Consider the following 57,671-nt stretch of genomic DNA (forward strand, 5'->3'; position numbering starts at 1 on the left):
GAAGGCAGAACGATTTTGTTTGTGAGTCATCAAATGGGAGCTATATCAACTTTATGTAAAAAGTGTTTATTACTTGAAAAAGGAAAAGTAATAAACTATGGTAAAACCAATTCAATAATAGAAGAATATTTAAGCCCAAGTAATGGACAATTAAATAATAGTAATTCCTACATAGCAAAAAACACTTTAAAATCCAATAAAAACGTATTCTTTAAAAGCATAGATACTTTTAATTCAAGAAATATTATCACAGATTCTTTTGGTTTTAATGAACATATTAAAATTAAAATAAACTTAAGTGTAAAAAATGATATAAAAAACATTATCTTAGGAATTGGCATTCAAGATAAATTTAATGTACGTGTTGCAACATTTATGAATGAATTAAGTGATTTAAATATTAATCCAATTAGTAAAGATAATTGGGAAGTCGTAGTAGAGCTGCCTAAAGAAGTGATTGCACCTAATTCTTACAGTTTTATTTTTGCACTATACATATATAACGGTGAAATTTTTGATATTATTGAAAACGTATGTCCAATAAAAATTTATGATACAGGAACCATATTTTCAAAATATGAAGGATTAGATTATGGAAATATAATTGTAAAAGCAGATTGGAAGGTTAATTAATGAAAAAAATAAAAATTTATATTTTTAATATTTTTTATGCTTTTTTTGAGGAAAGCATGAGGTTATATGACTCAAAAAATCAAAAAAAATTAGAAAATTTTTATCGAGAAAATGCTACTATTGGAATTGGCACAAGAATATTTGAAGAAGCATCAATAAATAATAATTTAGATGATAAATCCAAAATAAAGATTGGAAATAATTGTGATATCAGAGGAAATTTATTAACATTTGGACATGGGGGTGAAATAATAATTGGTGATTATTCTTTTATAGGTGAAAGAAGTAAAATTTGGTCAGCTAAGAAAATCACAATAGGCGATAGGGTTTTAATTTCTCATAATGTAAATATACATGACAATAACTCACACCCTCTTGATTCTAAATTAAGACATGAAGATTTTAAACATATAAAATCAATTGGTATGCAAAAAAACAATAATTTAAATGAGCTAGAAATAATTATTGAAGATGATGTTTGGATTGGCTTTAATGCCACAATTTTAAAAGGTGTAAGAGTTGGAAAAGGTGCCATTATTGGCTCTAATACAATAGTAACAAAGAATATCCCAGAATACGCCGTATGTGTCGGAAATCCAATGAAAATAATCAAATATACAAGATGAAAATATTAAAAAAATTTCGCTCAGTAATAGATAGCTTTTATAAATTTGAGAATGATTTCAAAAATTTTAAAAATCAATATAACCTAGATTTATATAGCTATAAAAACCCAAAAGTGAATCTAGGGGAAATTCAGGCAAAGCTAAACAACAAAACACTTGAAATCAACTCATTAAGCGAAGTAGAATTTCAAGTGTTCTCTCAGTTTGGAGATGATGGCATTATTCAATGGCTAATAAATTATTTAGATATCGATAATAAGACTTTTGTTGAATTTGGGGTAGAAAAATACATTGAAGCAAACACACGTTTTTTACTATTCAAAGACAAATGGAGTGGATTAGTAATAGACGGTGATCAAAGAAATATAGATTTTATAAAAAATGATGTAGTTAGTTATTTTTTTAATTTAAAATCAACTTGTTCTTTTATCACTAAAGATAACATATCTGATTTAATAAAAACTAGGGGATTTAATGATAACTTAGGCATACTAAGCATTGATATAGATGGTAATGATTACTGGATCTGGAAAAATTTAGATGTAAATCCTATTATAGTAATTTCAGAATACAATGCGGCATTTGGTTTAAACCACTGGACTATTCCATATAAAGAAGATTTTGTTTGGGATAAAGAAAAAAACATGTACTATTGGGGTACATCACTAGCTTCTCTATGTGACTTGGCAGAAATTAAAGGATATAGTTTTATTGGGTGTAATTCACATGGAAATAATGCTTATTTTATTAGAAATGATAAATTGAAGGGGTTAAAAAAAATATCATATAAAGAGGGATTTCAAGAAGCAAAATTTTCATTAAGTAGAGATGAAAAAGGTGAACAATATTCAAAGAAAGAAAAAATGTCTTTCTTAGTAGGTAAGCCTATTTACAATACATCAACTAATTCTATTGAAATAATAAAATGAATTCTAAGCCAGAACTTATCATCTTCAGCCAAAACCTAATGGGGGGAGGCTCTAGTTTTCATAGAAATATGTTAGCTAATATGCCTGATGATTTTTTTGATATAAAGTGCATATACCTAGACCCATTACATTGGGTAGCTGCAAGAACTACTGATTTAGTATTAAAAAAAAATGACATTATTTTTGCTTTTGATTCAGAGCCAGAATATAAAACTGCAAAAAATTTACACCAACATATTTCTAATAAAAAAGGTGCAATCGTAGCTAATTTACCCCAAGAACTGCAGTCTCTAAACTACTTTTGGAAACCAAATAAAACAGTCTATTTTATTTGTCATGATGCTGGTTTTCTATATTTATGCAAGAAATATGATTACTTAATAGATATATTTATTGCACACAATTATCAAGTTTATCAAGATATTATCAAGTTACTTCCTCATCGAGAAAAAGAAGTATATTTTATACAACACGGAGTAACAGTTCAAAATTTTGAAAAACCAAAAAATTTAGTTCACAATCTTAATATTGTCTTTTTAGCTCGTCATGTAAAGATAAAAGGCATCTATGACCTTCCAAAAATTGATGATCATTTAAAAAAACAAGGTATTGATGTAAATTGGACTATATTAGGAGATGGTGAAGAGAGGATAAATTTTATTGAAAATGTAAAAGATAGAAATAACTTTTCATTTAAAATTCCAAATACATCAGAAGAAATTATTTGCATATTAAAGAATCAGGACGTTTACGTTTTACCATCAAGTCATGATGGCCTTCCCGTTTCTATGTTAGAAGCCATGAGTGTAGGATGTGTTCCGATAGTATACAATTTCAGTGAAGGAATTAAAAAGGTTGTTACATCAGAAATTGGTGCTGTTTTAGAACTTGAAGATTATATTGGGATTTCTGAATTTATTAAGAAATTACATCTTGATAGAAATCTACTTTCTTCAATGAGCACAAATTGTATAAAAAAAATAAATAGAGAATTTGATATTAAAAAACAAGCAAACGAATATTTTAAATTATACAAAAAATATAAAACCCTAAAAAACAGAAAACTATCTTTACAAAAAATTGAAAATAGATATCCTAATAGCAGATTGATTAATTTCATTTTAAGAGTAATTAAAAAAATAAATAGGGTATTGTCATGATAAAAAGAATATTAAAAAATCTATTTTTTAAAAAGCCTAAAACTTTATGCTCATTTGAGGTTTATAAAAATTATATTGAAATTAACACATCGACATTTTTAAAAAACTCAACTATTCGTTTTGATGCAACAGAAAAATTAGAGAAGAGAAAATACCTTAAAATTGGTAAAAAAGGAATAATATCGAGCAACTATATTTTTGAAACCGAAAAAGGTGAAATTATTATAGGAGATAATGTTCACATAGGTGGCGCAACAATGATTTGCAGAAATAAAATTGAAGTAAAAGACGATGTGACTATGGCTTGGGGAATTACGCTTTATGACCACAATTCACATAGTATTTATTGGGAAGAAAGAAAAAATGACAATCACCAATGTTATGAAGATTATTTAAAATATCAAGGAAATAATATAGTAAATAAAGATTGGAGCAACGTTATCAGTAAACCAGTCATTATAGAATCAAAAGTATGGATTGGTTTTGACGTAACCATATTAAAAGGTGTAACGATAGGAGAAGGCGCTGTAGTAGGAGCTAAAAGCGTAGTCACAAAAGATGTGGAACCATGGACAGTAGTTGCTGGTAATCCAGCAGTAGTTGTTAAATATTTACCAGAATATAAAAAATGAAAATCTTAATAATCGGTTCTAAAGGATTTATAGGCAAGCATGCTTATGACTATTTCACCAAAAAAAACGAAGATGTTTATGGTGCAGATGTTTCTGTGGACTATGCTAATCCTAAATATTTTACCATCGATAGCACCAATAGTGATTTTACAGAAATATTTGGAAATCATCAATTTGATGTTTGTATCAATTGCAGTGGTGCTGCTAGTGTACCAGATTCTCTAGTTCATAGTCTTAGAGACTTTACCCTTAACAGTTTAAATGTTTTCAAAATTTTGGAGAGTATAAAAAAGCATACCCCAAACTGTAAATTAATCAATCTATCTAGTGCTGCTGTTTATGGAAATCCTAAATCATTACCCATAAAAGAAACAGACGCTTTACAACCGGTATCGCCTTATGGATTTCATAAAAAATTTTCAGAAGATATACTATATGAATTTCACCATTTTTTCGGTTTACAATGTTGCTCTCTGAGAATTTTCTCTGCTTATGGAGCTGGCCTTTACAAACAAATTTTTTGGGATTTATATCAAAAAACAAAAACACAAAAAGACATTCAGTTATTTGGCTCTGGCAAAGAGACTCGAGATTTTATCAATATCATTGACATCCTTCAATCTATAGAACTAATTATAAAAAACGGAAGTTTTTGTGCAGATGCATACAATATTGCAAATGGCGAACAAATAAGCATCAAACAAATAGCAGACTTAGTATTAAAAGAACTCAACTATGAGGGAAGCTTATCTTTTACTGGGATTGAAAGAGAAGGAGACCCATTGTATTGGGTGGCAGATATTGAAAAAATGAAAAAACTAGGCTATCAAAAACAGATAAGCATAGAAGAAGGAATAAAATCTTATATAAAATGGGCAAAAGAATTGTAATAAAAATAAATTATCAATATAATGAAGATTGGATAGGAGGTTCATATTATATCCAAAACCTTATCCATGCCCTTAATACCCTAGAGGATTCTAAAAAGCCATCCTTATTAATACATTCTTCTAATGAAAATGCAATAAATGAACTAAAAAGTATTACAAACTATCCTTATTTAAAAAGATATAGTTTTAATAATCTAAATATTCTACAAAGAGGAATCAACTACTTTAGTAGAAAAATTTTAAAAATAAACATATTTAGATTATTTCCTGACTTTTTATTTGCATTTCCATCATCATATCATGAGAGAGAGCAATTAGAGAAACAGATATTTTGGATTCCAGATTTTCAAGATAAATACTTGCCTCATTTTTTTTCAGAAGAAGAACTGAAAAGTAGAGATTCAGCATATACTTTTATTCAAAATAATGCGCAGCACGTATTATTTAGCAGTGAAGACGCCCAAAATGATTTTAATACTTTTTATAAGGATGCTACTCCAAAACAATATGTACTAAACTTTGCTAGTTTTCATCAAGATGAAAATTTGCCTTCAACAATAGATGTTCTAGAAAAATTTTCAATTACAGGAGAATATTTTTTGTGTAGTAATCAATTTTGGATTCACAAGAACCACACGATTGTCCTAAAAGCAATAGCCCTTTTAAAAAAAGAAGGGAGAAATATTTGCGTCGTATTTACTGGTAAAGAAAATGATTATAGAAATCCTGATTATTATTCTAACCTTAGAAAAAAAGTAGTAGAATTAGATATTGAAAACAATGTGAAATTTTTAGGATTCATCGATAGAAAAGATCAGATTGTATTATTAAAAAACTGTAAAGCCATCATTCAACCATCTCTTTTTGAAGGATGGAGCACCGTAAATGAAGATGCTAAAGCAGAAAACATTTTCATACTCGCTGCAAATCTTAATGTAAATAAAGAACAGCTAATAAATTACCCGAATTATAAACTATTCAATCCTAATGATGAAAAAACATTAGCACAAGAGATAATGAATGATAATTTTACAATAAAGGAAATAGATTATAAACAAAATATTAAAAAATTTGGATTAGATTTTTTAAAAATTATAGAACATTTTGATAAACCATAAGTTCTATAAACCTCAAAAGGATAACATAGAAATTAGAAAATAATTTAAAATTTTTTGAATTTGAAACTCACCATCATCACCATCAATTACAACAATTTAGAAGGTTTGAAAAAGACCTTCGAGAGCGTTTTTATGCAAAGTCTTCAGGGTTTTGAATACATCGTTATCGATGGGGGCAGTAGTGATGGCAGCAAAGAATATATAGAAGAACGTGCAGATAAAATAACCTATTGGGTAAGTGAGCCAGACCGTGGCGTTTACCATGCCATGAATAAAGGTATAGAAGTAGCTAAAGGAGAATATGTATTGTTTATCAACAGTGGAGATGAATTGTACGAAAAGAGCACTTTAGAAAATGCTATCCCGCAGTTGTATGGAGAAGACATGATAACGGGGAACTTACAGTTTATCTCTTCTACCCATGAATATTTAGGGATTGGCAGAGCACAAGTCTCATTTATAGAAATGTATCATGATACCATATGGCATCCTAGCACTTTTATCAAAAGAGAGGCATTTGAAGACACTCAACTGTATGATGAACAACTAAAAATCTGTTCAGATTGGAAATGGTTTCTATTGGCTATTTTTAAATACAAAAAGTCTTACCGAAAAATAGAACATACGATTGCCAAGTTCTATCTCGATGGCATAAGTGCGAGCACAGAAAACCAGAGTTTGATTAGAAAGGAAAGAGAACAAACCTTTATCGAGTATTTTAATTTTTCTGCAATAGATTTCATTAAGATAGACGAACTTCTGAATGATAGAAAAGCACTAAAGGTCTTAGAAGGCCGTCTAGATTCATTAAAAAACTCAAGGCTTTTAAAAATCTTATATCAATTAGGGATTTTCAAAGCGTATAAATATTTGTAGATATTTTAATCATGATTGCCAAGTCCAAAAAAATACTTTTTATCGCCCATGAAGCCACTCTAAGTGGTTCTTCTTTGCAATTATTGGGGCTTATGCAATGGATAAAAAGTAATCACCCTGAAGTAATTTTACATTTGCTATTTTTAAATGAGGGGATTATCGCAGAGGACTTCAAAAATATTGCGGATTATTGTTTTTCAATACATCAAAAGCAAGGTCTTATTTCAAAAATAAAATCGAAGTTTTTTCACTTTAATCAAATTCATGATGATTATGATGTAATATTCGGAAACACTATTGTTACGTTAGATTATTTAATTAACATAAAAAAGACTCAAAAAAAGGCAAAGACCCTACTCCATTTTCATGAGACGGTATATCTTTCTCAACTGTTTTATTCTAATCAAGATGATTTTGCAAGAAAACTAAATCAGGTAGAGCAAATTATTTCGGTTTCTGACTATGTAAAAGAGGCAATAATGAAGGAATACAACATCTCTGAAGATAAAATTTCAAAGATTTATCCATTTTTATCTCCTCAATTAGAGATACAAAGACCAGACTTAGGCCTAGAAAAAGGTCAAGAAGAATATATTTTCACGGCCATAGGCAACCCACATCTGGTAAAAGGATTTGATTTGATTCCTCAAATAATATCAAAAATTGTCAAAAAAGCACCACATCTTCAATTTAAAATCCTTTGTGTAGGTGGAGTAGAAAACCATCCGATGATACAAACCATTAAAAATGATTTAAAGAAGATGTCTTTATCGGCCTATTTCCATCACCAACCTCAGATAAAAAACACCGATGCTGTCTATGAAGTAACTGATGCTTTGCTTATGATCTCTAGAGAAGAGTCTTTTTCTGTGGTAACTGCTGAAGCATTGAAAAAAGGATTGCCGGTACTCAGTTTTAAAGGAAGCGGAGGACCAGAAGAACTTCTTAACAAAAATGAATTACTAACCTCAGAGTATCAAAACCTTGAGATGTATTGTGATAAAATTATAGACTTCACTAATCATCCAGAGGCATATTACAGAGCAACTGAGAATTTAAGAAAGACCATTCTAAACCATACAGATTATCATCTGCAATGTGAAAAAATATTTTCCATTATATATCATTTATAGCATGCTCTCCATCATTATTTCCTCATATCAACCCCATTATTATCAGGCCTTAGAAAAAAATATTGCTGAGACTATAGGTATTCCTTATGAAGTAATCAAGGTAGAAAATCCGGGTAAGATGGGCATTTGTGAGGCCTATAACCAAGGAGCCGAGCAGGCGCAGTATGATTACCTTTTATTTTTGCATGAAGATGTATTGTTTATAACAAAAGATTGGGGAAAAGTATTAATGGACAATATTTTACAAATTTCTGATTTTGAGCTGTTTGGTATTGCTGGGTCTAATTATATTCCCTATGCCCCTACACCTTGGTGGGGTATAGAAGAAATTTGTTACAGCAATATTATTCACAAAAATCTAGATGAAGGCCATACAACACGTTATTCTTTAGATGAAAATTTTAAAAAAGTACAATTGATTGATGGCGTATTTATTTGTTGTAAAAAAGAGACTTGGCAAAAGACAAAATTCGATGAAAGTAACAAGGGATTTCACGCCTATGATGTTCAGTTTAGTCTAGATCACCATCAGAAACATGCTACTTTTCTTATCAACAATATTCTTGTAGAACATTTTTCAAAAGGCAATCCTGACAAAGTATGGCTCAAAAGTTTAATGAAATATTGGAAGAACACTCACCAAAAACCTATCTATCATTCGTATGAATTGAAAGCTTTTAAGAATTTTGCAGACCAATTGAGGCATCTAAATTTTTCGAAAAAAGAAAAAATAGAATCCCTAATTCAGTTTTTTTCTTTTCAAAGATTGGGCATTAAAAACAGTTTGTTTGCCATCAAAAAAATCATTGACACTTTAAGATATTGAAAACCGAACCGAACATATTGCTGATTTACAAAAACCAAACACTAAGCAAAGTGTTTGAGAACAATCTATCCTATGAAGGCTATGATGTAGAGCTTCTGCTGAAAGAACCCTATCACCCATATCAACTCAGTTTCTTACAAAGAATCATCAATATTATTTTCAGAGTTTTTAAAATTTATGATTATCCTGTGAAGGCAGAACAATACAATTTCAAAAAATACTGTGAAAAATCTTTGAATCATCTAGCAAGCAAGAGTTATGATTATTGCTTGGTGATTAGAGGCGACCTACTTCCTGAGCAGGTGATTAGACATGGCCGTAGCATTTCCAGAAGAATGGTCGATTTTCAATTAGATGGTCTTTCAGTTTCTTCTAAAATATTAGACTATAAGAAATATTTTGATGACATTTTTGTATTTGATCCAGATGATGTGAAGAAATACCCAGATGCTGCACTCCATTTCTTACCGAATTGTTATTTTGGGGCACCAGACTTTAGTATTCCTTCAGAAATCGACCTTTTGTATATAGGTCAATATTTAGATGAAAGAAATGTACAGCTTAAGAATCTACACCGGTATCTAGAAGAGCATCAATTATCTTATTCTTCTTACACAAGTCTATATCGCGGTAGAGATTTTGAGCCTCTACACCCTAAGGTTCTTCAGCATAAAACCAGCACTTCGTATGAAGGAAACTTAGATTTTGTAAAAAAATCAAAGATTATCCTTGATTTTAAAAGAAAAGAGCATAATGGACTTTCGCTAAGGTTTTTCGAAGCCATGCAGTACGGTAAAAAAATAATTACCGACAATGTTTCAGTTAAAAATTATGAATTTTACCATCCCAATAATATTTTTGTTACAGATTTTGTACATTTAGATGGTATTTTAGAATTTATCCAAAAACCATATCACCCATTGCCAGAAACTTTGATAGAACAATATGGATTTAAGAATTGGATAAAAGTAATTTTAGGAAAAAGCACAAATAATAAAAAATGATTCCCAAAAAAGTCCATTATTTTTGGTTTGGAAGAAACCCGAAGCCCCCAATTGCTGAATTTTGTATCGCAAGTTGGAAGAAACACTTACCCGATTTTGAAATCATAGAATGGAACGAAGACAATTTTGATTATACCCAAAATACCTTTGCCAGAGAAGCCTATGAACAAAAGAAATGGGCATTTGTATCTGACTATGCCAGAGCTAAGGTATTGTATGAAGAAGGAGGCTTCTATATGGACACTGATATGGAATTAAAAAATACATTAGATGACTTTATAGACTATAAAGCCATCTGTGGATTTGAAATAAAAAAAATTCCATTTTCGGCATTTTGGGCTGTAGAAGCGAAACATATACTGGCCAAAGATATTTTAGAATACTATGAAAACATGAGTGGTCTAGATACTACCCCAAATACAAAAGTTTTTTCAAATCTTTTGGTAGAAAAATATGGTGCAAATCCTTTAAGAGATGAACTGCAGGAGCTAAAGCATGATGTAGTTTTGTTTCCTTCCTCCTTTTTTTCATTGGATTTGCCCATCAATTATGTTACACATCATTTCAGTGGTTCATGGCATAACAGCTGGACAGAAGAAAATAATACATATAAAGAATTGGTAAATATGTATGGGGTTCTGAATCTTTTGGCGCAACAAAAAGACTCTAAAAGAAAGGTAAAAGATGTCATCTATAATCAGGAATTATTCTCTATTGACAAAATATTAGACCAATTCCCTACCCAATATATAGCCCAATATATTGTAAAGAAGGTGATTAAAAAAATAATAGGAAAATGAACAAATGGCTCTATAGACTAAAACATGCTTGGGCAGTCATCTTAGGCAAAGCAAAGATCTCTTATGTTAAGAAAGGAGGTTTTTCATTCAGAGATTTTACTTATTCCGAAAATGAAATACAATTTTTGAATTCTCTGAAGATTGAGTTTTTATTTTCTGAATTTGGAGAGCAAAGAGTAAATGGAGGGGGTGCAGATTTTCAGGATAAGCGCACTCGTCTAGACCCTTCACTCACCTCTTTGAGAAAATATTTTCCCAATGCAAAATACACCGTTTATTCTGATTTTGATTTGAAAATAGACGGTGTCAACCTGATTAAGGTCAATTCTCCTGTTGCGCATCCTGAGCACCCAAGGTATGGTTATAGAACTGCCGATTATTTTAAATTTTTATCCCTTACAGAGTCTGATGCCGATTTTAAATGTGTGCTAGACTCGGACATGGCAATAGTTTCTAGTGATGTTATCGCTTTGATACACCTTACCCGAAAATTTGGGTTTTGTGTCCCTTATAATGATAGACAATTGCTAAGACAAGACATGATTTGGTCGCAAGACACCCAGCCTATAGAAGACGAAAGTTTAGGATTAGGACATTCTTATAACCAAAGCCCTATGACCCTATGGAAAGATGACGAAAGAGGGAATGTATTTTATAAAAAATGTGCAGAAATCATGAAAAAAGACCCTTCTAGGTCTTCATTAGTAATGTGGAAAACCGCCTGGGAAACAGGCATTTACCCTTACATCTTACCAAAACAATGGTGCTTGTGTGATGGCAATGAGGGATTGGGCGAAGAAGTAATTTTGCATGTTGGACATGAAAAAATAAAGGAATATTATGACCAATGACAACCACCTGAAAGGGCTAGACACTTTAAGAGCTATTGCGGCTCTCATTGTAGTTTGGAGTCATATTGAAATCATCAAAGGAATAAAAGGCTTGCCACAAAACAATTTTATTATTTACCCCAATGCCCATTATTCGGTAACCTTATTTTTTGTTTTAAGTGGCTTTTTAATTACGTTTCTACTTGTAAAAGAATTCCAGAAATACCAGACAATTTCTTTTAAAGATTTTTATGTTAGAAGAATTCTAAGGATATGGCCTCTGTATTATTTGATTTTATTCATATCCTATTTTTTTGCAAAACATGAAATATCACATAGAACCTTAATGTTTTGTCTGAGTATTTTCCCCAATATTCCACCGGCTTTAAAATCTTCTTGGGAGAGCAGCCCTCAGATTTGGTCTATTGGTGTAGAAGAACAGTTTTATCTTTTTTGGCCTATATTTATATCCTATATTATAAAAAAACAAACCAATCTGTATATCATCATTTTCATCATCATTTATACCGCACTTCCTTTTGTATTGAATTTTATCAATATTCATACTATAGAGAACGAAAAGCTATATTCTTTTACAGAAAAATTTTTTAATCAAACAAAATTCAATTGTATGGCCATAGGGGCATTTTTTGGGATAAACCTAGCCATGAGAAAAAAATGGTTAGAGGCATTATATTCTAATTTTTACTTATCTATTTTCTTCATTCTAACATCTTTCACGGTTTGGTTCGGAGACATCACCTTCGGAAAAATTACAGATGAGGTGTATGCCTTGGTCTTTGCATTCATGATTCTATCTGTGGTCAAAAACAAAAAAATAAATATTGATAATAAGGTAAGCTCTACACTTGGCAAGATTTCGTATGGTATTTATATGTATCATTGGTTAATTATTTTATTAATTCTTAAATTATTAATGAGATATAAAAACGAAAATTACTTCGAAATCGCTTTATACATTAGTGTATTTGGTATGACTATTTTTGTTTCTTGGATATCATACCATACTTATGAAAAGTATTTTTTACAACTCAAGAAAAAATTCGAAACAAAACTATAACTTTACAAAATGATCATCGGAAACGGACTTATTGCCAATTTATTCAAAGAAAATGACAGAGAAGACGTAGTTTTCTTTGCCAGTGGAGTTTCTAATTCTTTAGAGACTGCTAAAACTGCTTTTCTACGAGAAGAAAATCTCATCAAAAAGACCATAGAAGAACATCCGGAGAAAGTGTTCATTTATTTTTCTACTTGTAGCATTTATGATTCTTCTAAAAACGACAGTCCTTATGTGAATCATAAACTGAGAATGGAAAGATGGGTAGAGGAACTTTGCCCTCGTTATCTTATTCTAAGAGTAAGCAATGCTGTAGGCAAAGGTGGCAATCCTAACCTGCTGATGAATTATTTGGTAAATTCTGTGCTACAAGAAAGAGAAATTACCATACACAGCATGGCAAAAAGGAATCTTATAGATGCTGAGGATATTAAAAACATCACTTTGGCTCTCATCGACAAAGCCCAATTCAATAGGATTATTAATTTGGCCTATTTAGAAAATTTTTCTACTGCAGAAATATTGGATGTTTTAGAAGAGTATTTTGACAAAAAGGCAAAAACCCAGTTTATGAAAAGTGGACAGAGCTACCTGATTACCATTCCAGAAGTGGAGAATTATTTTACAGAGAACCATCTAATTGACAAAAAAGAATATGTACTGAGAATGTTAAAAAAGTACTATTGAAATCGATTTGCTAAAAAATAATTTCATTTTCCATTGAAGGCCTATTTTTCCATTAAAAATTTAAAAGCTAATGCATCTTCCCAAAATATCTATCATCACTACCTTTTATAATTCTGTAAGACTTGGAAATTTTGTAGAAAAATCAATGGCTTGTTTGTTATCTCAAACCTATAAGTATATAGAATTTATCTGTGTAAATGATGGTTCAACAGATGAAACGCTAGAACAATTAAAAGAATATGCACAGAAAGACTCTAGGATTATCTTAATTGATAAAAAAAATGAGGGGGTAGCTCAATATGCAAAAGCGGCAGGACAAGAAGCAGCTACAGGCGATTTTATTATGCTTTTAGACCATGATGATAAAATTTCTGATGATGCAATAGCCCAAGCGGTAGATGTAATCACCTCAAACCCAGAAATAGATGCTGTATCTATGCTCATCAAAGTATATTATAGCAATGGCAAAGAACGATGCCTTTATCAACTCAACAAGGAAATACCTTCCTTAGAAGATTTTGAACCTGCCATCATCACAGGAGCAGAAGCCTACGGTCTGACTGTAGGGAGGTATGATTTTCATTTTAGAGGATTAATCGTTAAAGAAAAATTTAAAGCTATTTCTTACAGATACCCCGAAAAAATAGTAAACGGTGATGAAATTGTAGAAAGACAAATTATAAAAACATTAGATAAGATTACTTCTTGTAAGGGAGTTTATCACCATTACATTTATGAAAATTCATCTGCTAAGTCTTATCATCTAAAGAAGACAGATTTGGTAAGAACAGATATTATTCTAAGAAAGCAGTTTAAAAATGATGGTGTTTATGACGCCAGAAAAGGAATATTTGAGTTAATTGCTTATAAGAATCTGATTACTGCTATTAAAGTATATCATCATTTTGAGAAAAAGATATCAGGAACAGAAAAAAAATTTTACCTAGAACGATTGCAAGAAGGTTTCAGGAAATTGGAGAGGAAAACTCTCTTATCACAATTTACAGGTTTTGCAAAACTATATCACTGGACATTGACCATCTCTTTTTCTGCAATATATTGGTTTTATAAGATTAAGGACTAGCCTTCATATCTTTTTTTGAAAACTCTAAATCCTAATTCTGAGGGTAAATTTTGAAGCAAATTGAGTTTTTTTTCATTTGTTGAAAATGCAGAACTCAAATAATCTAAAAAATTCATGGAAAAAACTTTTTTGAACTGACGATAATTAAGCAACCAAAGTTCTTGATTCTTTTGAGCTTTCCAGTTCATTACAAGTTTTTCTTCTTTATAGGCAATGATATATTTTTTGAGTTTTAGCCTTCTTTTTTTACTTTTTTCTCTATAGAAAGATTGGTTTATTTCAGAAATGATGGTATTCCAATTTTCAAAATGTTTTCGATTTCTGTTATGTATTACAGAGCCATCATGCAGATAATAGATGTAAGTATAGTCTTTTAAAAAATAAACAGACTGTAGTCTAAGGACCGTTAAAAATGTTTGTAAATCATCTTGTGCAAAAAGCCCTTCTTTGAAATAGAGATTATTTTGCTTTAAAAAATCTAGAAGGATCAATTTATTCCATGAAGGAACTGGAAATTTTCTATTGATAAAGTTTTCAAAAATTTCCTCATTGCCCATTAATTTTCGGTTGGTGATAGAGAGTTGAAAAGCATCTACTTCTTCTTTGGTTTCAAGTCTCATGGTTGTTACATTTCCACAGACCATCTGTACTTGTTCACGCTCTGCAGCATCTACCATTTTGGCGATACAATCTGGGGTAATTTCGTCATCAGAATCCAGAAAAAAAATATACTTTCCTTGAGCGTTATCTATGCCTACGTTTCTTACCACTGAGAGGCCAGAATTTTTATCATTTCTCAGGATTTTAAAATTAAACCCAGGATGTAGATGGATGAATTCTTCTACCAATGTCCTGCTGTTGTCATTCCCCCTATCATCTACCAAAAGAATCTCTAGATTTTGGTAAGATTGAAGGACTACAGATTGTAAACAATTGATGATGTGATTTTCACAATTGTAAATTGGGATAGAAATGGTAACCAATGGGACATTCATGGAGAAAATTTGCCTAAAATGTTTGTTATGAAGCAAAAATAGAATTATTTTGATAAATTTGTCATAGAAAACCGATGAAAAAATGAAATCTTTACTTATTAAACTTTACCATCTCCAAAAAAAATTAATTTCTGAAGACCAAAGGAAGAAATTCTTTAAAAATAAAAAAAGTAAAGTTCATTCTTCATTTAAATTGGGCATTAACAATTATATAGATATTTCTGAGGATGCTGAAATTATAATAGGAGAAGGGGTAACCATCAATGAATCTAACAATATCGCTATTAAAAAAAGTGGGCAATTGATTATTGGGAAAGACACCTACATTACCAGAGCTACTATTGCTTGTTTTGAAAAAGTAGAAATTGGAGAAAACTGCATTCTAGGAGAAGGAATGAAAATTTTTGACCACAATCATCAGTATACTAGAGAACCATTTTCGGTATCCAAGACAGAATTTACCACTTCTCCGGTAAAATTGGGAAATAATGTATGGACAGGAGCTAATTGCATTATACTGAAAGGGGTGACCATAGGGGATAATGTAATAATAGGAGCAGGCTGTGTCATTCACAAAGACATTCCTGCCAATTCTGTGATTATTAGCAAACAAGAACAAGTGATAAAACCGATATAGCATGATTAATGTAACACAGTCTTTTTTACCTCCTCTGGAAGAATATACCCAAATTTTACAAAAATCTTGGGATAAAAAATGGATAACCAATCGAGGAGAGCTGATATTGGAATTAGAAGAAAAGCTAAAACAATTTTTGGGGATAAATTTTATCACGATTACTACCAATGGTACCCTTCCGCTACAGATTGCAATAAAAGCATTAGAGTTAAGTGGAGAGATTATTACTACGCCATTTAGCTATGTTGCATCGAGTTCTGTCATCTCATGGGAAAACTGCACTCCAGTATATGTAGATATCCACCCAGAGTATTTGACCATCGATGAGACAAAGATAGAAGAGAAAATCACTGATAAGACATCAGCCATTTTAGCAACTCATGTTTTTGGAAACCCATGTCACATTGTAGAAATTGAAAAGATTGCAAAAAAACACAATCTTAAGGTTATATATGATGCTGCCCACTGTTTTGGAGTACAATACAACGGAGAAAGCATTTTTAATTTTGGAGACGTTTCTACTTGTAGTTTTCATGCGACTAAAATATTTCATACGGGTGAAGGCGGATGCATGATTACTAAAGATCAAAATTTGCATGAAAAACTATTTTACCATCATAATTTTGGTCACAATGGCCCAGAAGCTTTTCATGGAATAGGCATAAATGGTAAAACCTCGGAATTGCAAGCGGCACTAGGTTTAGCTGTTTTTAATCATCTTGATGCCATTTTTGAAGGAAGAAAAATAGCCGTAGAAGCATACAACCAATTTTTAGATTTTTCTAGGATTCAGAAATTGAAAATCAGAGAAAATACGGTATGGAATTATCACTATTATCCTGTCATTTTTGAAACTGAAGAAATTTTACTCAAAGTAAAAGAAGCTTTAAACAAAGAAAATATTTTTCCGAGAAGATATTTTTACCCTTCGCTGAACACCATAAAATATCTAAACGGAGAAAAAATGCCAATTTCTGAGAGCATTTCTCAAAGGATACTTTGCTTACCTTTATTTGCTGAATTACCACCTGAAACGGTAGCAACCCTCTCAAAACTCATTAATCAAAATTTATAATGAACTCTTTTTACACAGAAGACGAATTAAAAGAACTTCCGATAAAATCTTTTGGAAAAAACGTGCTTATTTCTAGAAAAGTAAGCATCTACTCTAATCGTGAAATTGTAATAGGTAACAATGTAAGAATAGACGATTTTTGTATTTTGTCAGGTAAAATAGAATTAGGCAATTACCTTCACATAGGCGCTTATTGTGCTTTGTATGGTTCTCAGGGAATCAAGATGGAAGATTTTTCAGGGCTATCTCCTCGTTGTACTGTCTTTTCAGCATCAGATGATTTTAGTGGCAATTTTTTAATTAGTCCGACCACCAAGAAAGAACATAACCATATCATAGGAGGAGAAGTTATCATTAAAAAATACACCCAAATAGGAGCGGGTACAGTGATTATGCCAAATCTTATTTTACAAGAAGGCAGTGCTATAGGCGCTATGTCTTTGGTCACTCAATCAACTGAGGCATGGAGTATTTATGCTGGGACACCAGCAAAAAAAATAAAAAACAGAGAAAAAGGACTTTTAAATTTTATTAAAGAATATGAATAGACCTTTACTTAGTGTTTGCCTAATCACTTATCGACAAGAAGACTTTATCCAAAAGGCCATTAAAGGTATTTTTGAGCAAGAGATAAATTTTCCTATAGAATTAATTATTTCAAATGATTGCTCTCCAGATAAGACACATGAAAAAATAGAAGAAATCATAAAAGAAGCACCTGAATATTTTACAATAAGATACTTTAACCACAGAGAAAACCTGGGAATGATGAAGAATTTTTCCTTTGCCATACAAGAATGTAGTGGGAAGTATATCGCTTATTTTGAGGGAGATGATTATTGGGATTATTCTAAAAAATTACAAACTCAGGTAGATTTTCTAGAGCAGAATCACGATTTTGCCATTTGTTGTCATAATTTAAAATTTTTAGAAAACAATGAAATTGTTGAAAAGGTCTACATTGATAAGGCTGAAGTAAAAGAAGTTTCGAGTATCGAAGATTTAGCCAAATACAATTTTATTCCAACGCTTACTGCAGTATTTCGGAATGTAGACCAAAAGCTTCCCGAATGGATTTTAGACTCTCCTATTGGTGATTTGCCTATGTTTATGATGATTGCAAAACATGGAAAAATAAAATTTATGAATGAGAAATGGGCGGTTTATAGAAGCAATATTGGTGAATGGTCTAAAATGGGAAATAGAAAAAACCTTGCCATGATTCAGCAATATCATTTATTAATCAAGGAATTTTCAGAAGATGCCAACGTAAGAAACCATCTAGAGCAAACAAAAAATAGATATATAAAAGAGTATTTAAAAAAGGAGGAATTAAGTTTTATTGGTTTTCTTAAGAATTCATATTTCAAGGAACTCCCTCTAAAAGACAAAACAAAAATATTCGTTAGAAAATATATTCACTTATGAAATCTTAAATTGTAGAACATTACTTTTTAATCTTTAAATTACTGTAAATAAAAAATTTAAAATGTGACCATTAATACTAAAGCGTTTTTCCCATCTCTTACTGGTTACCGGGCAGTTGCTGCTTGGTTAATTTTCTTATATCATTTTTTTCCATTCAAAAGCCCAAAAATCCCAGATTTAGTGAAGAACATCGCAGAAGAATTCCACATTGGTGTTGATATGTTTTTTGTTTTGAGTGGTTTTCTTATAACCTATAGATATTATGGCGCAAAGCCTATCAATTTTAGAAAATACATAGTCAATAGAGTTGCGAGAATTTATCCCATGTATTTTGTGGTGACTCTTTTGGTTTTTAGTAATTTTTATTTAGTTAATCAGTATTGGGACTCAGAGACAACTAAGCAATTTTTACTTAGTATTACAATGACTAAAGCCCTCTTTAAAGATTATTTTTTAGTTGGTATCCCTCAAGGTTGGACACTTACCCTAGAAGAACTTTTCTACTTAGCAGCACCTTTATATTTTTTATTAATCAAAAGAAATCAAAAATTTTTATTCTACATCCCTATTGTTATATTTATTTTTGGTTTAATGTTAAAAACATTCGCAGGCGGAAAATTTTGGGGGTTTATGCAAATTAATATTGCTAACTATATTTTTCAATTTTTTGTTGGAATTGCACTTGCATTGACAATAAAGAAAAGATATTTTGCAAAGTTAGAGTTTAAATATTTTACATTTTTAGGAGTTACTGCCCTTCTTTTTTATCTTTTTACAAGGTCTTATGTTGCGCAATTTATCAATTTTAAAAATGATTTTATAAGAGCTCTAGAATTATTTACTGTTGCTTTATTTGGAATTGCTCCTTTGCTTTATGGCCTTATTCATGAAAAGACATTTATTCAAAATATCCTTTCATCTAAAACGATGGTTTTATTAGGTAAAAGTTCCTATATTTTCTATCTCATCCATAAAGGTTTTATTTCGATTCTTTTTAATGATTTTATTTCTGAAAATAAATTATTCCTTTTCATATTTTTGAATGTCCTTTCTATAATGATGTTTCAATATTTGGAAGAACCGATAAATAACTATATCCGAAGAAAATTTGCATCAAAAAATGACTAACCAAAAAATAAAAATCCTTTTCCGTCTTCGCTCCTTAGAAATGGGCGGTGTACCGCGTGTGGTTTTGGATTTATTGAGAAACTTACCCAAAGAAAAATTTGACTTTACCTTGATGCTCAATCTCTATCAAGGTGAATTGGTGAGCGAAATTCCCAAAGACATCAAAGTCATTGTAATAGAAAAAGGACGTGAACAGATGTCTAAAAACCCATTCATCCAAAAAATACAATTGGGAATAAGAAGACTGAAATTAGAAATTTACGACAAATTCCCTTCGATTTTATATGCTTTAAAAGTAAAAGAAGAATTCGACATTGAAGTTTCACCAGGCTATGCAGAGTTTGAAATGGTACTGAATTCTCCCAATAAAAAATCCCGGAAAATTGGTTGGTTTCACACCGATGTGAGTTATGACACCAACCAAGAACGTGTGAAGAAACGCATCAATCTGATGAAGAAATTTGATTGGATGATTTTCGGAGCAGCCCAAACCAGACAAGTGATAGAAGACCTTTATGGTGTTTCTTACCCGAAAAGTACGGTAATCTACAATGTCATCAAACTACCAGAAGTAAGGAAAAAATCAGAAGCATTTTCTGCAGATTTTGAGACAAGGCCCACTTTTGTGTCTATAGGAAGATTGCACCACAGAAAAGGCTATGCAGAGCTGATGCGTGTACACAAAAGACTTTTAGACCAAAACCTGATGCATTCTATCGCAGTGATAGGTGGTGGCAACGAAATGGAAAATTTAAAAAATCAAGCAAAAGAATTGGGGGTAGAAAAAACCTTTCTGCTTTTGGATTCTCAGAAAAATCCTTGGCCTTATGTAAAAGCAGCCGATTACTTCGTACTTCCTTCAAAATCTGAAAGTTACCCATTAACAATTGGTGAAGTAATGGGACTGCACAAACCGATTATTTCTACCAACGTGGGCGGAATTCCTGAAATGATAGAGGATGGAAAAGACGGAATTTTGGTTAACTTTGATGAAAATGAAATTTTCGAGGCCATGAAAAAGTTCTTGACTGATGCAGACCTGGTACAAAAAATCACAGAAGGCACTCAATCTGCTGATGAAAAATTTGATGAACATAAAATTTACCAACAAGTGACTGAAGTCTTTGAACAAGAGTATAAAAAAATTAAAAAATAAATAGATACAATTTACGGGGTAAATCTCGTAACTCGTATCTCTAATCACCCATGCAAAAAATAACCATTATCACCCCAACATACAACAGGGCAAAAACGCTTCCTAAAGTTTTTGAATCTCTCCTAAAGCAGAGTTTCAAAGATTTCAAATGGATTATACTGGATGATGGTTCTACCGATAACACTTCTAAAGTTGTAGAAAATTTCCAACTGATGAATCCTTTTTTTGAGATTGTTTATATAAAAGATAAGAATCGGCATAAATTTTTAACGGTTTTAGAGGGCATCAAAATGGTGAAAACCCCCTATTTTATGGTGGTAGATTCAGATGACACCTATCCTGAAAATGCTTTAGAAACATTAATTTCAGAAGTTGAAAAAATAGAAAACCCAGATGATTATATTGCTGTGATGGGACTTTCTGCGGATGAAAATGGCAGTCTAGTAGGAGACCCCTATCCTAATGGTGGTTTTGATGGAAGTATTTTTGAGATGCGCTATCTACATCGAGTGAGAGGAGATAAATTTGGGATTTTCATTACCCAATCCTATCACCGAGAAATTTCGGGGAAAGATTATAGCCATTACGAAGGCAAAGGCTACATCCCACAAAGTGTGATTTTTAATGGTTATGATGCTAAGGGAGTCAAGACCAGATTTATGAATAAAGTGGTGAGATTTTACCTAAAAGATGAAGACGATGCGGCATCTGTCTCTAACACGAGATGGAGTGGGAAAAACCTTTTCGGATTGGCGGAGGGGCATCTTTCTTTTTTAAATTCATACGGAAATCAGTTGTTTTCTTATCCAAAACCATTGCTAAGGAACTTAGTTGGTTATCAAACCTATGCTTTGAAAAGTGGCAGAGGAATTTTTAAAATTATAGCAGACGTCAAAAATCCATGGATTAAAGTTTTGGGAATTTTGACTTTTCCTTTTTCTTTGATTTATCAAAAAATACAATAAGATGAAAATATTGATGGCCTATCCTAGTCAAAATGAAGCCAATCCTTTTGTTAAGTCATTAACAGAAGGACTTATTTCGGTGGGATGTCCTGTAGAGATAGGTCTTGATCAATTTTGGAACCATTATGAAGATTACGACCTCATCCACTTTAATTGGCCCAATTCTATTTTCAAAGATTGGCAGCCGACAGAAAGAGGAGTAGAGCTTTTAAAAAAAATACTTGCAGACGCCAAGAGTAAAAACATCAAAATTGTGTACACTCGGCATAATGAAAAGCCACATTATGAGAACAACCCTCTTATATCATTATGTTATGAATTGATTGAAAATCATGCCAATGTAATAGTACATTTGGGTGATTATAAGTTTGAAGAGTTGAAACTACAATATCCCCACGCTGAGCATTATGTTATTCCTCATCATCTGTCCTTCAAAATACAAAAAGAAATATCAAAACAAGAAGCAAGAAAGAAGCTGGGAATCCCAGATAATAAATTGGTCATTCTGTGTTTTGGAGCATTTAGAAATCGTGACGAAGCAAAACTAGTTTTAGACAGTTTTGAAGCATTAGAAATTAAGGACAAATTCCTTCTGGTTCCTCATTTGGCCAAATGGTTTGGCCTGAAGACGTCTGCTTTTCCGCTAAGTCCTGCATGGTTTAAGAATAAAAAATTAAAATCAGCGTTACTTGCAGAAAACAAGTTGGTCTATGATAAAACAATTCCTGATTCCCTTTTGCCAAGTTTTTTTTATGCATCAGACCTAGTTTTGATACAAAGAACCAATATCTTGAATTCAGGAAATTTGCCACTTGCCTTTCATTTTAGGAAAATGGTCATTGGGCCAAACACTGGTAATGTAGGCGAAATTCTAAAAAAGAGTGACAATCTAACTTTTGACATCAAAGACATTCCAAATTCTCTTATAGAAAAGATCAAAGAGAGTTCAGGTTTAGACCTTAAAGACATTGGCCAATCCAATTATGATTATGCAATAAGACATTGGAACCCCGATACCATTGCATTGGAATATCAAAAAATATATGTAAGTTTAATCTCATGAAAAAGAAGAAAATACTCATCAGAATAGGTTCTCTGCGCCATGGTGGTGCAGAAAAAGTTTTGGTGACTTTTCTTAAAAACTTACCGAAGGATAAATACGAAATCGATTTATTGCTGAATCTTTATTCTGGGAAATACTTGGCAGAAGTTCCTGATTGGGTAAATGTGCTCTACTTGAACAAAGGCGAGATGATTACCACCAATAGAATTCAAGATATCCCAAGGAAAGCCTATCGTGTTTTGTATCAAGGAATTCTGAAAAAATTTCCAAAAATTCTCTATTCTACGATTCTCAAAAACAAAAAATACGATGTAGAGTTTGCGGCCATTCACGGGATGAGAGACGAAATTTTAAACTCGCCCATCACCACCTCCAAAAAAATAGTGTGGATTCATAATGACCTTACAAAAACAGAGTTTCACGATTATACAGATGAAGAATTTAGAAAATTCTTTGGTTTTGATCAAATCATGGTCATCTCTGAGAAAATTCAAAAAGATTTTGAAAAACTCGCGAGAAATGAAGTCGAAAAATCTAAAATTGTGAGGATTTATAATCCTATTGATACTGAAGAAATTTTGAAGAAGTCAGAAGTCAGAAGTCGGAAGTTGGAAGAAAAAGATTTGGAACTTGAAACTAGTAAATTGAAACCAATATTTGTTTCTGTAGGAACTATATTTCCACAAAAAGGTTTTGATAGATTACTCAACGTTCATAAAAAATTATTGGATGAGGGATACCTTCATCGCATTCAAATTATTGGTGATGGCTATGATTTTGAAAATATTAATAACTTAAAAACCGAATTGGGAGTAGAAGAAACGGTTGATTTGCTTGGTTTTATAGAAAACCCATATCCTTATTTCAAATCTGCAGATTTTTATATTTTAAGTTCAAGGTACGAAGGTTATCCTACAGTTCTGTTTGAAGCCATTGCACTGAAAAAAAACATCATAGCTACAGATGTTTCTGGAGTGAGAGAAATGCTCATGGATGGAAAATTAGGTCTTATCATTGAAAACTCAGAAGAAGGAATTTATCATGGAATGAAAAAGGCACTTGCGCATCCTGATTTTTTTGAAACCTACCAAAAACATCTTCAAGAGTACGAAATGCCTTTCGAGTTAGAAAATTCGGTGAATTCTATTTGTAAGATTATTGATTCCTAAGTACATCTGCTAGGTATTCTGAGCTACTAAAAAATAGAGAGGCATCCCCAAAGTAATATTTATAGGAAAAGTAACTGCCAAAGCCATGGGAAGAAATAGCCCAGGATTGGCCTTGGGTACAGAGATTTTCATAGCAGCAGGTACGGCAATATATGAAGCACTAGCAGCTAAAATAGCAAAGATAAAACGGTTAGAAACATCTGAAGTAACCCAAGAGCTCACCCATGCTACCACAGCCCCATTGATGAGGGGAATAATAGCAGCAAAAAGAATAGGAAACCAACCGAAAGAGAAGAATGATTTTAGTTTTTTACCACTGGTAACTCCCATGTCGAGAAGAAAAATGGCTAAAAAACCTTTGAACAAATCATTGGTAAAAGGTTTTATCCCTTCAGCTTGCTTGGCATCGGCCAAAAATCCAATGAGCAAACTTCCTAAAATCAGGAGTACGCTACCATTGGTAAAAGAATGAATAATGGCCGTTCTTTTTTTGATTTCGCTGCCTTCACTTTTACCAAAAATAGAGATAAGTACCAGCCCCATGATAATTGCTGGCGATTCCATGAGCGCCATTATAGCCACCATATGACCATGAAGCGTCATTTGTTGTGCCTCTAAATAACTGGCAGCGGTGACGAAAGTTACGGCACTTACCGAGCCATAAGCTGCAGCAATAGCACCTGCATCATATAAAGAAAGTCTTTTCTTTAGAATAAAAAAAGTATAAAGAGGAATAAGCAAAGACAAGGCAATGCCAAAAAGCATAGACCAAGCAATTTCTGCGGTAAAATGTTCATGAGAAAGCTCTTGTCCACCCTTAAAACCAATGGCAAAAAGCAAGTATAAAGAAATAAACTTAGAAGAATTGGGCGGAATCTCTAAATCACTTTTAACCAAGACTGCAAAAACGCCTAGCACGAAAAACAAAAGTGCTGGATTGGTAAGATTCTCTAATAATAGATTGATATTCATAAATTTAAATTATTTTGTAAAGACCATTTTTTCATTGATATTCTTTTTAACTGCCCTTTGTAGCCTATCATTGAGTGTGATTCCGAGGCCTTTGTTGGGGAACTTTTCAGCAATAATAATCTCTAGATTTTGGGCATCTAATCGGTGAAGTGCAGCATACAAATTTCTGGCGGCTTCTTTTAAATCACCTTTGGGAGAGAGTATTTCTTGAGCCACCACATCTTGCGGATTGAATAATTCTGTGAAAGACAACACCCCTACTCTTTTTCCTGAAAATTGACCAAGAGTCTCGTTGATATTTTCTACAAGATGTGTTTCGGTTTTTGGAGCATAATGCCTTGATAGCATACCTGGAGCATCTGGTGAAGTATCATTATGGGTAATCAATTCTATTGGTCCTATGCAATCTTCTATTTCTTCTACAGATACGGCACCATGTCGGTACAATATAGGAGTATCTCCATTAAAGCCAACAATGGTAGACTCTACCCCATTGCTGCAGTCTCCGCCATCTAAAATTACAGGCAGGTCTTCCTTAAAATATCCATACACATGAGCTGCAGAAGTAGGGCTGATGCTACCAAAAGGATTGGCGCTAGGCGCAACTAAAGGGAAGTCTAATAATTCTAAAAGCGCCAGAGCCATTAAATGTTGAGGTACTCTTACCGCTACTGTATCTTTGCCTGCAGTGACCAAATCTGGTATATGAGGTTTCTTTTTCAATACCAATGTAAGAGAACCAGGCCAGAATTTTTCGGCAAGCATTAAAGCTTTTTCAGGAATGTCTTTGGCTACTTGTTCTAATTGATTTTGGCTGTGTAGATGCACAATCAAAGGATTATAGAGAGGTCGTTTTTTCAGTTCAAATATTTTTTTGATGGCAGACTCTTCATAGGCATTGGCTGCCAAACCATAAACGGTCTCTGTAGGTAGCGCAATCAATTGATTGTTTTGTAAAGCTTCTATTGCGAGTTGAATATTTTTGGTAATCATATTTAAAAGGGGGTTAAGGGTTGCAGACATCACAATACATTGGGTCTTCAATTTGTTTATGAAAAGGAAATCTTTTTTCTTTTTGAAATCCACATTTCGCACAAGAATAAAGATGGCTCAGGACACTTTTAGTTGGAAAGCCACAACTTTGGCAAGGTAAACCTGAAATCGCTTTTACCACATCGAAACCTGGTGTTTTACATTCTGGGCAGGTTGATTTTATTTTATTAATCAATTTTTTAGTGGTTTTTTCTATGATTTTAATTCTGGTGGGATTATGCATTGCTCTCATATCAGTTTCTACAAAAGCTTTTCCATAAAGACTTATCAATTTTTTAAAGGAATTGATTAAGGTAGCTTCATCTGTAATTCCTTTTAAAATAGATTCTGCTCCATGAGCCTCTTTTCTCAAAATCAATGCATGACTTGGAAAACCCACTTTAGAGGCAAATTGTAATAAATCATTTTCTGTAAGAACTTCGGTACCCGCAAAATTGGTTTCGGTGCTCAATTCTCTGGCTACAATTTCAAGATTGTTTTTATAGTCTAACAATAATAAAAACTCTTCGTCTGCTGAAGCAAAAAACAAATGGGGATGTGTCCCAAAAGAGCCTTCGCTGGCAATTGCTAAATCAAAGTTTTCTATACGCATTGCTGTTTTACATTTTTCTCTTACGGTATAGAGAGGGTCATGTAATCGTTCTGTTTCTCTGCTAAAAGTTCCAAAATTATCTGTATCTATTAGAGTAGAAACAATCGTTTTCACCCCCAGTTCTTTTTCAAAAATGGGGGCAATTACTTGTTCTTTTTTATGTTTTGTTACGATAAGCAATTTTCTTCCTTCAAACATATTATTCTTCAATAAAAGAAATCACAATTTCAGACGATAGGTGTAGTTTTTTGTGATGCACTTCTGCCCAAGAAAAGATTTCGTTCATACGCTGGAGTTCTTTTTTCAATGCAGGAATTCTCGATTGGGCTATAGGGTCATCTTTACCAAAACGTTCAAGAGCACTAAAGTTTTTGAGTTCGTGAAATTTAATTTTGGTGGCAAAAACATTTTGCAAAATTTCTTTGGCTTCTTCAGTCGTGAAGTTGCCCTCAATAAAAGTTAATTTTTCTGTATTATTCATTTTTTTCTGTATTTTGAGTTGAAAATTTACGGATACAATCGGCGCCTAAAACAATCGACAGTATGGTCAATAAATGGCTGTATAAGGTGTTTTTTATGATGATAGCCATCATTAAAAATAGGATGATAAGAACTAAAGAAACTGCTAGGCTAATGCTTTTGGCAATCATAATTTTTTAATTAAATTTTGTTGATGTTTCTATTGCCCTTGACCAAGTGAGTACGCTGCTTTACCGTCAAACTCGTATAAATTTTCTGTTTTGATGGTATCGATGTTATGTAGTATTGCATTTTGCAACAAGTTTACCACATGCTCTTTGGTAACCGTCTGTTTTTCTTTAGGCTTGAATCTACATCTCCAATGGTCTGTACAAAAAGTTTCTTTAAAACCATCGGGCCAAACTTTTATCCCACGGTTGGTAATCATGCTTAAATTCATGTCGTAGGTTTCTATTTTTTTTATGGTTTCTGCCAGTTCGTTTGGATTCAACCCTTCCCAATGCACAAAAATGTCAACACCTACCAGTTGTTTATTCGCTGCAGGTTTTCTTTGGTACGGAGGAAGATGTAAAGCGGTATTATTGGCGTAAGACACCGCTTTTAGCAAGGCTGGCTTCTGACCTAAGTTGGCAATCACTGCATCTGCAAATTCTTGGGTTCCTACTTTTTGTTTGCTAGTAGATTCTTTGTAAATATCGTAAGTATGAATACCATCCTCTAAGGTTTTTAGCCAAGCATTTTGCACTTTTTCAGCAACTTCAGTTTGCCCGATATGATTTAGCATCATAATAGCCCCTTGTAATAAACCCGAAGGGTTGGCTACATTTTGGCCTGCTCTTCTAGGAGCCGAGCCATGTATGGCTTCAAACATAGAACATTCTTCTCCGATGTTGGCAGAACCTGCCAATCCTACAGAGCCTGTAATTTGTGCGGCCACATCACTTAGTACATCCCCATACAAATTAGGCATGACAATCACGTCAAAAGCTTCTGGGGTATCTGCCATTTTAGCCGCTCCGATGTCAATAATCCAATGTTCGTTTTCAATTTCTGGATATTCTTTTGCAATTTCATCAAAAACCTGATGAAACAACCCATCGGTTTGTTTCATGATGTTGTCTTTGGTGAAGCAGGTCACTTTTTTGCGATTTTGTTGTTTCGCGTATTCAAAAGCATATCGAACAATTTTTTCACAGCCGGGTCTGCTGATGAGCTTTAGGCATTGCACAACCTCATCGGTTTGCTGGTGTTCTATTCCTGCATATAAATCTTCCTCATTCTCTCTAACAATTACAATATCCATTATAGGATGTTTGGTACTTACAAAAGGATGCAAACTCATACAAGGTCTTACATTGGCATAAAGTCCTAGGAATTTTCTAGTAGTCACATTCAGGCTCTTATATCCTCCTCCTTGAGGTGTAGTAATGGGAGCTTTTAAGAAAATTTTGTTTCTTCTGATGATATCCCAAGACTCTGCAGATATGCCTGAAGTATTGCCTTCAAGATATACTTTTTCACCTACTTGTATTTCATCAATCTCTAGCTGTGCACCTGCAGCAAAAATTATTTTCAGGGTAGCATCCATAATTTCTGGACCTATACCGTCCCCTTTAGCAATTGTAATTCTTTTCATAATGAGAGGTTTTAAATGTTAAAAAATTGACTTGGCAAATTTGGGAAATCAAATTCATAAATTTTTATTTATTTTTGTAATGAATTATATAAAATATTTTTATGCATTACACTTTAAATCAATTGCAGATTTTTCTGAAAACTGTACAGACACAGAGTGTTACTAAAGCTTCTGAAGAATTGCATCTTACACAGCCAGCGGTTTCGATACAATTAAGAAACTTTCAGGAGCAGTTTGACATTCCTCTTACAGAAGTGATTGGAAGGAAAATTTACATCACCGATTTTGGAAGAGAGATTGCAAAGGCGGCAGAAATTATCATCCAACAAATGCAATCTATCAATTATAAAACAATGGCTTATAAAGGTCAACTCACAGGAAGATTAAAAATTTCTGTAGTCTCTACTGGGAAATATGTAATGCCCTACTTTCTGAGCCAATTTATGCAACAGCATCCTGGAATAGAGCTACAGATGGATGTCACCAATAAACAGAAGGTCGTAGAAAGTTTAGAAAATAATGAGGTAGATTTTGCATTGGTATCAATACTTCCTAAAAATCTGGCGATAGAAAAAATAGATTTATTAGAGAACAAATTATTTTTAGTAGGCAATACGATTGAAAAAATAGAGACCCAAGCGCATTTGAAAGATTTTTTTGAAAATCGTTCTTTAATATTCCGTGAAAAAGGCTCAGGCACGAGACAAACGATGGAAAAGTTCATTGAAAAAAACAAAATCTCTGTTCTTAAAAAAATGGAGCTTACTTCTAATGAAGCAGTTAAACAAGCAGTATTGGCAGGTTTGGGCTATTCTATAATGCCTCTTATTGGCATTAGAAATGAGCTTACCTATAACGAATTACAAATTATTCCGGTAGATGAGTTGCCTATTGTCACCAACTGGAGTTTGATTTGGTTGAAAGGTAAAAACCATGCGCCAGTCTCACTAGCTTTTTTAGAATATTTGCAGAAAGAAAAATCAGAAATTGCGCATGAAAAATTCAGTTGGCACGAAAAATATTGAGATTCCCAACAAAATAAAAAATGGGAAGGGCATGATGCTTATTCATAGTATTTCATACTTAGATTTTAATTATTTTTGTTCAGTGATATGCACTAAAAAAATTTCCCAATGAAAAAATACACTACCATCCAAAAAGATTTTTACAGAGAAAGCGGTCAATGGCTTTCGCCTTTTGAGATTTGGAGCAAGTGCATCAATCCAAATTTACACTACGTGTACCTTTTGAGAAAATGCCAGCAGCATAGAAAAAAATCTATTTTGGGAATTTTTTGGAGATTTGTACTGAGACATCATCAAATAAAATACGGTTTTCAAATTTATCCTGAGACCCAAATAGGAGAAGGTTTTTATCTGGGACATTGGGGTACTGTGGTTATTAATCCTAAAACAAAAATTGGTAGAAACTGCAATATTGCACAAGGCGTGACCATCGCACAATCTAACCGAGGAAAAAATGAAGGAGTTCCAGAAATAGGAGATGAAGTATGGATAGGGCCCAATGCAGTAGTAGTAGGCCACATTAAAATAGGAAATAACGTACTGATTGCTCCCAACGCTTATCTGAATACGGATGTACCATCAGACTCTATCGTGGTGGGAAATCCCGCCCAAATTATCTCTAGAAAAGATGCTACAGAGGGCTACATCAATCATAAAATTTACTATTAAAATTTTGTTAAAAAACAGATGAGTAAAAGTCCTTTTGTTTTTTTTATTAATTTTATAAAAAATTAGAATTATTCACTAAAAAAAATTAAACATGCCCCATAATTATTATAAAATATTTGAAAACAACCAATTGTGGATAGAAAAAAAATTAGGCGACGATGCTGATTTTTTTAAAAATTTGTCTGAAGGACAATCTCCGGAGTATTTATACATAGGATGTAGCGATTCTAGAGTGGCAGCAGAGGAAATGATGGGGGTAGGGCCTGGTGAAATTTTTGTTCATCGAAACATTGCCAATGTGGTAAATACTCTAGACATGAGTTCTACTGCAGTGATACAATACGCCGTGCAGCACTTGAAAGTAAAACACATTATAGTGTGTGGACATTATGGCTGTGGTGGGGTAAAAGCCGCTATGACTCCACAAGATTTCGGATTGATGAACCCATGGTTGAGAACCATTAGAGATGTATATCGACTGCACCAAGCTGAATTGGATGCTATAGAAGATGAACAAAAAAGATATGATCGATTGATAGAGGTCAATGTACAAGAACAATGCATCAATGTTATTAAAATGGCTGCAGTACAAGAAAGATACATTTTAGAACATTATCCCATAGTACATGGTTGGGTTTTTGACCTAAAAACGGGCAAAATAATAGACTTAGAAATAGATTTCGAAAAAATATTACATGACATTCAGAAGGTCTATGACCTCACCAATTCTGATTGGGTAATGAGTAGAAAAGACAACAAAAACCTAAACAACACCGAATTATAGAAACTTTATTAAAATATATAGGCCTTGTTACGCTAGCCTTTTTTATCAATTTTACAGTTTTGCCAAGTATTGCTGTACTATTTGATTGGGAGATTTCTACCCTAAACAATACCATTTCTGAGGAAGAAGTTAAAAATAACGTGGCCAATTTTAATGAAAAAATCCCGCCTAAACCTTATAAAATATCAGATTACCTATTACAAAAGATTCATGTAAAGACTGAAAAAAACACCTTCAATCAAATGAATGCTTCTGTACGAATAAATCCATTTATTTCTATATTTTCCCCTCCTCCTGAAGTTTAATTATCCTAATGAAAATTATTCATTATAAAATTGTAGGTCTTTTTTGCGAGATTGGAGCTTTCAGTCAAGCAAATATTTCAAATAAACGATTATAATTAAACTCAATTATGAAAAATAAATCATCATTTTTTGCAGACATCAAACAAAATCTGCCCTCAGGATTGGTTGTGTTTTTAGTAGCTCTGCCACTATGTTTAGGAATAGCATTAGCATCTGGCGCCCCACCATTGTCTGGTATCATTGCTGGCATTATCGGTGGTCTGGTTATTGGTTTTATGAGCAATTCTCACATTTCGGTTTCTGGCCCTGCTGCAGGTTTAGCAGCCATCGTACTGGCTGGGATTACAGAATTGGGAAGTTTTGAACTTTTTTTGGTGGCAGGTATTATTGCGGGTGTTATTCAATTGGTTCTTGGTTTTTTAAGAGCAGGCAGTATCTCCAATTATTTCCCTAACAATGTGATTGAAGGCATGTTAGCAGGGATAGGCGTTATTATTATTCTGAAACAAATTCCTCATGCTGTGGGTTATGATAAAGATTTTGAAGGGAATTTAAAAATATTTGACGGGTTCAATCTACAAACCTATCTTTCTGAATTAAGCGGTGCCATTTCACCAGGTGCTATTGTGATAACCTTAGTTTCATTAGGCATCCTATTAACTTGGGAAAAAGTACCAAGCCTCAAAAAATTAAAAATGCTCCCTGGTGCATTAGTAGCTGTCATTGTAGGGATATTGCTGAATGAAGCATTTAAAGGAAGTTCTTTAGAAATCTCAGAGGAACATTTGGTGAGTCTTCCTATCCCTCAAACTTCTGAGGATTTTAAAAATTTAATTACATTTCCCGATTTCACGGGTTTTTTGAATCCTAAAGTATGGCTTTTAGGGGCTACTATAGCTATTGTGGCTTCTATAGAAACTCTTCTTTGCATAGAAGCAGCAGATAGAATGGATGTACACAAGAGAATTACCGATACCAACTTAGAACTGAAAGCGCAAGGAATAGGAAATCTAGTGTCAGCATTCATTGGCGGACTTCCAATGACTTCGGTAGTGGTAAGGTCTTCTGCCAATGCCAATGCAGGGGCTAGTAGCAAAACATCTGCCATCATTCATGGGGTTTTTATGTTAATTTGTGTGCTTAGCATTCCTTTTTTACTCAATAAAATCCCTTATGCCACGCTAGCTGCTGTTTTACTATTGGTAGGTTATAAATTGGCTAGCCCTTCTAAAATTAAACATTTTTGGGAAAAGGGGAAGTTTCAATTTCTTCCATTTATTGTGACATTAATCGCAGTATTTGCATTAGATTTGCTAAAAGGAGTAGGAATTGGTTTGGCATTTTCAATCTTTTATCTTCTTCAAGGGAACATGAAAAGAGCCTATTACTACAGCAGAGAAGAGCTAGAAGGCGCAGGTGAAATAAGAATAGATTTGGCTGAAGAGGTTTCGTTTCTGAACAAGGCAGCGATTAAAAAAACACTTAAAAATATAGAGCCCAACTCCAAAGTTTTTATCAATGCTAAAAAGACTTCATACATATCTGATGACATTTTAGAAATGATAGAAGACTTCGCCAACGTAAGGGCCAAAGAAGAAAATATAGAAGTGGTTTTAGAAGGCTTCAGAACTTCTTATAAAGAGTATGCCACAGACCAACATTCTCATATAAAAATCACTCATAAAAAAGCAATATAAACAAAATGCCTCGTCGTTTTCGAGGCATTTTGTTTTTTTTAAAAGAAAGCTTAGTTCTTTATGGCATTACTTGCCATTAAAAGTATTCATGGTATTATTCATTCCAGCAAAAACGAATGAGAGGCAAGCTTTGGAGAAAACATCTATTCTGTCCTGCAAGGTTTTCAGTTCTTCTTCATTCCATTTCCCGAGAACGTAATCCACCTGTTTTCCTTCGGAAAAATCAGCAGATATCCCGAAACGCAATCTGGCGTAATCTTGAGTTTGCAAGACTTCTTGAATGTTTTTCAACCCATTATGACCAGCATCAGAACCTTTTTTTCTCAAACGCAATGTTCCAAAAGGCAATGCCAAATCATCGGTAATCACCAATACATTTTCTAACGGAATATTCTCTTTTTGCATCCAAAAACGTACAGCATTCCCTGAGAGATTCATATACGTATCTGGTTTTAAAACCAATACTTTTCTACCTTTGTATTTTCCTTCGGCGAGCCAACCGAAGTTGGCTGATTTAAAAGGAGCTTCTAAAGTATCTGCTATTTTTTCAGCCACTTTAAAACCGATGTTATGGCGCGTTTCCGCGTATTCTTCGCCTTTGTTTCCTAAACCTACGATTAAGTATTTCACGTTTTTTATAATTGATAAGAGATGAGTGATGAAAGATTTTTGCAAAGATAACTCAACTTACTCATTGGTAAGTTACTGATTGGTAACTTACTGGTTGGTAACTTACCGACTGGTAACTTACCGATTGGTTAGCCAAAATTAAGCAATATTTCTGGTATTCAAAATTTTTGATAAAATTAAATTCACCTCATCCACATTTTTCACGCCGTCTTTTCTCATCATCAGCTGGTTGCCTTCTTTACCAGATTTTTCTTTGAGTTGGGCTTCTCTAGGATTTTGACTGAGGTAAGCAATGATATTTCTGAATTTTTCGCTTTGGTAAAATTTATCTTGAGGATTGTCTGGGAAATAGCCTAAGAAAATTCCGTTTTTCATCACAATTTTATCAAAACCTATTTCTGCAGCCAACCATTTGAGTTCTACAGATTTCAATAAATTAACCGCTTCTTTCGGAAGTTTTCCGAATCTATCCACCAATTCATTTTCAAATTTTTGCAAATCTTCTTGGCTTGGGATTTCTGCTAATTTTTGGTATAGCGACAATCTTTCTTCGGTAGAATTGATATAAAAATCGGGCAACATCAGTTCAAAATCAGTATCGATATTGACTTCTTTCTGAGATTTGAATAATTTTTTACGGTCTTCTTCATTTTCAAAAAGATTAGAAAATTCATCTTCATTTTGCATTTCTTCTAAAGCTTCTTGCATCAATTTTTGATAGGTTTCAAAGCCCATTTCGTTGATAAAACCACTTTGTTCTGCCCCCAACAAATCCCCAGCACCTCTGATTTCTAAATCCTTCATCGCAATTTGGAAACCGCTTCCTAAATCAGAAAATTGTTCGATGGCTTCCAGACGTTTTCTGGCATCAGAAGTGACCATATCAAACGGTGGCGTAATCAGATAACAAAACGCTTTTCTATTGCTTCGCCCTACTCTTCCGCGCATTTGGTGAATATCTGCCATTCCAAATTTCTGGGCATCGTTAATAAAAATGGTATTCGCATTCGGAACATCTACACCAGATTCTACAATGGTGGTAGACACCAAAACATCGTATTTTCCTTCCATAAAATCGAGAATTCTGGCTTCTAATTCTTTGCCATCCATTTGTCCGTGCCCCGTTACCACCCTAGCATCAGGTACCAAACGCTGAATGAGCCCAGCAATGTCTTTCAGATTTTCAATTCTATTGTTGATGAAATACACTTGACCATCTCTTTGTAATTCGTAGGAAATCGCATCTCGAAGAATTTCTTCAGAGAAACCAATAATTTGGGTATCAACAGGTTGTCTGTTGGGCGGTGGAGTTTTGATTACCGATAAATCTCGTGCAGCCATCAATGAAAATTGCAAAGTTCTCGGAATAGGAGTAGCCGTTAAAGTCAAAGTATCAATATTCGCTTTGAGCGTTTTGAGTTTATCTTTTACATTCACCCCAAATTTATGCTCTTCGTCAATAATTAGTAACCCTAAGTCCTTGAAAACAATATCTTTTCCCACCAATTGATGCGTTCCGATGACAATATCAATTTTCCCATTTTTAAGACCTTCTTTGGTTTCCGCTTTTTGTTTTGCAGAACGAAAACGGTTCAGATAGGAAATATTGACAGGAAACTCTTTCAATCTTTCTTTGAAACTTCTGTAATGTTGAAACGCTAAAATGGTGGTAGGCACTAAAATCGCCACTTGCTTTCCATCAGTTGCCGCTTTGAAAGCCGCTCTTATGGCAACTTCTGTTTTCCCGAAACCTACATCACCACAGATTAGCCTATCCATTACCCCATCATTTTCCATATCAGCTTTCACATCATTGGTTGCTTTTTCTTGGTCTGGAGTGTCTTCATAAATAAAACTCGCCTCTAATTCTGTCTGTAAATAAGAGTCTGGCGAAAACGAAAACCCTTTTGCCGACTTTCTTTGGGCATATAATTTAATTAAATCAAAGGCAATTTGCTTCACCTTGGCTTTGGTTTTCTGTTTCAAAGATTTCCAAGCGGGTGAGCCCAGTTTATTGAGGACAATTTCTCTTCCGTCTGGTCCGTTATACTTCGAGATTTTATGCAAAGAATGAATGGAAACGTAGAGCAAATCATTGTTTTTATACGTTAGTTTAAAACATTCTTGCGTTTTACCATCGTTGGTTACTTTTACCAAACCCATAAATTTACCAATTCCGTGGTCAATATGTGTGATATAATCTCCCACTTTCAGCGACATCAAATCTTTTAAAGTCAATTGCTCTGATTTGGCAAAAGAATTTTTGGCTTTGAATCTTTGGTAACGGTCAAAAATCTGGTGGTCTGTATACACCGAAATTTTCAGTTCTTGGTCTACAAAACCTTCGTGAAGCTCAGATTTAAAGGATTTGAAAGGTACATTATGGTTAAGTTCTTCAAAAATATCTTCTAATCTCTCCTTTTGTTTTTCTCCTGAGAAAGAAATCCATGTCTCATAGCCTTCCTCTTTTTTTTCTTTTAAATCCTCGGCTAGAAGTTCGAAGTTTTTGTGAAAACTGGGCTGTTGAGTCTGGTTTAAAAGTAATTGAGTAATTGAATTACTGAGTGATTGAGAAGTGAAATCTATTGTTTTAAACTTTTGTAAGTCTTGAAGAAAAACCTCATCAGAAACGAAAAGGTCATCTGGTTTTTGGTGTTTGATATCTTTGCTTAACGTTTCATATTTTTGTTCAGCTTTTTCGTAAAACTCTTTGATTTTTTTTACTGTGAGATAAGCATTTTTTGTGACAATAGTTGTATTTCTAGATATCAATTCTAGAAGTGAAACCTTACTTCCTGAAACTGCAAAATTCATATTTGAAACCAATTCAAACTCATTGACTTTTCTTGTAGAAAGTTGGGTTTCGATATCAAATTCTCTGATATTTTCTACCTCGTTTCCAAAAAAAGTAATTCTGAAAGGTTTTTCGTAAGCGTAAGAAAAAACATCTACAATGCCGCCACGAACCGAAAAATCGCCCGGTTCTGAGACGAAATCCGTAAAATTAAAATTAAATTGATTGAGTAATTCTTCGGTGAAATCAAAGTCTAATTGGTCTCCCACTTTTATTTTATGAGAAATCGCCTTGAAATCTTCTTTTTTCAAAACTTTCTCAGAAAGCGAAGAGGCCGTAGCTATAATAATTTTAGCTTTTTTATCAAAGTTCAGTCGGTTGAGAACTTCTGTTCTTAAGACGATATTGGCGTTTTGTGTTTTCTCGATTTGGTAGGGTTCAAGATGTGTTTCAGGGAAATACAACACATTTTCTTCACCAATCATTTCTTCTAATTCTGAAGTAATGTAATGCGCAGATTCTTTATCATCTATGATGAAAAGCACATCTTTTCTCTGTGAGAGGTATAATTCTGCCACCAAAAGAGAAGGCACAGAACCTGCAAAACCCTTCACCGAAACGTGTTGGCTTTTTTCTATCTTCTCGAAAATTTCTTCTCCGAAACTCTTTTTCAGAAGCTCTGGCAGAAGGGTTTGAGTGATGTTTTTTAGCATTGTAAGGCGTAAAATCGTTGAGTTGTAAAGTTGTTTTTAATAAAAATTATAAAACAAAAATGCGATTCCAGGACTTGGTCTGAAATCGTTTCTTTTTGCAAAAATACGATTTTAAATTTTGAAAAATTTCAGAATCTTGATTTCAATCAATTTTTTCATGAATACTAATACTTAAATTTGAGGAAAATTACACTTATGAAAGCTTTATTTTCTTTAATGGCAATTTATCTTATGACCAATGGCGGTGGTTGTGAACAAGCTAGTTTTATAGATGATTCTAGAATTGTAGTAGAAGGTAAAATTATTGATGAATCTAATCAACCCCTAAAAAATGTATCCCTCCATTTTTCTAATCAAATCAATGGAATAGACGTTTACAGCAAAAACGACGGAAAATTTGTGGTTTCTACCCCTATTACAAGTGCTTCTAATACAATTAGCTTCCCGAACAATCAAATTGTAGAAGTGAGAACAAGTGATTCTAGAATCATGTATTATTCTTCTGCAATTACCATTCCTAATGATGTGAACTATGTAAACCTTGAAATAAAAATAAAATAACCATGAAAACAAGTTTATATATTTTCACATTGCTTTTTTTTGGTTTTGCAAACGCACAAGAACAAAATAAAATTTCTAAATTTTCTGCTGATTTAAAGTTTCAAATGGTAACAGGAATTGGTGATAAATTTTACAAAGATAGCTTCAAAACTTCGCCTGGAATTGTTATTGGCTTTCAATATAAAGTTTCTCAAAAATTCGGAATTTTATTTGACATCAGAAATAATTTTTTAAGCATTAAAAATCCAGAAGTTTATGGAAATTTTACCAAAATTAATATGCTAAACTATAATTTCGGTGGTTTTTATTACAAAAATTTAAATGAAAAACTCACTTTAACCGCAAAAGTTTTAATTGGCGGAATACAAATCAGTGGAAAAGTTGCAGGCAATGATTCTAAATATTCTCAAGACGGAACTACTTATGGTTTAGGTTCTGACTTGGTTTATCATATTGACAAAAAAGGAACTATAAATATAATTGGAGGTGTAGATTATCAATATCTTAATACAAAAATAGACATTAGCAATGCCTATTACGAAAGGTATTATAGTAATTCTTCAGTCTTATCCCCCAATCTGGGCTTAAGATTTAATTTTTAAAATAAAATCATTAGATATAGCAAACCGATGACTTTTCATCGGTTTTTTATTTATTTTTGTAAAATGATAGGTTTTATTAAGAAAACAGTGGCTAAAATGTGGGCAAAAAACCATGTAAAGCAGACTGATAACTATAAAAATAATGCAGAACAACTTCAAGAACATTTACTTCTTGATTTGGTGAAATCTGCTGAAAAAACTCTTTTCGGGCTTCAACACCAATTTTCGGAGATTAAAACAGTGGAAGATTTTCAGAAAAAGGTAAAAATTTCTGATTATGAAGACCTGAAACCTTTCATAGAAAAAGTAAAACACGGCGACAAAAATATTCTTTGGGAAAACACACCAGAATATTTCGCTAAAACTTCGGGAACTACTTCGGGAACCAAATATATTCCTCTCACCAAAGAAGGAATGGATTACCAAGTAAAAGCGGCGCAATCTGCATTGTTCCATTATATTGCTCAAAAAAATAATGCCGATTTTGTGAACGGAAAAATGATTTTCTTGCAAGGTTCACCAGAATTGGAAGATAAAAACGGCATAAAAACGGGTAGGCTTTCGGGGATTGTGGCACATCACATCCCGAAATATTTACAAAAAAACAGATTACCGAGTTACGAAACCAATTGCATAGAAGATTGGGAAACCAAAGTAGATAAAATTGTAGAAGAAACCGAAAAGGAAAATATGACTTTGATTTCGGGAATTCCGCCTTGGTTGATTATGTATTTTGAAAAATTGATTGAAAGAAATGGCAAAAAAATAAAACAACTTTTTCCGAATCTTCAACTCATTGTAACGGGCGGTGTCAACTATGAACCATACCGCGAAAAAATGGAAGAACTTCTTGGCGGAAAAGTAGATATTATTCAAACATTTCCAGCTAGTGAAGGATTTTTTGCGTTTCAAGATGATTATCAGAAAGAAGGACTTTTGCTACAAACCAATCACGGCATTTTTTATGAATTTGTTCCTTTGGAAGAATACGGAAAAGAAAATGCGAGTAGATTGACTTTAAAAGATATTGAACTCCACAAAGATTATGCATTGATTTTGACGACAAATTCTGGACTTTGGGCATATTCTATTGGTGATGTGGTTCGTTTTATTTCTAAAAATCCGCACCGAATTTTGGTTTCTGGTAGAACGAAACATTTTACTTCGGCTTTTGGCGAACACGTAATTGCTTTTGAAGTGGAAGAAGCTATGAAAGCAACGGTAGAGAAATTCCCAGCACAGATTACAGAGTTTCATCTCGCGCCACAAGTAAATCCTGAAAATGGAGAATTGCCTTATCACGAATGGTTTATAGAGTTTGAAAAAGAGCCTGAAAATTTGGAAAATTTCCGACAAAATCTGGATTTAGAAATGCGCAAAAGAAACACCTATTATGATGATTTAATTGCTGGAAATATTTTGCAAGTTTTGAAAATCACCAAATTACAGAAAAACGCCTTCCAAGAATACGCAAAATCTGAAGGAAAATTGGGCGGACAAAACAAAATCCCACGTTTGGCAAATGATAGAAAGATTGGGGAGTTTTTAGGGAAGTTTAAAATTTAATTATTCACTCACAACTTTCAAACCTACAATAGAAATAATTAAAGTTGACACAAAAAAAACACGCCAAAAAGTAGCAGGTTCGTTAAAGAAAAAAATCCCCATCAAAACGCTTCCTACTGCGCCAATCCCTGTCCAAACGGCATAAGCGGTACCGATTGGCAAACCATTTTCGCCAGAAATAGCTTTGTACATGAGAAACATCGAGAGAAATAGGCACACCAAAAACCCCAACCACCAATAAAGATTTTCTTTACCAGAAGTTTGCTGTGCCTTTCCTAAACAAAACGCAAAAGAAGTTTCAAACAATCCTGCGATGATGAGTATTAACCAATTCATAGTACAAATATAGACTTTACCAATCAAAAAATTCTGGTAATTCTGTTATCTTTGTCCGATGATTTCTCTAGAGCCCATAAAAACTCTCAAAATAAAAGAGTTTAGAAACCTACTTACTGGAAGATTTTTTTTGATTTTAGCTTTTAGAATGCTTGCCACTTTATTGGGATGGTGGGTGTATCAACTTACAAAAGACCCTTTTTCCATTGGATTAATTGGTCTTTCTGAGGTTATTCCCGCTGTTTCTACCGCTTTGTATGCAGGTCATGTAATTGATATGAACGAGAAAAAGAAAATGCTTCTGCTTTGTACTTCGGGGTATTTTCTACTTATTGCCCTGCTATTGATTCCAGCTTTTTATGCATCGAATCTTCATTTTACAGGCCACGAAATCACGTATTACATCTACGGAATTATATTTTTTACAGGAATTTGTAGAGCTTTTATCGGTCCTATTGCACCTGTAATGATTCCCAAAATGGTAGGACAAGAAAAATTGCCCAATGCCATCACCCTCAATCAAGCCACTTTTCTTACCGCATCGGTTTCTGGTCATGCTTTGGGAGGATTTTTGATTGCACTCATTACCATTAAATGGACATTGGTCGTCATATTATTTCTTATTTTATTGGCATCTTTATTTTTCATTCAAATCAATAAGCAACCTTCTGAAAATAAAAAAAACGAATTAGAAATTTGGTCTTCTGTAAAAGAAGGCATTTCATATATTTATAAAACCAAAGAAATTTTGGGTGCGCTATGTTTAGATATGTTTGCGGTACTTTTCGGTGGAGCAGTAGCTATGATTCCGGTGTATGCCAGTGATATTTTAAAAGTAGGCGCAGATGGTTTTGGACTTCTGAATGCTGCTACAGACATAGGTTCTATGATGATTATTGTAACCTTATCATTTATCCCTTTGAGAAAAAATCAAGGAAAAATACTAATTGGTGTTGTGGCAGGATTTGGGATGTGTATCATAGGGTTTGGATTGTCTAAATTGTATTGGCTCTCATTCTTCCTTTTGATGCTCAGCGGAATGTTCGATGGCATATCAGTAGTCATCCGAGGAACCATTGTACAATTAAAAACACCTGACCATATTAGGGGTAGGGTAATGAGTGTCAACTCTATGTTCATTATGTCGAGCAATGAAATGGGACAATTCGAAAGTGGAGTGATGGCGAAAGCATTAGGCGTAGTAAGGTCTGTGGTTTTTGGAGGAACCATGACTGTGCTTATAGCCCTTTTTGTAGGGAAATTTGTTCCTAAGTTAAGGAAAATGGAATATTAAAAAAGCCGAATTTCTTCGGCTCTTTATATTAATCTTTAATGATTTTAATAGTTTTTTCTCCTTTATCAGTGTCTAATTTTAAGATATAAAATCCTTTCTTAAGGTGACTTAAATTAACTTTACCATTCGTAATTTTAAGTTCAGAAAGTTTTTGACCTGAATATGAAAATAAATTGATGGAGTTTATTTTTAGATTACCCGAAAAAATCAATTCATCTTTTACTGGATTAGGATAAGCTTTGAAATCTAAGCCCTCTAAATCTGAAGTCCTTAAAACGGAACTTTGCACCTCTCCTGTAAGTGTAGCATTAGCAGCCGTAAGATTACCCCCACATCCGCCACTGGTATCCGCTGTATTTTCTTGCCAAGTTCCTAAGCTTAAATCTGGAGGATTAGGAGTACTCGCAGAATTATTAGAATAGATAAGGTAAGGATTTACAAAATCTCCATTTCCACTGTCTGCAAGAAATTCCCATTTATTGGTCGAATTATTCCACTGAAATTTGAATTCACATGTCCCTAAACCCGAACAATCTTGCGCTGGATCTATTGGCGTTGTAGTGTAAATATTTCTACCTGTAGCATCTGTTCCTGTTTTATTGAAAATAAAATCTTGGTCATCAAACAAAGGAATACAACCTTTAAACGTGATGGTCTGCGCATTCATCATAGAAGACAAAAGCACAAAAAAGAGTAGTTTTTTCATACATTAGTTTCTAGATGGGTAGATACCTTCAAGACAAATAATATAGTTCATGCCAAGTGATGGCTGCGTAACATTTACTGGTTGATTAGAGCCTGTCACTCCTATCATGCCAGTTTTCATGGTCGTATTGGGTTGCTCAGTAGAATATTCCTTGTCTAAAGTTTTGGTATTTGCAGGCAAACTATTGGTAGGCAAATTAGAGTTCCCTTCAGAAGTTACCGCATTTACTGTATGACTATGAGCAGGCATTTGCGATATCGTAAGCGTCACTGCTTCTGAGCCAAATTGTTCTCCTAAATATTTAGGTGACAAACCTGGTCCTTGCCCAAAACCTACAGGAGTTCTCCCCCTTAAATCAGGAAGTGCAAAAGTGGTTTGACCATTACCTCCGTAGGTAGTTCCTAGAATAGAAAATAACGCCGAATTTTGTGCAATAGACAAAAGCCTACCATCACAAAAAGCCCAACCTCTAGGCTCGAAATTACCTGCAAACATTTTAATTTCTCCTATGAATGCTTCTTGTGCGTAAGTTTTTCCCATGCTAAGAACTGCAAACAATCCAATTAATAGAATTTTTTTCATAATAAATAAGTTTTTAATTTTATAAAAGTAATCAATTATTGTTAAATTAATTAAAATTTTATATTAAGTTTATTTTTTCCACAAAGCAATGCATTGATTACAAGAGCATTAGACACAAATTGAATATATTTGTTAATAAAGTTCAATCGATAAAAAAATCAAAAAAACTATATTTGCTGAGTTATGGCACAAAAAGAAACATTATCATCATTAACACATGGCAATTTCGCGAAGGAACTCTCTATCTCAAACGGCAAAATGCCGCCCAATGCTGTAGAATTCGAGAAATTGGTTATTGGCACATTTTTAATTGACAAAAAAGGATTAGACTACTCTATCGATTTACTAAGCCCTGAGGTCTTTTACGACCCAAGACATCAAGAAATTTTCAGAGCCATTCTTCGTTTGTATGAGAAAAACGAACCTGTAGACTTAATGACCGTAATCCAAGACCTCAAAAGAAACGAAAAACTTGGATTAGCAGGAGGTGACCATTATATTATTGATTTAACAATGGGCGTAAGTTCTTCTGCGCACATCGAATATCATGTACGTGTAATTCTAGAAAAATTCATTCTAAGAAGTTTAATTAATGTTTCTGCCAACGTGATAGACAATTCTTACAAAGAATCTACTGACGTTTTCGAACTTCTTGATAAGGCTGAACAATCTTTCTTCGAAATTACCAACGGAACCATCAAAAAAGGGTTTGACACTGCCAATTCATTGGTAAAAGAAGCCATAGACAAGATAAAATCTCTAAAAGACAAAGAAGGACTCTCTGGCGTTCCGTCTGGATTTAGAGATGTAGATAAAGAAACTGGAGGTTGGCAAAACTCTGACCTCATCATTATTGCAGCTCGTCCCGCCATGGGAAAAACCGCTTTTATCCTTTCGATGGCAAGAAACATCTGTGTAGACCATCATATTCCGATGGCGCTTTTTTCTCTAGAAATGGCTTCTGTACAGTTAATTACCAGAATGATTGCTTCTGAAACAGGAATCTCCTCAGAAAAATTAAGAAAAGGACAAATGTCTGAAGAAGAATGGCAAAGACTTTTCTCTAACGTTTCTGCACTAGAAAGCGCTCCACTTTATATAGACGAAACGCCCGCTCTTTCCGTCTTTGACTTTAGAGCAAAATGCCGAAGATTGGTGATGCAGCACGGCGTAAAAATCATTATGGTAGATTACCTTCAGCTAATGACTGCCAATTCTGGAGGAAAAGGTGGCGGAAATAGAGAACAAGAAATTGCAACCATTTCTCGTTCCTTAAAAGCAATTGCCAAAGAATTAAATGTGCCTGTAATTGCCCTCTCTCAGCTATCTAGAACTGTAGAAACCAGACCTAACAAAAGACCTCAACTTTCTGACCTTAGAGAATCTGGAGCAATAGAACAAGATGCTGATATTGTGTCTTTTATCTACCGACCAGAATATTACAAAATAGAACAATGGGAAGACGAAACCCCTTCTGCCAACCAAGCCGAACTTATTATTGCTAAACACAGAAATGGTTCTATTGCAGACGTTAGACTTTCTTTCCATGGAGCGTTGGCAAAATTCTCAGATTTAGATATTTTCGGAAACTATCATACTTCTGGCTTTGCACAACAAGACGAACCTGGTGGCTTTGAAAAACTGAGAGTTTCCGTAGATCCTGGGGCCGCTTTTGGAATGCCTGACAACGGAAATATCTCTGGTTCTGCAATGAATGATGATGAAGATGAGGAAATGCCATTTTAAAAAATGTAAAATAGAAGATTCGTAAAATCGTAAAAAGTGTATTTTCGCTAAACGATTTTACAACTTTACGATTTACAACTTTACTTTACATGAAAATCGAAATTTACACAGACGGAGCTTGTAGTGGCAATCCCGGAAAAGGAGGCTACGGAATTCTAATGCGCGTTCCCGAAAAAAAATACCAAAAAACTTTCTCCGAAGGCTTTAGATTAACCACCAATAACAGAATGGAACTTCTCGCTGTAATTGAAGCTTTAGAAAAACTAAAAAACCCTGAAAATGATGTTCATGTTTTTACCGATTCTAAATATGTAGCAGACGCCATCAACCAAAATTGGATTTTCGGGTGGATAAAAAAAGGTTTTAAAAATGTGAAAAACCCTGATTTATGGCAAAGATTTGTTCCACTTTTTAGGAAACATAAAATAGAATTTCATTGGATTAAAGGACACGCTGGTCATCCTGAAAATGAAATTTGCGACCAATTAGCCGTAAAAGCTTCTCAATCTGAAAATTTAAAAACAGATACTTTTTTTGAAAACCAGAAAGAAGGCGGGTTATTTTAAAATGAATGGTGAATTTACTTCGAAATGAATTTCTTTGGGTGAATTTCTTTCTATTGTTTTCAAAATCCTTATTTTTGGTTAAAGTTTCAATAACTTTAGACCCAAAACTTTAGACTTCAAACAAAAAATGATAAAAACAGATGTACTCGTCATAGGCTCAGGAATTTCGGGGCTTTCCTATGGCATTAAAATTTCTGAAAAATTACCAGATGCCAAAATCACCATCGTCACCAAAGCCGAAGAAGACGAAACCAATACCAAATATGCACAAGGAGGATTGGCTGTAGTGATGGATTTTGATACCGATAATTTCCAAAAACATATCGACGATACCATGAGAGCAGGAGATTATGAAAATAATCGTGAGGTGGTAGAAATGGTGATAAAAGAAGGGCCAGAACGTTTCCGTGAGATTGTAGAATGGGGTGTGAATTTTGATAAAAAAGAAGACGGCGAATACAAACTGGGTAGAGAAGGTGGCCATACAGAATTTAGAATTGTACATCACAAAGATATTACTGGTGCCGAAATTGAGCGTGCACTTTTAGAATATTGTAATAAATCTGAAAACATAGAAATTCTTGACTATCATTACGTTATCGATTTAATTACCCAACATCACATTCCGAATAAAACTTTTGATAAAGACAATTTGAACTGTTATGGAGCGTATGTTCTAGACCAAAAAAACAAAAAAATAAAGAAAATCACCTCCAAAGTAACCATGGTAGCCACTGGCGGCTGTGGTCATGTTTATAAAAACACCACCAATCCTATAATCGCTACGGGAGACGGAATTGCTTTTGTACATAGAGCCAGAGGTAAAGTTTCTAATATGCAATACATTCAATTTCATCCAACTGCTATGTATTCTAAACGAGACGGAATGTTGTTTCTAATTTCCGAAGCAGTGAGAGGTGATGGCGCAAAACTTCGCTTAAAAAATGGCGAAAAATTTATGCATAAGTATGACGAGAGAGAAGAATTGGCATCCAGAGATATTGTGGCTAGAGCTATTGATAACGAAATGAAAATTTCGGGTGACGAATTTGTAGGTCTAGACTGCCGAGAAATGGACAAAGAAAAATTCGTAGAACATTTCCCCAATATTTATCAAAAATGTATGGATGAAGGTATAGACCCATTCAAGCAACTGATTCCTGTAGTGCCAGCAAGTCATTATTTGATGGGAGGAATTGTGGTGGATAAAGACGGACAATCTTCTATCAAAAATCTTTTTGCGGTAGGAGAATGCACCAATTCTGGGTTACACGGCGCTAACAGACTAGCTTCCAACTCCTTACTAGAAGGATTGGTTTTTGGACACAATGCAGCCATGAAAACCGTAGAATTATTAAATATTGACGAATTTAATTACTTTGACTTGCAAAACGTACCTGAATGGAATGATGAAGGAATGAAAGTAATGGAAGAAAAGGTACTGATTACCTACCTTAGAAAACAACTTCAGGAAATGATGAGCGACCTAGTAAGCATTGTAAGAAGTAATGACCGATTGAAACTGGCACAAAAAAAACAAAAAGAAATCTTCGAAGCGGTAACGGAATTGTATAATTATTCTGTGATTTCGCCAGAGCTTTCAGAATTAAGAAATCTGGTGAATGTATCTTACCTCATCATCAAAAATTCTTTAGAAATGACGGAAAACAAAGGTGCATTTTATAATAAGGATTTTGTGAAAAATTAATTTTTCAATCAAATGAATTTATCTTCCCCTGAATACAAAACCTGGATTTTTGAATTAAAGCAAAAAATTCAGCAAAGCCAAATTAAAGCAGCCATAAAAGTAAATTCTGCTTTAATAGAAATGTATTGGGAACTAGGAAAGAAAATTTCCGAAAGAAATTTTGAAAACACTTATGGCTCTGGATTTTTTAGACAATTAAGTAATGACTTAAAAAAAGAATTTCCTGAAATTAAAGGGTTTTCTGAAACTAATTTGAAATTTTTTAAACGCTTTTATCTCTTTTATAGAAATGAGTTTACAAATCGTTACCAAGTTGGTGATGATTTTCAAAACACAGATAATCAATCAATTAAGGAAATTAAACAAATTGATAACGAAAACACAAGTCTCCAACAGCTTGTTAGAATTTCAGAAAATATAAATCGTCAACAACTTGTTAACGAAACTTTCGAAAAACTATTTTTAATTCCTTGGGGACATCATATACAAATCTTAACCAAATGTAAAACAACAAAAGAAGCCCTTTTTTACATTAATAAAACCATAGAAAATGGTTGGAGCAGAGCTGTTTTACTAAATATGATTTCAGGCAATTTATTTCAATCTCAAGGAAAAGCCGTCACCAATTTTTCTAAAACATTACCTGATTATCAAAGTGATTTAGTAAAAGAAACCTTGAAAGACCCTTACAATTTCGATTTTATTACCATTACAGAAAATTATAAAGAAAAAGAATTAGAAAAAGCATTAATAGATAATATTCAACAATTTTTGATTGAATTAGGAAGTGGCTTTGCTTTTGTAGGGAAACAATTTGAAATTACAGTAGCAGAAAAATCGTACTATATTGATCTGCTTTTCTATCACATCAAACTTAAAAGATATGTAGTAATAGAATTGAAAACAGGAGAACTCGAGCCAGAGCATGCAGGAAAATTAAATTTTTATGTTACTACCATTGACAAGCAATTGCGTGACGAAAGTGATAATGCAACTATTGGACTCATCATCTGTAAAACCAAAAATAATATTATAGCAGAATATTCTCTTACTGATTTGCACAAACCTTTAGGTATTTCGTCTTATGAACTTAAGAAAATTTTGCCTAAAAACTTTAAATCTTCTTTACCAAGCATAGAAGAAATAGAAAATGAACTCAAAAATTTATAATAAATGAAACGCCCAACTTACGCTACCGATAAAGCCTTAAAACAATTTATAAAATCTGCCTTGGAAGAAGACATCCAAAATGGTGACCACTCTACGCTATCTACCATCCCAGAAGATTTGGTACAAAGTGCCAAACTTTTGGTGAAAGAAGATTGTATCTTAGCAGGGGTAGAATTGGCTGAAATTATTTTCAAAACTTTTGATAAAAATTTGAAAATAGAAATCTTCATCAAAGATGGAGAAAATGCAAAAGTAGGCGATATTGCTTTCATTGTTACAGGAAAAGCACAATCTATACTCTCTACCGAAAGATTGGTTCTTAATTGTATGCAAAGAATGAGCGGCATCGCCACCCTAACTCACGATTGGGATTCTAGGCTTATTGGCACCAAAACCAAACTTCTAGACACCCGAAAAACCACACCTAATTTTAGAATTTGTGAAAAATGGGCAGTTGCTATTGGCGGAGGCACCAACCATAGATATGGACTGTACGACATGATAATGCTAAAAGACAATCATATAGATTATAACGGAAGCATCACCAATGCAGTGAAAATGACGCAACAATATCTCAAAAAAAATAAATTAAATTTAAAAGTAGAAGTAGAAACCAGAAATCTAACCGAAGTAGAAGAAGCTGCCCAACTTGCAGGCAAAGGAATTGATAGAATCATGCTAGACAATATGGATGTAAAAACCATGTCAGAAGCCGTAAAACTCATTAATGGCCGATGTGAAACTGAAGCTTCAGGTGGCATTATAAGAGAGCAATTGAACGATATTGCCCAAACAGGAGTCACCTATATTTCGGCGGGAGCACTTACCCACTCTGCAGAAAATATAGACCTGAGTCTCAAAGCAATAAAATAAAAAACACCCCAAACCACGCTCTAGAGCGTGGTTTTTGTGATTCGCAAAAAAAGTTAAAAATTTTAACATTGTGTTAATTTTAGTTAATGAAAAAAGTAGTATTTTAGCCGCATCAAGAAAACAACCTTAGAAATTATTTAAATTTATGAAAACCAACTATTTAGGAAAGTCAAGGCTTTCAGTTGTTATTGCTCTTACTGCTGCTACAGTAGCATTTGCGCAAACCGAAAAAGATTCTACAAAATCAAAAGACATTGACCAAGTGGTTCTTACAGGTGTAGCCGATATTGCAAAAGACAGAAAAACCCCTGTTGCAGTTTCTACCATTAAAGAAGCTGTTATTGTAGAAAAACTAGGGAACCAAGAATTTCCTGAAATTTTAAACACTACCCCATCAGTGTATGCTACTAAATCAGGAGGTGGTTTTGGAGACTCAAGAATTAACGTAAGAGGTTTCGACCAAAGAAACACTGCGGTTATGATTAACGGGGTACCTGTAAACGACATGGAAAATGGTGCTGTTTATTGGTCTAACTGGGCTGGTTTATCAGATGTAACATCAGCTATGCAAGTACAAAGAGGTTTAGGTTCTTCTAAATTAGCAATTGCTTCTGTAGGAGGTACAATTAACGTATTGACAAGATCTGCTGATAAAAAACAACAAGGTAATATCACTTTAGGAATTGGAAATGACGGATACCACAAAACTTTATTTTCCTACAACACAGGGAAAGGTGCAAAAGGATGGTCATCTTCTTTCTTAATGAGTAGAACTGCTGGTTCTATGTATGCAGACGGAACAGAATTTGAAGGATATAACTATTATTTCGCATTAGGATTTAATCCAAATGCTAAGCATGACTTCCAATTTACCATTACAGGAGCTCCACAATGGCACAATCAAAGATCTTTTTCTCCTAAAATTGAAAACTATCTTAAATATGGAAAAAATGGAGAGCCTAATAGAAGATATAATGAAAACTGGGGGTATTTAAGTGGTGAAGAGTTTTCTTACACTAGAAACTATTATCATAAACCAGTAATGTCATTAAACTGGGATTATAAAATATCTAGTGCTACCAAATTATCTACCGTAATCTATGCTTCTTTTGGTAGAGGTGGTGGTACTGGTACTGTAGGATCTACAAGTGGTATAGAGAAATATAGACTTGCTGATGGTACAATTGACTTTGACGGAATATACCTATTTAATAAAGCAAATAACTCTGCTGCTCTTGCTAGAAGATCTTCTATCAACTCACACAACTGGCTTGGAGCTATTTCAAGTTTAAACCACAAAGTAAATGACAACTTTAATTTCACTATTGGGGTAGATGGCAGATATTACAAAGGTCTTCACTACAGAGTTATGAGTGATTTCTTAGGAGCTAGTTCTTACAATGATAAAACAGACATCAATAATCCTAACAGAGTTATCATAGACGCTTATTCAGCCAGTCCAAATTGGAACCCTTTTGGCGGAAAAACTGACGAAACAAAAATAATGTATAACAATGATGGTATTGTCAACTGGATTGGTGGTTTCGGTCAGATGGAATATAATATTGGTGGATTATCCGCATTTGCACAAGCTTCTGTTTCAAACCAAGGTTTCCAAAGAGTTGATTATTTCTTATATACTCCTGAAAACCAAAAAACCAAAACCGTTAACAAAATTGGTTACAATGTAAAGGCTGGTGCTAATTACAACATCAATAGCCACCACAATGTATTTGTAAACGGAGGATACTACGAAAGACAACCATTCTTTGGCGCAGTATTTTTAGATAATACAAATAAAATTAATCCTAATTTAGAAAATGAAAAGGTAATGTCTTTTGAATTAGGATATGGTTTTAGATCTAAATTCTTCAATGCAAACGTAAACTTATACAACACAAGTTGGGGAGATATCTTTAAGAGAGTTACTTACAGACCATCTACCGTTACATATTATGCAAACGTATTAGGAATCAAGGAAATCCATAGAGGAATTGAATTTGACTTCACCGCAAAACCAATTAATAAATTATCTGTAAATGGAATGTTCTCAATCGGTGATTGGTACTATGACAAAGATGTAGAAGCGACCTTTATAGATGATGCTACTAACCAAGTGGTAGGACAAGGAACTCTTAAAATCAAAGACCTTAAAGTTGGAGACGCTGCTCAGTTCACAGCTGCTCTAGGTGTAGACTATGATGTGACCAACTGGTTAAAAGTGGATGGAACTTATAGATTTAATGATAATTTATACTCTGGTTTTGACCCTGCAACCAATTTGAATAAAAATGTTCCAGCAGTTAAATTACCATCTTATGGCCTATTAGACCTTGGTTTATCTCTTAGATTTAATATGAAAAACAACAATTCTGTAGGTTTCAGATTCAATGTAAACAACGTATTGGATGAAACTTATATTTCTGACATGAGAACAAACATCAACGTAAGTTCTTCTACTAAAGCAACTTACAGAGGTATTGACGTTGCTAACCAAGCTTTCTTTGGTTTTGGTAGAACATGGAATGCTTCTATTTCATACAAATTCTAATCAAAATCTTTTATGATACAATCCCGGCTTAACAGTCGGGATTTTTTTTTGTGCATATCTCAAAAATGATTAGTATTTTTGTGTGAATTTCAATGGACTATGATGATAGTGAAAAAATTCAACAAGCTCCCCCTAAGATTGTTCTTCAATCTTATTTTTTTCTCTTTGAACTCTCTTTTTTTAATTGCGCAAAACACAACGTCTCTTTCAAAAGATGAGCAAGTTTTAGACAACAAATTATCACTGCTGAAAACCGAAATATTAAACAATGCAGAAAAAGATAAACTCCCTATCTACACCACCACTTTTTCTACTCTAAAACCATTGATAGAAAATTCTACGCTCTATAAAACATTCCAAAAAATGCCCAAAGGCGCTTTACTTCACAGCCACAGCGGAGGAATTACAAATGCCGAATGGTTGATACATAAAGCGGCAGCCTATGAAAATTGTTATGTTTTTACAGATACCAATCAACAAAAACACCCCTTTGGTCAATTGATGATTTTTAAAGAAAATGAAGTTCCTAATGGTTTTATAAAATTGAAAGATTTTTTAAAAAATGACAGCAATGCCAAAGAAAAACTGCTTCAATTACTCACTTTAAAAAGAAATAATCTTTCAGAATACATAGATTATTGGGTAGAATTTGAAAAAAGATTTCAAAGAATAGGAAGTTTACTTACCTACCGCCCGATTTTTAAGGAATATTACCAAGAAGCCTTCCAAGAATTGATAAAAGACCATGTGCAACATGTAGAAATAAGGTATATTTTCGGGCAATTATTTGATGATGAAAGACAAGATTATCCGATAGAAACCGCTGTTTTTGACTTAAAAAAAATAGAAAAAGAAATCCAGAAAACTCATCCTGAATTTACTGTAAAAATTATTTATACCAGCTTGAAGTTTTTAGACAAAACCATAGTAGAAAAAGAATTAGAAAAAGCTTATCAACTCAAAAAGAAATATCCAGATTTTATTACAGGGTTTGATTTGGTCGCAGATGAGGCTAGCGGAAATTCTGTAGCTTATTTTAACCCTCTTTGGAAAAATATGAAAAATCTAGAGAAAAAATACAGAGTGAAACTTCCGCTTTATCTTCACGCTGGCGAAAGTTGCAGCATTCACAACCACAATATTTCTGAAATTCCTCTGGCAAATAACAGAAGAATAGGTCATGCTCTGAACCTTATCTATTTTCCAAAACTGATGGAGCAAGTGAAGCAAAAACAAAATTTGATTGAAGTAAGCCCTATCAGCAATCAAACATTAGGCTATGTAAGCGACCTAAGAAACCACCCTGCAAGAGTACTTTTGGCCAACAATGTCAACATTTCCATCAATAGTGATGACCCTGGTGTTTTCGGGTATGATGGCCTTTCTTATGATTTTTGGATGGCTTTTATGAATTGGGATTTAACGGTAAAAGATTTAAAAAAATTAATTTTTAACAGCATAGAATTCTCTTCTTTGAATACTTCGGAAAAGCAAAAAGCAAAATTACATCTTCAAAAAGAATGGAATGCTTTTGTTAAAAATTCTATTCAATAGATTTTATAAATCGATTATTAAGCTTTTGTAATCTACAGGCGGTTTGTGATATTTTTATATCTTTGCATTTCAAAAACTTATATATGGATTTACACAACGTTTTTTTACACGCTCATAGAGGATTTGCTTATCTTATTTTATTAATTGTTGCATTATTTATTATTTCACTTTTGGCTGTTATGTTCGGCTATTCTGGTAAAATCAATAAATTATTGAGAAAATCTACTCTCTTTACCATGATTTTCTTCCATACCCAATTTTTAATCGGGTTGGCAATGCTACTCTTTGCCTCTAGTTTTATGAGCATTATCAAAGCTAACGGTATGGGATTCATTATGAAAAGTGCTGATTTAAGATTTACATACATAGAACATCCTTTTTCTATGTTGGTAGCAGCAGTTTTATTAACCATTGCCAATAAAAAAATCAAACAAAACGAAACCATGAATTTTGCGATTGTCATTCTTTCGGCAATTGCTTTAGCATTATTTTTCTATGCATTTCCTTTTGCAAAATTATTTAACACTTAAATAAATATATATTAACCTTTAATTTTTAATTACAATGAAAATCGCAGTAGTAGGCGCAACGGGTATGGTTGGCCAAGTTATGTTGAAAGTATTGGAAGAGAGAAATCTTCCTATCACCGAGTTAATTCCAGTAGCATCAGAGAAATCTGTAGGTAAGAAGGTTAGTTATAAGGGCAAGGAATTTAGCATCGTTTCAATGGATACCGCGATTTCTATGAAACCTGAAATTGCCATTTTTTCGGCAGGTGGTAATACTTCTTTAGAGTATGCTCCTAAATTTGCAGAAGTAGGGACTGTTGTTATTGACAACTCTTCTGCTTGGAGAATGGACCCTACTAAAAAATTGGTAGTTCCAGAAATCAATGCATCAGAATTAACTAAAGAAGACAAAATTATAGCAAACCCGAACTGTTCTACCATCCAAATGGTAATGGTTCTGAATCCGCTACACAAAAAATATAAAATTAAAAGAGTAATTGTTTCTACTTATCAATCTGTTTCTGGTACAGGTAAAGCTGCTGTAGATCAATTAAATGCAGAAATTGCTAATGCAGTAAACCCTGGTTCTGTAGAAGTAAATGCAGTATACCCTTATCAAATTTTCAAAAATGCATTGCCACAATGTGATGTTTTTTATACTGATGATTACACCAAAGAAGAATTAAAATTAATGAACGAACCTAAGAAAATTATGGGAGATGATTCATTAAAAATCACTGCAACTGCGGTGAGAATTCCGGTACAAGGGGGTCACTCAGAAAGTGTAAACGTAGAATTTGAGAATGAATTTGACTTAGCTGAAGTGAAAGAAATTCTTGCTAATACACCAGGAGTAGTTCTTCAAGACGATGTAGAAAATAAAGTTTACCCTATGTGTTTCTACTCAGAAGGCAAAGACGAAGTTTTTGTAGGAAGAATAAGAAGAGATATTTCTCAGCCTAACACTTTGAACTGCTGGATTGTAGCAGACAACCTAAGAAAAGGAGCTGCCACCAATGCAGTACAAATTGCAGAATACTTAATCGCCAACGGTTTGGTTTAAAAAAAATGCTCACAAAATTTGTGAGCATTTTTTGCCTTAAAAAATACTATTAAAATGTTTCTTTTTCGGTGGCGGCTGCGCCGCCACCGAAATTTTTCTAAAAATATTGATGATGACAGCCTCTCTACAAAAACCAGAAAAATCTAGGCTTACTTTTCAGAGAAATGTAGCTATAATAGGTGTTATCCTTTTCATTGGCAAACTCATTGCTTGGCATCTCACCAATTCAGATGCGGTATTTTCTGATGCTATGGAGAGTATCGTCAATATCATCTCTGCATTTATGGGACTTTACTCTCTTTATCTGGCGGCACAACCCAGAGATGAAAATCATCCTTATGGCCATGGTAAAGTAGAATTTGTTACTTCGGGCGTAGAAGGTTCTCTCATTATTTTTGCAGGAATTATTATTATTGTAGAAGCGGCAGATAGTTTACTACATACCAATGCATTGAATAAATTAGATTACGGTATTTTCATTGTATTAGGAACTGCCATTGCCAATTACATTATGGGATATATTTCCATAGAAAAAGGGAAAAAAGAAAATTCTTTGGTTTTGATTTCATCGGGAAAGCATCTTCAATCTGACACCATTACCACATTTGGGGTAGTAGCGAGTTTAGTTTTGGTTTATTTCACCAAAATTTATTGGATAGATGCCGCAGTGGCTCTGATTTTTGGAACTTATATCATCTTTGTAGGATATAAAATCGTGAGAAAATCACTGAGTGGAATAATGGATGAAACAGACCCAGAACTTCTAAATGCTGTAGTAGAGGTATTGGCAAGAAAAAGAAAAAAAGAGTGGATAGACATCCACAACATGAAAATCCAACAATACGGAAGTGGACTTCACATTGATGCTCACATTACTCTTCCGTGGTACAATACCCTGAGAGACTCTCATCTTGAAATGGAAAACATAATCAAAACTTTGGTTGCCGAAACAGAAAGAAATGTAGAATTTAATTTCCATATGGACGATTGCAAACCTCACTCTTGCGAAATTTGCCAGTTAGAATGTTCCGAAAGACTACATCCTTTCAAAAAGAAAATAGAATGGACGGTAGATTCTATTTCTCAGGTTTCTAAGCATAATTTAGAAAACAACGCCTAGCTCTTCCCCAACTTCTTTCGATAATAGAAAATAGGAATAATCAACAGTAAAATAATGGGTTGAATGACAAATCTCCTCACAGAAAACGTAAATAGATAACCAATCTCCATTTTACTGTACAAACACCACAGATAAATCGGGAAGAAAAATAAAAAGGCGACTGTCATTAGCACAACTGCTTGTATCGTCCATTTTTTATTTAAAAACATAAAATGAACTACAATAGCCGAAAAAATAAGATTTAAAGCAAATCTAAAAACATGGCTGAACATTAATTTCCCCCAAATAAAATCGGGAACTTGCGCTACTTTATAATCTGCTTTGAAAAATTCTAAAAAAGGGTCATAGAAAATCTTGTCTTCTAAAAAACGAACAGAAATTAAACCAAAAATCCCTGCTAAAACCAATATCCAATTTAAAATTTTCATTTTAATAACACTTTTTATTGCCCAGAAACTATGTGTTTTTGGTCAGTTTTTAGAACAAATTGATTAACCCAAACCAACCAAAGCAGCACTACTCCACCATAAATAATCGCAGGAAAAAAATAATCGTGTGCTGGCTTGGTAAGACTATTATACTCAATCACCACCACATTGAGCACATAAATTCTAAACAAATTAAGGACATATAAAATCACCAATCCAGCAAAAGCAAACCAAATTGTTTTAATGCCTTTATAAAAAGCAAAAATAAACGCCAAAAACAGAATCATCACAGAAACAGCATTGCACCCTTCTACCATTCTAGTAGCAACTTTCCCGTTAATGTAAAATTGTATGGTTTCGTAATATGGAAAATCTTTGGTGGTGGTTTCAAAACCTGTCTTGTTGAGCAAAAATGCACTTTGGTCAGAAATCAATCTGGTAATAGCGTCGATGTCGCCTTTGTATTGATTCAGAAAAAGTTGATACAACAAAAAAAGAACCAACCAAATTCCTAAAAATCTCAGAAGAATGAATAATATTTCCTTAAAATCTTTCATATCTCACAAAAATACAGAAAATACTTTTTCAAATCATTATCTTTGCTTTAGAATGACCAGATTAGAAACCTCACAACTTTTTTTAGAAGAATTTTTAGGCAAAAAGTCTGAAGATTTTGTGGCATTACCTGCAAGTGGTTCTGCCAGAATGAATTTTATTGGAAGTTCTTCCTCCGAAAAATTTGTCATTACCTACAACGAAAATCTTCTCGAAAACGAAGCTTTTTTTTATTTTTCTGAAGTTTTTTCTGAGCTAAAACTCAACACCCCTAAAATTCTTAAAATCAATGAAAATCGCAATCTCTACATTCAAGAATTTTTAGGAGACCAAACACTTTCTGAATTAATAGCCAAAGAAGGAGAATCTGACCGTACAAAAAATTTGGTAAAACTAACCTTAGAAAAGCTTTTCCACCTACAAAATGTCACTCAAAATAAAATCGACTTTTCCCGAACTTTTGAGTACGAAAAGTATGATGAATTGCCTATAATCCACGATTTGTACTACTTCAAAAATTTTTTGGTAGATGTTCTAGAAATTCAGTATCACAAATCTTCTTTGCTTAAAGAATTTAAACAAATTGCTCATAAAATAGAGAACCTTCAACCACTGCGGTTGATGATTAGGGATTTCCAATCAAGAAACATTCTCGTAAAAGAAAATGAAGTTTTTTTCATTGATTATCAGTCTGCCATGAAAGGTCCAGCAATGTACGATGTGGTTTCATTTTTGTATCAAGCCAAAGCCAATTTTTCTGAAAAATTGAAAATTGAAATGTTAGAATTTTACTTTTCATTTTATTCTAACGAAGAAAAAGAAGCTTTAAAAGAAGCTTTAAAATATTGCAAACTCATTAGGTTTATACAAGTTTTAGGAGCATATGGTTTCCGAGGATTAATCCAA

Annotated in this window: 58 protein-coding genes (2 of these 58 only partly in view); 45 read left to right on the top strand and 13 right to left on the bottom strand. The window is 33.4% G+C overall.

Annotated elements, in window-relative coordinates:
- The 16 genes from IEW40_RS05010 to IEW40_RS05085 form a co-directional block, all read left to right on the top strand.
- Positions 1-633 carry the 3' end of an ABC transporter ATP-binding protein gene (locus IEW40_RS05010; protein WP_188616983.1) on the top strand. Its footprint begins 651 nt before the window's first position, so 633 of the gene's 1,284 nt are visible here — the last part of the coding sequence; the start codon falls outside the window, past its left edge; it ends in the stop codon at positions 631-633.
- Entirely contained in the window at positions 633-1,259 is a 627-nt protein-coding gene (locus IEW40_RS05015) for an acyltransferase (RefSeq protein WP_188616984.1), read from the top strand. Before IEW40_RS05010 ends, IEW40_RS05015 begins: the two co-directional genes overlap by 1 nt.
- Positions 1,256-2,188 (top strand): hypothetical protein, encoded by a 933-nt coding sequence (locus tag IEW40_RS05020; RefSeq protein WP_188616985.1) that lies wholly within the window; start codon positions 1,256-1,258, stop codon positions 2,186-2,188. Before IEW40_RS05015 ends, IEW40_RS05020 begins: the two co-directional genes overlap by 4 nt.
- Complete coding sequence (locus IEW40_RS05025) at positions 2,185-3,348, top strand: glycosyltransferase family 4 protein (protein WP_188616986.1); 1,164 nt, start codon at positions 2,185-2,187, stop codon at positions 3,346-3,348. The genes IEW40_RS05020 and IEW40_RS05025 overlap by 4 nt, the downstream gene beginning before the upstream one ends.
- The gene (locus IEW40_RS14230) at positions 3,345-3,980 is read left to right on the top strand and encodes an acyltransferase (RefSeq protein WP_188616987.1); all 636 of its coding nucleotides are present in this window, start codon (positions 3,345-3,347) and stop codon (positions 3,978-3,980) included. The genes IEW40_RS05025 and IEW40_RS14230 overlap by 4 nt, the downstream gene beginning before the upstream one ends.
- Entirely contained in the window at positions 3,977-4,870 is an 894-nt protein-coding gene (locus tag IEW40_RS05035; RefSeq protein ID WP_188616988.1) for an NAD-dependent epimerase/dehydratase family protein, read from the top strand. The genes IEW40_RS14230 and IEW40_RS05035 overlap by 4 nt, the downstream gene beginning before the upstream one ends.
- On the top strand, positions 4,852-5,988 hold the full coding sequence (locus tag IEW40_RS05040) for a glycosyltransferase (protein ID WP_188616989.1): 1,137 nt from the start codon (positions 4,852-4,854) through the stop codon (positions 5,986-5,988). The genes IEW40_RS05035 and IEW40_RS05040 overlap by 19 nt, the downstream gene beginning before the upstream one ends.
- Before the next feature lie 54 nt (positions 5,989-6,042).
- The gene (locus IEW40_RS05045) at positions 6,043-6,864 is read left to right on the top strand and encodes a glycosyltransferase family 2 protein (RefSeq protein ID WP_188616990.1); all 822 of its coding nucleotides are present in this window, start codon (positions 6,043-6,045) and stop codon (positions 6,862-6,864) included.
- Between the two features lie 92 nt (positions 6,865-6,956).
- Positions 6,957-7,997, top strand: coding sequence for a glycosyltransferase family 4 protein (locus tag IEW40_RS05050; protein WP_188616991.1), 1,041 nt, complete (start codon positions 6,957-6,959; stop codon positions 7,995-7,997).
- Positions 7,963-8,823, top strand: a complete 861-nt coding sequence (locus IEW40_RS05055) for a glycosyltransferase (protein WP_188616992.1) — start codon at positions 7,963-7,965, stop codon at positions 8,821-8,823. Before IEW40_RS05050 ends, IEW40_RS05055 begins: the two co-directional genes overlap by 35 nt.
- 17 nt (positions 8,824-8,840) lie before the next feature.
- Positions 8,841-9,827 carry a WaaS/CpsH family glycosyltransferase gene (locus IEW40_RS05060; protein ID WP_505625220.1) on the top strand — a complete coding sequence of 329 codons (987 nt, stop codon included), beginning with the start codon at positions 8,841-8,843 and terminating at the stop codon, positions 9,825-9,827.
- Positions 9,824-10,627, top strand: a complete 804-nt coding sequence (locus IEW40_RS05065; protein WP_188616994.1) for a glycosyltransferase family 32 protein — start codon at positions 9,824-9,826, stop codon at positions 10,625-10,627. The genes IEW40_RS05060 and IEW40_RS05065 overlap by 4 nt, the downstream gene beginning before the upstream one ends.
- Complete coding sequence (locus IEW40_RS05070; RefSeq protein ID WP_188616995.1) at positions 10,624-11,478, top strand: hypothetical protein; 855 nt, start codon at positions 10,624-10,626, stop codon at positions 11,476-11,478. The genes IEW40_RS05065 and IEW40_RS05070 overlap by 4 nt, the downstream gene beginning before the upstream one ends.
- Entirely contained in the window at positions 11,468-12,538 is a 1,071-nt protein-coding gene (locus tag IEW40_RS05075; protein ID WP_188616996.1) for an acyltransferase family protein, read from the top strand. The genes IEW40_RS05070 and IEW40_RS05075 overlap by 11 nt, the downstream gene beginning before the upstream one ends.
- A 9-nt stretch (positions 12,539-12,547) precedes the next feature.
- Positions 12,548-13,225 (top strand): NAD-dependent epimerase/dehydratase family protein, encoded by a 678-nt coding sequence (locus IEW40_RS05080; RefSeq protein WP_188616997.1) that lies wholly within the window; start codon positions 12,548-12,550, stop codon positions 13,223-13,225.
- Positions 13,226-13,295: 70 nt separating this feature from the next.
- Positions 13,296-14,309, top strand: coding sequence for a glycosyltransferase family 2 protein (locus tag IEW40_RS05085; RefSeq protein ID WP_188616998.1), 1,014 nt, complete (start codon positions 13,296-13,298; stop codon positions 14,307-14,309).
- Here the strand turns inward: IEW40_RS05085 and IEW40_RS05090 are convergent.
- The gene (locus tag IEW40_RS05090) at positions 14,306-15,304 is read right to left on the bottom strand and encodes a glycosyltransferase family 2 protein (RefSeq protein WP_188616999.1); all 999 of its coding nucleotides are present in this window, start codon (positions 15,302-15,304) and stop codon (positions 14,306-14,308) included. The two genes, IEW40_RS05085 and IEW40_RS05090, sit on opposite strands and share 4 nt — an antisense overlap.
- 82 nt (positions 15,305-15,386) lie before the next feature.
- Between IEW40_RS05090 and IEW40_RS05095 the strand changes: the two genes are divergently transcribed.
- From IEW40_RS05095 to IEW40_RS05135, 9 genes are all read left to right on the top strand, one after another.
- Positions 15,387-15,941 (top strand): acyltransferase, encoded by a 555-nt coding sequence (locus IEW40_RS05095; protein ID WP_188617000.1) that lies wholly within the window; start codon positions 15,387-15,389, stop codon positions 15,939-15,941.
- A 1-nt stretch (position 15,942) separates the two neighbouring features.
- Positions 15,943-17,016, top strand: a complete 1,074-nt coding sequence (locus tag IEW40_RS05100; RefSeq protein WP_188617001.1) for a DegT/DnrJ/EryC1/StrS family aminotransferase — start codon at positions 15,943-15,945, stop codon at positions 17,014-17,016.
- Positions 17,016-17,564: an acyltransferase gene (locus tag IEW40_RS05105; protein ID WP_188617002.1), complete on the top strand. Its 549-nt coding sequence runs from the start codon at positions 17,016-17,018 to the stop codon at positions 17,562-17,564. Before IEW40_RS05100 ends, IEW40_RS05105 begins: the two co-directional genes overlap by 1 nt.
- A complete protein-coding gene (locus tag IEW40_RS05110; protein ID WP_188617003.1) occupies positions 17,557-18,444 on the top strand; it encodes a glycosyltransferase in 888 nt (295 codons plus the stop codon). Before IEW40_RS05105 ends, IEW40_RS05110 begins: the two co-directional genes overlap by 8 nt.
- Positions 18,445-18,507: 63 nt before the next feature.
- Positions 18,508-19,572: an acyltransferase family protein gene (locus IEW40_RS05115; RefSeq protein ID WP_229663384.1), complete on the top strand. Its 1,065-nt coding sequence runs from the start codon at positions 18,508-18,510 to the stop codon at positions 19,570-19,572.
- A complete protein-coding gene (locus IEW40_RS05120; protein WP_229663385.1) occupies positions 19,565-20,728 on the top strand; it encodes a glycosyltransferase in 1,164 nt (387 codons plus the stop codon). Before IEW40_RS05115 ends, IEW40_RS05120 begins: the two co-directional genes overlap by 8 nt.
- Before the next feature lie 50 nt (positions 20,729-20,778).
- Complete coding sequence (locus IEW40_RS05125; RefSeq protein ID WP_188617004.1) at positions 20,779-21,693, top strand: glycosyltransferase family A protein; 915 nt, start codon at positions 20,779-20,781, stop codon at positions 21,691-21,693.
- Position 21,694: 1 nt separating this feature from the next.
- Complete coding sequence (locus IEW40_RS05130) at positions 21,695-22,756, top strand: glycosyltransferase family protein (protein ID WP_188617005.1); 1,062 nt, start codon at positions 21,695-21,697, stop codon at positions 22,754-22,756.
- Complete coding sequence (locus IEW40_RS05135; RefSeq protein WP_188617006.1) at positions 22,753-23,925, top strand: glycosyltransferase; 1,173 nt, start codon at positions 22,753-22,755, stop codon at positions 23,923-23,925. Before IEW40_RS05130 ends, IEW40_RS05135 begins: the two co-directional genes overlap by 4 nt.
- Before the next feature lie 9 nt (positions 23,926-23,934).
- Here the strand turns inward: IEW40_RS05135 and IEW40_RS05140 are convergent, their stop codons facing one another.
- From IEW40_RS05140 to IEW40_RS05160, 5 genes are all read right to left on the bottom strand, one after another.
- Entirely contained in the window at positions 23,935-24,897 is a 963-nt protein-coding gene (locus tag IEW40_RS05140; protein ID WP_188617007.1) for a sodium-dependent bicarbonate transport family permease, read from the bottom strand.
- Between the two features lie 9 nt (positions 24,898-24,906).
- Positions 24,907-25,890 (bottom strand): L-threonylcarbamoyladenylate synthase, encoded by a 984-nt coding sequence (locus tag IEW40_RS05145; RefSeq protein WP_188617008.1) that lies wholly within the window; start codon positions 25,888-25,890, stop codon positions 24,907-24,909.
- A gap of 13 nt (positions 25,891-25,903) precedes the next feature.
- A complete protein-coding gene (locus tag IEW40_RS05150) occupies positions 25,904-26,740 on the bottom strand; it encodes a DUF6671 family protein (protein WP_188617009.1) in 837 nt (278 codons plus the stop codon).
- 1 nt (position 26,741) lies between these two features.
- Positions 26,742-27,023: a hypothetical protein gene (locus IEW40_RS05155; protein WP_188617010.1), complete on the bottom strand. Its 282-nt coding sequence runs from the start codon at positions 27,021-27,023 to the stop codon at positions 26,742-26,744.
- A 198-nt stretch (positions 27,024-27,221) separates the two neighbouring features.
- The gene (locus IEW40_RS05160) at positions 27,222-28,658 is read right to left on the bottom strand and encodes an NADP-dependent isocitrate dehydrogenase (protein WP_188617011.1); all 1,437 of its coding nucleotides are present in this window, start codon (positions 28,656-28,658) and stop codon (positions 27,222-27,224) included.
- A gap of 101 nt (positions 28,659-28,759) precedes the next feature.
- Between IEW40_RS05160 and IEW40_RS05165 the strand changes: the two genes are divergently transcribed.
- The 5 genes from IEW40_RS05165 to IEW40_RS05180 all read left to right on the top strand — a co-directional run bounded on the left by IEW40_RS05165 (position 28,760) and on the right by IEW40_RS05180 (position 33,138).
- Positions 28,760-29,683: a LysR family transcriptional regulator gene (locus IEW40_RS05165; RefSeq protein WP_188617012.1), complete on the top strand. Its 924-nt coding sequence runs from the start codon at positions 28,760-28,762 to the stop codon at positions 29,681-29,683.
- 108 nt (positions 29,684-29,791) lie between these two features.
- On the top strand, positions 29,792-30,352 hold the full coding sequence (locus IEW40_RS05170; protein ID WP_188617013.1) for a serine O-acetyltransferase: 561 nt from the start codon (positions 29,792-29,794) through the stop codon (positions 30,350-30,352).
- A gap of 91 nt (positions 30,353-30,443) precedes the next feature.
- On the top strand, positions 30,444-31,136 hold the full coding sequence (locus IEW40_RS05175) for a carbonic anhydrase (protein ID WP_188617014.1): 693 nt from the start codon (positions 30,444-30,446) through the stop codon (positions 31,134-31,136).
- A 59-nt stretch (positions 31,137-31,195) separates the two neighbouring features.
- The gene (locus IEW40_RS14150) at positions 31,196-31,441 is read left to right on the top strand and encodes a hypothetical protein (protein ID WP_229663386.1); all 246 of its coding nucleotides are present in this window, start codon (positions 31,196-31,198) and stop codon (positions 31,439-31,441) included.
- A gap of 107 nt (positions 31,442-31,548) precedes the next feature.
- Complete coding sequence (locus IEW40_RS05180; RefSeq protein WP_188617015.1) at positions 31,549-33,138, top strand: SulP family inorganic anion transporter; 1,590 nt, start codon at positions 31,549-31,551, stop codon at positions 33,136-33,138.
- A gap of 66 nt (positions 33,139-33,204) precedes the next feature.
- On the opposite strand, the gene pth is transcribed toward IEW40_RS05180, so the two are convergent.
- Complete coding sequence (gene pth, locus IEW40_RS05185; RefSeq protein WP_188617016.1) at positions 33,205-33,768, bottom strand: aminoacyl-tRNA hydrolase; 564 nt, start codon at positions 33,766-33,768, stop codon at positions 33,205-33,207.
- A gap of 138 nt (positions 33,769-33,906) precedes the next feature.
- Complete coding sequence (mfd, locus tag IEW40_RS05190) at positions 33,907-37,275, bottom strand: transcription-repair coupling factor (protein WP_188617017.1); 3,369 nt, start codon at positions 37,273-37,275, stop codon at positions 33,907-33,909.
- A gap of 195 nt (positions 37,276-37,470) precedes the next feature.
- On the opposite strand from mfd, the gene IEW40_RS05195 reads away from it, so the two are divergent.
- The 3 genes from IEW40_RS05195 (at position 37,471) to IEW40_RS05205 (ending at position 40,004) form a co-directional block, all read left to right on the top strand.
- Positions 37,471-37,836, top strand: a complete 366-nt coding sequence (locus IEW40_RS05195; RefSeq protein ID WP_188617018.1) for a hypothetical protein — start codon at positions 37,471-37,473, stop codon at positions 37,834-37,836.
- A gap of 2 nt (positions 37,837-37,838) precedes the next feature.
- Entirely contained in the window at positions 37,839-38,438 is a 600-nt protein-coding gene (locus IEW40_RS05200; RefSeq protein WP_188617019.1) for an outer membrane beta-barrel protein, read from the top strand.
- Positions 38,439-38,501: 63 nt separating this feature from the next.
- Positions 38,502-40,004: a GH3 auxin-responsive promoter family protein gene (locus IEW40_RS05205; RefSeq protein ID WP_188617020.1), complete on the top strand. Its 1,503-nt coding sequence runs from the start codon at positions 38,502-38,504 to the stop codon at positions 40,002-40,004.
- Here the strand turns inward: IEW40_RS05205 and IEW40_RS05210 are convergent, their stop codons facing one another.
- Positions 40,005-40,340 carry a DMT family transporter gene (locus tag IEW40_RS05210; RefSeq protein WP_188617021.1) on the bottom strand — a complete coding sequence of 112 codons (336 nt, stop codon included), beginning with the start codon at positions 40,338-40,340 and terminating at the stop codon, positions 40,005-40,007.
- 58 nt (positions 40,341-40,398) lie between these two features.
- Here IEW40_RS05210 and IEW40_RS05215 point away from each other — a divergent pair, with 58 nt between their 5' ends.
- Positions 40,399-41,634, top strand: a complete 1,236-nt coding sequence (locus tag IEW40_RS05215) for an MFS transporter (RefSeq protein WP_188617022.1) — start codon at positions 40,399-40,401, stop codon at positions 41,632-41,634.
- Between the two features lie 28 nt (positions 41,635-41,662).
- Here the strand turns inward: IEW40_RS05215 and IEW40_RS05220 are convergent, their stop codons facing one another.
- Positions 41,663-42,340, bottom strand: a complete 678-nt coding sequence (locus IEW40_RS05220) for a T9SS type A sorting domain-containing protein (protein WP_188617023.1) — start codon at positions 42,338-42,340, stop codon at positions 41,663-41,665.
- Positions 42,341-42,343: 3 nt separating this feature from the next.
- Positions 42,344-42,922, bottom strand: coding sequence for a phage tail protein (locus tag IEW40_RS05225; protein WP_229663387.1), 579 nt, complete (start codon positions 42,920-42,922; stop codon positions 42,344-42,346).
- 183 nt (positions 42,923-43,105) lie between these two features.
- On the opposite strand from IEW40_RS05225, the gene dnaB reads away from it, so the two are divergent.
- The 10 genes from dnaB (at position 43,106) to IEW40_RS05275 (ending at position 55,782) form a co-directional block, all read left to right on the top strand.
- Positions 43,106-44,668, top strand: a complete 1,563-nt coding sequence (dnaB, locus tag IEW40_RS05230; RefSeq protein ID WP_188617024.1) for a replicative DNA helicase — start codon at positions 43,106-43,108, stop codon at positions 44,666-44,668.
- Between the two features lie 89 nt (positions 44,669-44,757).
- A complete protein-coding gene (gene rnhA / locus IEW40_RS05235) occupies positions 44,758-45,234 on the top strand; it encodes a ribonuclease HI (RefSeq protein WP_188617025.1) in 477 nt (158 codons plus the stop codon).
- 127 nt (positions 45,235-45,361) lie between these two features.
- Entirely contained in the window at positions 45,362-46,942 is a 1,581-nt protein-coding gene (gene nadB, locus IEW40_RS05240) for an L-aspartate oxidase (protein WP_188617026.1), read from the top strand.
- Between the two features lie 12 nt (positions 46,943-46,954).
- Positions 46,955-48,112, top strand: a complete 1,158-nt coding sequence (locus IEW40_RS05245) for a PDDEXK nuclease domain-containing protein (protein WP_188617027.1) — start codon at positions 46,955-46,957, stop codon at positions 48,110-48,112.
- Between the two features lie 3 nt (positions 48,113-48,115).
- Entirely contained in the window at positions 48,116-48,985 is an 870-nt protein-coding gene (nadC, locus tag IEW40_RS05250) for a carboxylating nicotinate-nucleotide diphosphorylase (RefSeq protein WP_188617028.1), read from the top strand.
- A gap of 145 nt (positions 48,986-49,130) precedes the next feature.
- Positions 49,131-51,536, top strand: a complete 2,406-nt coding sequence (locus tag IEW40_RS05255) for a TonB-dependent receptor (protein WP_188617029.1) — start codon at positions 49,131-49,133, stop codon at positions 51,534-51,536.
- Between the two features lie 165 nt (positions 51,537-51,701).
- Complete coding sequence (locus tag IEW40_RS05260; RefSeq protein WP_229663388.1) at positions 51,702-53,090, top strand: amidohydrolase family protein; 1,389 nt, start codon at positions 51,702-51,704, stop codon at positions 53,088-53,090.
- 83 nt (positions 53,091-53,173) lie between these two features.
- Positions 53,174-53,620: a hypothetical protein gene (locus IEW40_RS05265; protein WP_188617030.1), complete on the top strand. Its 447-nt coding sequence runs from the start codon at positions 53,174-53,176 to the stop codon at positions 53,618-53,620.
- Positions 53,621-53,654: 34 nt separating this feature from the next.
- Positions 53,655-54,662, top strand: coding sequence for an aspartate-semialdehyde dehydrogenase (locus tag IEW40_RS05270; RefSeq protein WP_188617031.1), 1,008 nt, complete (start codon positions 53,655-53,657; stop codon positions 54,660-54,662).
- 109 nt (positions 54,663-54,771) lie between these two features.
- Positions 54,772-55,782: a cation diffusion facilitator family transporter gene (locus IEW40_RS05275; RefSeq protein ID WP_373283773.1), complete on the top strand. Its 1,011-nt coding sequence runs from the start codon at positions 54,772-54,774 to the stop codon at positions 55,780-55,782.
- Here IEW40_RS05275 and IEW40_RS05280 read toward each other — a convergent pair.
- Positions 55,779-56,210, bottom strand: a complete 432-nt coding sequence (locus tag IEW40_RS05280) for an exosortase F system-associated membrane protein (RefSeq protein ID WP_188617032.1) — start codon at positions 56,208-56,210, stop codon at positions 55,779-55,781. The genes IEW40_RS05275 and IEW40_RS05280 overlap by 4 nt on opposite strands.
- A gap of 14 nt (positions 56,211-56,224) precedes the next feature.
- Complete coding sequence (gene xrtF, locus IEW40_RS05285) at positions 56,225-56,767, bottom strand: exosortase family protein XrtF (RefSeq protein ID WP_188617033.1); 543 nt, start codon at positions 56,765-56,767, stop codon at positions 56,225-56,227.
- Positions 56,768-56,819: 52 nt separating this feature from the next.
- Here xrtF and IEW40_RS05290 point away from each other — a divergent pair, with 52 nt between their 5' ends.
- Positions 56,820-57,671, top strand: the 5' portion of a protein-coding gene (locus IEW40_RS05290) for an aminoglycoside phosphotransferase family protein (RefSeq protein WP_188617492.1). It continues 162 nt past the right edge of the window; the window shows 852 of its 1,014 coding nt (coding positions 1-852); its start codon is at positions 56,820-56,822; its stop codon lies off the right edge, out of view.

This window comes from Cloacibacterium rupense (assembly GCF_014645495.1).
In the GTDB taxonomy this organism is placed as follows: domain Bacteria; phylum Bacteroidota; class Bacteroidia; order Flavobacteriales; family Weeksellaceae; genus Cloacibacterium; species Cloacibacterium rupense.

What these genes read in the sequence shown, in the direction of transcription:
- IEW40_RS05050 (WP_188616991.1), top strand. Translation starts at nt 6,957, where the DNA reads ATGCAATGGATAAAAAGTAATCACCCTGAAGTAATTTTACATTTGCTA.
- IEW40_RS05215 (WP_188617022.1), top strand. Translation starts at nt 40,399, where the DNA reads ATGATTTCTCTAGAGCCCATAAAAACTCTCAAAATAAAAGAGTTTAGA.
- IEW40_RS05170 (WP_188617013.1), top strand. Translation starts at nt 29,792, where the DNA reads ATGAAAAAATACACTACCATCCAAAAAGATTTTTACAGAGAAAGCGGT.
- IEW40_RS05095 (WP_188617000.1), top strand. Translation starts at nt 15,387, where the DNA reads ATGAAATCTTTACTTATTAAACTTTACCATCTCCAAAAAAAATTAATT.
- IEW40_RS05205 (WP_188617020.1), top strand. Translation starts at nt 38,502, where the DNA reads ATGATAGGTTTTATTAAGAAAACAGTGGCTAAAATGTGGGCAAAAAAC.
- nadB (WP_188617026.1), top strand. Translation starts at nt 45,362, where the DNA reads ATGATAAAAACAGATGTACTCGTCATAGGCTCAGGAATTTCGGGGCTT.
- IEW40_RS05020 (WP_188616985.1), top strand. Translation starts at nt 1,256, where the DNA reads ATGAAAATATTAAAAAAATTTCGCTCAGTAATAGATAGCTTTTATAAA.
- IEW40_RS05040 (WP_188616989.1), top strand. Translation starts at nt 4,852, where the DNA reads ATGGGCAAAAGAATTGTAATAAAAATAAATTATCAATATAATGAAGAT.
- mfd (WP_188617017.1), bottom strand. Translation starts at nt 37,275, where the DNA reads ATGCTAAAAAACATCACTCAAACCCTTCTGCCAGAGCTTCTGAAAAAG.
- IEW40_RS05175 (WP_188617014.1), top strand. Translation starts at nt 30,444, where the DNA reads ATGCCCCATAATTATTATAAAATATTTGAAAACAACCAATTGTGGATA.
- IEW40_RS05125 (WP_188617004.1), top strand. Translation starts at nt 20,779, where the DNA reads ATGCAAAAAATAACCATTATCACCCCAACATACAACAGGGCAAAAACG.
- IEW40_RS05255 (WP_188617029.1), top strand. Translation starts at nt 49,131, where the DNA reads ATGAAAACCAACTATTTAGGAAAGTCAAGGCTTTCAGTTGTTATTGCT.
- IEW40_RS05070 (WP_188616995.1), top strand. Translation starts at nt 10,624, where the DNA reads ATGAACAAATGGCTCTATAGACTAAAACATGCTTGGGCAGTCATCTTA.
- IEW40_RS05140 (WP_188617007.1), bottom strand. Translation starts at nt 24,897, where the DNA reads ATGAATATCAATCTATTATTAGAGAATCTTACCAATCCAGCACTTTTG.
- IEW40_RS05225 (WP_229663387.1), bottom strand. Translation starts at nt 42,922, where the DNA reads ATGAAAAAAATTCTATTAATTGGATTGTTTGCAGTTCTTAGCATGGGA.
- IEW40_RS05180 (WP_188617015.1), top strand. Translation starts at nt 31,549, where the DNA reads ATGAAAAATAAATCATCATTTTTTGCAGACATCAAACAAAATCTGCCC.
- IEW40_RS05200 (WP_188617019.1), top strand. Translation starts at nt 37,839, where the DNA reads ATGAAAACAAGTTTATATATTTTCACATTGCTTTTTTTTGGTTTTGCA.
- IEW40_RS05135 (WP_188617006.1), top strand. Translation starts at nt 22,753, where the DNA reads ATGAAAAAGAAGAAAATACTCATCAGAATAGGTTCTCTGCGCCATGGT.
- rnhA (WP_188617025.1), top strand. Translation starts at nt 44,758, where the DNA reads ATGAAAATCGAAATTTACACAGACGGAGCTTGTAGTGGCAATCCCGGA.
- IEW40_RS05210 (WP_188617021.1), bottom strand. Translation starts at nt 40,340, where the DNA reads ATGAATTGGTTAATACTCATCATCGCAGGATTGTTTGAAACTTCTTTT.
- IEW40_RS05270 (WP_188617031.1), top strand. Translation starts at nt 53,655, where the DNA reads ATGAAAATCGCAGTAGTAGGCGCAACGGGTATGGTTGGCCAAGTTATG.
- IEW40_RS05075 (WP_188616996.1), top strand. Translation starts at nt 11,468, where the DNA reads ATGACCAATGACAACCACCTGAAAGGGCTAGACACTTTAAGAGCTATT.
- IEW40_RS05275 (WP_373283773.1), top strand. Translation starts at nt 54,772, where the DNA reads ATGATGACAGCCTCTCTACAAAAACCAGAAAAATCTAGGCTTACTTTT.
- IEW40_RS05110 (WP_188617003.1), top strand. Translation starts at nt 17,557, where the DNA reads ATGAATAGACCTTTACTTAGTGTTTGCCTAATCACTTATCGACAAGAA.
- IEW40_RS05085 (WP_188616998.1), top strand. Translation starts at nt 13,296, where the DNA reads ATGCATCTTCCCAAAATATCTATCATCACTACCTTTTATAATTCTGTA.
- nadC (WP_188617028.1), top strand. Translation starts at nt 48,116, where the DNA reads ATGAAACGCCCAACTTACGCTACCGATAAAGCCTTAAAACAATTTATA.
- IEW40_RS05155 (WP_188617010.1), bottom strand. Translation starts at nt 27,023, where the DNA reads ATGAATAATACAGAAAAATTAACTTTTATTGAGGGCAACTTCACGACT.
- dnaB (WP_188617024.1), top strand. Translation starts at nt 43,106, where the DNA reads ATGGCACAAAAAGAAACATTATCATCATTAACACATGGCAATTTCGCG.
- IEW40_RS05245 (WP_188617027.1), top strand. Translation starts at nt 46,955, where the DNA reads ATGAATTTATCTTCCCCTGAATACAAAACCTGGATTTTTGAATTAAAG.
- IEW40_RS05165 (WP_188617012.1), top strand. Translation starts at nt 28,760, where the DNA reads ATGCATTACACTTTAAATCAATTGCAGATTTTTCTGAAAACTGTACAG.
- IEW40_RS05130 (WP_188617005.1), top strand. Translation starts at nt 21,695, where the DNA reads ATGAAAATATTGATGGCCTATCCTAGTCAAAATGAAGCCAATCCTTTT.
- IEW40_RS05080 (WP_188616997.1), top strand. Translation starts at nt 12,548, where the DNA reads ATGATCATCGGAAACGGACTTATTGCCAATTTATTCAAAGAAAATGAC.
- xrtF (WP_188617033.1), bottom strand. Translation starts at nt 56,767, where the DNA reads ATGAAAGATTTTAAGGAAATATTATTCATTCTTCTGAGATTTTTAGGA.
- IEW40_RS05220 (WP_188617023.1), bottom strand. Translation starts at nt 42,340, where the DNA reads ATGAAAAAACTACTCTTTTTTGTGCTTTTGTCTTCTATGATGAATGCG.
- IEW40_RS05035 (WP_188616988.1), top strand. Translation starts at nt 3,977, where the DNA reads ATGAAAATCTTAATAATCGGTTCTAAAGGATTTATAGGCAAGCATGCT.
- IEW40_RS05065 (WP_188616994.1), top strand. Translation starts at nt 9,824, where the DNA reads ATGATTCCCAAAAAAGTCCATTATTTTTGGTTTGGAAGAAACCCGAAG.
- IEW40_RS05120 (WP_229663385.1), top strand. Translation starts at nt 19,565, where the DNA reads ATGACTAACCAAAAAATAAAAATCCTTTTCCGTCTTCGCTCCTTAGAA.
- IEW40_RS05150 (WP_188617009.1), bottom strand. Translation starts at nt 26,740, where the DNA reads ATGTTTGAAGGAAGAAAATTGCTTATCGTAACAAAACATAAAAAAGAA.
- IEW40_RS05280 (WP_188617032.1), bottom strand. Translation starts at nt 56,210, where the DNA reads ATGAAAATTTTAAATTGGATATTGGTTTTAGCAGGGATTTTTGGTTTA.
- IEW40_RS05160 (WP_188617011.1), bottom strand. Translation starts at nt 28,658, where the DNA reads ATGAAAAGAATTACAATTGCTAAAGGGGACGGTATAGGTCCAGAAATT.
- IEW40_RS05100 (WP_188617001.1), top strand. Translation starts at nt 15,943, where the DNA reads ATGATTAATGTAACACAGTCTTTTTTACCTCCTCTGGAAGAATATACC.
- IEW40_RS05145 (WP_188617008.1), bottom strand. Translation starts at nt 25,890, where the DNA reads ATGATTACCAAAAATATTCAACTCGCAATAGAAGCTTTACAAAACAAT.
- IEW40_RS05090 (WP_188616999.1), bottom strand. Translation starts at nt 15,304, where the DNA reads ATGAATGTCCCATTGGTTACCATTTCTATCCCAATTTACAATTGTGAA.
- IEW40_RS05195 (WP_188617018.1), top strand. Translation starts at nt 37,471, where the DNA reads ATGAAAGCTTTATTTTCTTTAATGGCAATTTATCTTATGACCAATGGC.
- IEW40_RS05015 (WP_188616984.1), top strand. Translation starts at nt 633, where the DNA reads ATGAAAAAAATAAAAATTTATATTTTTAATATTTTTTATGCTTTTTTT.
- IEW40_RS05265 (WP_188617030.1), top strand. Translation starts at nt 53,174, where the DNA reads ATGGATTTACACAACGTTTTTTTACACGCTCATAGAGGATTTGCTTAT.
- IEW40_RS05105 (WP_188617002.1), top strand. Translation starts at nt 17,016, where the DNA reads ATGAACTCTTTTTACACAGAAGACGAATTAAAAGAACTTCCGATAAAA.
- IEW40_RS14230 (WP_188616987.1), top strand. Translation starts at nt 3,345, where the DNA reads ATGATAAAAAGAATATTAAAAAATCTATTTTTTAAAAAGCCTAAAACT.
- IEW40_RS05025 (WP_188616986.1), top strand. Translation starts at nt 2,185, where the DNA reads ATGAATTCTAAGCCAGAACTTATCATCTTCAGCCAAAACCTAATGGGG.